Origin of the sequence: Pseudomonas sp. NPDC089408, from assembly GCF_044749445.1 — a bacterium.
In the GTDB taxonomy this organism is placed as follows: Bacteria; Pseudomonadota; Gammaproteobacteria; order Pseudomonadales; family Pseudomonadaceae; genus Aquipseudomonas.
Window position 1 is genome coordinate 1 of the sequence record NZ_JBIVHY010000021.1, and the last position, 42,621, is coordinate 42,621.

Consider the following 42,621-nt stretch of genomic DNA (forward strand, 5'->3'; position numbering starts at 1 on the left):
ACTGTTCGGGCTTCTGGTCAGAGTGAGAGGTGGGTGGCGACTTGGCTCCCACTCGTGCTTTAAGCACCGCTGGCTTTCAGTCTGCCACCCACTGCTCTCACCCTTCTGAGTTTAAGAGGCCTTGAAGACACAAGCTGGCTTGCCGGCGATGGGCCGCAACGCGGCCCCAAATTGCTTAACTGACTGGCATTAGGGCATGCACGCTCCCACAGGGTTGAGTCCGACGCGGTCAGTGTAGGAGCGGCCTTGTGTCGCGATAGGGCTGCCCAGCAGCCCCGGCCATTGCTGTTTCTGCGCTGAAATCCTGGGGCTGCTGCGCAGCCCTTTCGCGACACAAGGCCGCTCCTACAAAGGGCCAGTCAATCCTGAAAGGTTGTAAATGAGCATTCCGAGCCTGTTTTCAACGCCGCATGATCGTCGCGCAGGCATTTTTCGTACAGGCTACTATTGATCCAATAGCTTAACCCCTCTTCTTACGCCCACCAGCCACCGGCATCTACGATTTGTATTTCAGGTGTCGCGTTTGCCACTTAGTAGCAGTGCATCTATTCCCTGTGCCACCCCTCTTGCAAAAGCCTCAACGTTTAGTAACTCAAGGCCTCTTCAAGGGAAACAGACGTGACCTCGCGCAGAACACTAACAAGCCAGGAGCTGCAAGAAATATATCCAGCCGCGCCTTTTAGCTATGACTTTGAAAGCATCCTTTCATGGGACAGCCCATACACACTGCCTATAGCACCGCCGAACATAGCATCGCTCTCAAAAGAGGCGCTCAGAGTCAACTCAGCGACCATTGCGAAAAATGTGATACAGGAAATCGAGGCCACTTGCCCAGAGGGAACCCCTGGATTTGAAAATTACTTGACCAAACACTATTCAGAAATAAAAAAATCCCACCCAAACCAGACAAACGATCTTTACGCCCAAAAGAAATTCCTGCTGCTTCTCTATAACAAAATCTACAACCAAGCAATCCACCATAATAATCTTTACATGGCAGAACACATATACACCACAGGCATCGACGATGCAGCCCTGAATTTTGAAAACATCGTAAGCGATTACGGCGGGCGCGAAAAAGAATTCTTTGTTATCGAGGAAGACCTGCACTTACTAATGAGCAGCATTACCGCCGCGCAAATTGAAATAGTGCTAAACCGCTGCCTTGAAAAAGTCAAAAAGGAATACGAAAATCTCCAAAAAAAAAAAAAAAAAACAATAAGAATTTTACAAAACAACCACAACAAACACAGTGAAGACAACTCCATCACCCTAAACCCGAACTCCGCAATTGAGCTGAGCACAACACTAACAACAATATCAATCGACCCAATCAGATTCGACAGACTCAACTGGAAACTCTCAAGCGGAATAGAGGAAATCAAAAGACTAGCCCTTGCTGCAACTCCAATATTCAGGCTAGGCATAGGTTTATTTTTTTACTCGTCAGAATTAGGCAACGCTGATTTGTATCACGAATCAGCCCTGAGCATGCCTGCCGAACAACTCATTCCTGATTTGCCTACGAACATTCATGACATCGCGCTCAAGCACGGAACAATCGAATCTCCGCTCCGAATAAAGGCCAATCTGGACACGTATATACTTACGAACAATGCAAACTCCGCAAACGCTGAAAAAAAGGTGCCTGTACGCCCCTTAGTAATGGATAAAAGTGGCAATAGCTACACATCGATTCCATCGAGCGACTTTCCAATCAGGCTCAGCTTCCCCATTCATACCGTGAATGGGACGTCAACTACAACCCCCAGTAATCCGATAACGTCGGATCCCTATGAGGGTGTCAATCTCAGACCCGTATGGATAGACGCGACACCACTCCCTGCCCATGAGTTACCAAACTATAAAGACTGCATCTATTGCTTCCCGCCAGAATCTGGCCTATCACCATTGTACGTAGTTTTCAATTCTCCCTATCCCGGCGCGACAACAATAGGCACTTTCAGCGGACGCCCTTACAACCCAGACAAAGCGGGTGGACCTATCGAGAAACTGGATTGGCGAGAGGCTAGGATCACGGCGACCGGTGTCGAACTGGTCAAGCTACACATAAGTCGCTTCACATCCTCTGACGCAAACAAGATTATGATTGATAGGCTTGAGAAAATCCTACAGGGCGAAGTACAAGCATCCGACATCGACAAGCGATTTTTCACGCACGAAATAAGGGAGCTTGAGCGCTTCCGCGCCCTTGGTATTGCTGATAAAATTTTGCCAACTGATCGTGGCGAGGCATGGAACAACACGCATGCAGCTACTTTAGAAGACTACCAGCTTGGCTCAGAGGCCGAATTACTATATACGACAGAAGCTCTGGAAGCAGACCTGAAACAGCTTGAGCGGGAATATTGATGAATACCATACGCGATGTAATTCAAAACGAAACTCCTACTGACGTAATTCTTTTCATCACAAGAGGCACTGGCGTTTCCCACCCGCAGATAGATAGGCTCTACACTCAATGCAATTGGATTCATCTCGGCGATTGCAATGGCCTTCTGAATCTGATTAAAAAAATGATAGAAGATGGTCTTATTAAGGAAGAGGGTGGGGGGTATGTGAAAGGCCCAAAATGGACAGCACCTAAATTCATGCTCGAACAAAAATATACGTTCAATAATGTTTCATAGGGATTAGCCCTTAATCGCGCCGGCAGCCGGCGGTTGCCGCCGATTGCTACCCGGCTGGACGCGCTGGGGCGCACGTTTCACCCTTGAGACCGCGCGGGCTTCTTCGCGGGCATGCCCGCTCCCACAGGTACTGCGCAGGCCTCAGGCTGGTGCGGTCCCTGTGTGAGCGGCTTTAGCCGCGAACACCGGCGCAGCCGGTGCCATGCACCGCGTTGGATTTTCGCGGCTAGAGCCGCAGGGTATGCGGACCGCTCACGAACCCAGTTCTCTGCGCGACAGCGCAGCCCAAAGGGCTGGGCGACCTCCCCAAGGTTTGAATCCGGCTCGGTCGATGTGGGAGCGGGCTTGCCCGCGAAGAGGCCGGCAGCTGCACTACCGCTACTGGCACCACGCACTCACAGCCAGTCCGCCTTGTCAGCAAAAAACGCCTGCGCATTCGCCTCCAGGCTCTCCAGGTGATACCCCCCCTCCTGCACAATCAGGCACGGCAAGCGCAACGCCCGAATCCGCTCACCCAACGCAGCAAACCCTTCAGTCGTCACCGCCACCTTGCTCTGCGGGTCCAGTTCGTAAATATCGAACCCCAACGACAACACCAGCACCTCGGCACCAAAGTCCTTCACCGCAGCCAGCGCAATGTCCAGTTGCCCCATGAAGTCCGCTTCGCTGGCCCCGTGCGCCATCGGCAGGTTGAGGTTGTAGCCCTCCCCCTCACCGCTGCCACGCTCATCCTCGAACCCGGCCACGCCTGGGTAGAAGTTGGTCGGGTCGCCATGCACCGACACGTACAGCACATCACGGCGATCGTAGAAGATCTCCTGAATGCCCTGCCCATGGTGCATGTCAGTATCCAGAACCGCCACGCGGCTGTAACGGCTGCGCAAGGCCTGGGCGGCCACGGCGGCGTTGTTGATGTAGCAGAACCCGCCCGCCGCATCGAACCGTGCATGGTGCCCCGGTGGCCGGCACAGGGCATAGGCCGCCGGCTCGCCATCGAAAATCGCCTTGGCCCCGGCCACCGCGCTCTGCGCCGACCAATAGGCCGAGTGCCAGGTGCTTTCGCCTACCGGGCAGCTGCCGTCGGCCAGGTAACGCCCGGCCTGGGCGAGAATGCCGCGCAGGGCGTTGGGCTCGCGCACGAAAATGTTCGACATGACTTCATCGCCCCAGTCCTCGGGCACGTCCTTCCAGCGTGCATGGGCTTCTTCGAGGAAGGCCAGGTAGGCCTCGCCATGCACCGCCGTGAGCGGTTCCAGGCCGGCGTCGTCGGGCCGGCGGATGTCAAAGCCAAGGTCCTTGGCCGCCTGCAACAGGCGCTGGGCGCGTTCGGGGATTTCCTGCGGGGTGCGCATGGCACCGCGCGAGTAGTAGCTGCGCGGGTGGTGCAGCAGTTGTTCGGGGTGGAAGTAGCAACGCATCAGGCTTCTCCTTGTTCGACACGGCCGGCGCGGGCCAGCACGGCATTCAGCAGCACATCGACGCCTTGGCGGGCATCCTCGGGCAACACGTCTTCGGCTTCGTTGTGGCTCAGGCCGCCAACGCAGGGGATGAACACCATCGCCGTCGGGCAGTAGCGGGCCAAGAGGATAGCGTCATGGCCGGCGCCGCTGACGATACTTTGCTGGGCATAACCCAGCGCATCCACCGCTTGCTGCACGGCGGCCACGCAGTCGGCATCGAACGGGGTAGCCGGGCTGACCCAGTGGCGCTCGATGCGCACCTGCAAGCCACGCTGGCTGGCGATGGCTTGCAGCTTCAGGGTCAGGTCACGCTCCATCGCCTCGATGGCTTGGTCACGGTGGTGGCGCAGGTCGACGGTGAATTGCAGCAGGCCCGGGATGGTATTGCGCGAAGATTTGGCGATGGACAACTCGCCCACGGTGGTCAGCCCTTCGGGGGCAAAATCCGCCGCCAGTTGCTCGACCGCCTGGATCATCCGTGCCGCGCCGTACAGGGCATCCTTGCGCAGCGGCATTGGCGTGGTGCCAGCATGGGCCGCCAAGCCTTCGACCGTCACATCCAGCCAGCGGATGGCCTGGCCGCCGCTGACCACGCCGATGGCCTTGGCGTTGTCTTCAAGGATCGGGCCTTGTTCGATATGTGCTTCGAAGTAGGCATCCACCTGACCACCCAATGGGCGCTGGCCGGCGTAACCGGTACGTTGCAGCTCATCGGCAACGCTGATGCCATCGGCGTCGCGGATGGCTAGCGCCTCGGCCAGCGCAAGGCTGCCGGTGAACACCGCCGAGCCGAACATGGCCGGGGTGAAGCGCGCGCCCTCCTCGTTGGTCCATACCGCAATTTCCAGCGGCTTGCGGGTCTGGATATTCAGGTCGTTGAGTCGGCGCACCACTTCAAGCCCGGCCAGCACGCCGTAGACACCATCGAAACGGCCGCCTTCAGGCTGGGTATCGAGGTGGCTGCCGATCATTACCGGGGCGGCATCCGGGTCACTGCCAAGGCGCCGGGCAAACAGGTTGCCAATGGCATCCACGGTCAGCGTCAGGCCGGCTTCGCGACACCAGTGGCTGAACAGTTCACGGCCGGCCTTGTCCTCATCGCTGAGGGCCAGGCGGCAGCTGCCGCCGCGGGCGGTGGCGCCGATTTCGGCCATGGCCATCAGGCTCGCCCACAGGCGTTCGCCATTGCTTTTCAACATGTGCGGGTACTCCAGAATAAATCGGTTCGATCAGGCCAGTTCAAGCTGCTGGCTACGGGCGTACTGGCGCGCCAGGGCAAGCACGCAGAGCAGCGAGATAGTGGCGATCAGGGTGTAGAACACTGCCATCGGCCACCACTGCCCAGTGAAAGCGTGGGCCAGCCAGGTGCCGATCAGCGGGGTCAGGCCGCCGGCGATGGCGCCGCAAATCTGGTAGGCCAGGGAAATGGCGGTGTAGCGCACGCGGGTTTCGAACATGCCGCTGACGTAGCCGGCGATCACCGCATAGAACGAGGCCATGCAGGCTGCTGCCAAGGCGATGCCGAGCACGATCAACGGGCCTTGGCCCGAGCTGACCAACACGAACATCGGGTAAGGCGAGGCCATCGCCAGCAGCGCGACCAAGGCCAGGAAGCGCGTGGCGCCGATCTTTTCCGACAGCCAGGCGGCCAGCGGCTGCACGCAGAACTGGATGATCGCCACGAAGAACAGGCACTCCAGGATCAGCGAGCGCTCCAGGTGCAACTGCTGGGTGGTGTAGCTGATCATGAAGGTGTTGGTGAAGTAGACCCCGGCAATGCCCAGCGTATTGGCGCCGATGCACAGCAACAGCGGGCGCCAGGCGGTGCGTAGCACCTCGAACACCGGTGCCTGCTCCTTGCGCCGGGCCTTTTGCGCCTGCTCGCGGCTGGCAATGAATTCGGGTGACTCATTCACCCCCAGGCGAATCGCCAGGCCTACCAGCAGCAGCAACGCGCTGGCCAGGAACGGCACACGCCAGCCCCAGCTCATCAGGTCCTCTTCTGGCAGGCGGGTGACCGCGCCGAAGGCCAGCAACGACAGGATCAGGCCTGCCGGGCTGCCCAGCTGGGCGAACGAGGCAAAGAAGTTGCGCCGGCCCTTGGGGGCGTGCTCGCCAGCCATCAGCACCGCCCCGCCCCACTCGCCGCCCACCGCGATGCCCTGGACGATGCGCAGCAAAATCAGCAGCACCGGCGCGGTGGCACCGATTTGCGCGTAGGTCGGCAGCAGGCCGATGCACACGGTGACGATGCCCATCATCAGCAGGGTGATAACCAGCGATTTCTTGCGGCCGATTCGGTCGCCAACATGGCCGAAGACGATGCCACCCAAGGGCCGGGCAAAAAAGCCCACGGCGAAGGTGCCGAACGCAGCCATGGTGCTGAACAGGCTGTCGTCAGAGGGGAAGAACAGCGCGCCGAACACCAGGGCGGCAGCGGTGGCGTAGATGTAGAAGTCGTACCATTCGATCATGGTGCCGATGAACGCGGCGGCTGCAGCACGGCGCGGTTGGGCGGAAGCGGTGGGCTTCATGGGGGCTCCTTTGCTTGTTGTTCTGGCAGGAGTTGACGGGGTCACGGTGGCGCTCTGTTGGCGCTTGGCTTGTTGGTTGGGTGTTGGCTTCTTCGCGGGTGAACCCGCTCCTACAGGGATCGCACAACCCCTGTGGGAGCGGGCGAGCCCGCGAAGAAGCCAACACCGATACAACAGGCCTCAATACCTGCGATTTATCGGCCCAGGGCTATGATTAGTCAATTTTCTATTTATTATGCGCACTATTAGTCACGCTTATTATCGAGCCCCGCCATGTCTGACCGCCTGCTCAACGACCGCCTCGACTGGAACCTGCTGCGCACCTTCCGCGTCATTGGCCAGGAGCTGTCCATCAGCCGCGCCGCCGCCCGCCTGCACCTCACCCAGCCGGCGGTAAGCCAGGCACTCAAGCGCCTGGAAGAGCAGCTCGGCCGCCAGCTCATCGCCCGCCGCGGGCCGCGCTTCGTGCTGACCGAAATGGGCGAGCAGCTGTTCCAGCTGGCCGGCGAGGTGTACGGGCAGATGTCGCAGATTGGTGGCTTGCTGGAGCAACCGGCGGACGAACTGGTGGGCAAGGTGCGCCTGCTAATGATCAGCCGCATCGTCAGTGAACGTTTCGACGATTTCCTTGCGGACTTCCACCGCCAGCACCCTCGCGTGGAGCTGGAGATCGACGTCATGCGCAGCTCCGACATCGTCGCCGCCCTGCAAGAAAAAACCGCCACCGCCGGCCTTAGCCTCAACCGCCGCGCGCAGCCACGACTGGAGCAACGGCTGTTCCTGCGCCAGCGCTATGCGTTTTTCTGTGGCAAGCACCATGCCCTGTTCGGCCAGGCCGAAGGCGACCTGCAACGGGAGAACTTCGTCAGTTTCACCAGTGACCAGATTGGCGGCATGCTGTCGCCACTGACCATTTTCCGCGACCAGCAAGGGTTTGCCGGGCGGATCGTGGCATCGTCACCAAGCCTTGAGGAAGTGCGCCGGCTGGTGATTGCCGGGTTTGGCATCGGCTGCCTGCCGGAGCATGTGGTGGCGCCAGACGTTGCAGCGGGGTTGCTGTGGAAGCTGCCGCCACAGGAAGGCATTGCCGATGTGGATATTCACCTGTTGTGGAACAGGGAGCAGCGGCTCAGTCGGGCGGAAGAGGTGTTTATCGAGGCGTTGCAGGCGAGCGTCGCTTGAAAGCTTTGTGCGGTCATTGTAGGAGCGGCCTTGTGTCGCGATAGGGCCGCAAAGCGGCCCCGGCAATGTCAGTGGCGAAGCTGCAATCCAGGGGCCGCTTTGCGGCCCGATCGCGACACAAGGCCGCTCCTACAAGAGACCGCGCAATTTCTGGTATCAGGCAGTTGCCATGGCCGGGTAATCGGTCAGGCCATGGGCATCGCCGCCAAACAGCGTGGCCCGTTCGTGCTCGGCCAGCGGCGCATGCAGCTTCAGCCGCGCTGGTAAATCCGGGTTGGCTACGAACGGCCGGCCAAAGCCGATCAGGTCTGCCCAGCCCTCCTCCAGCGCCTGCCGCGCACGTTCGCCGGTGTACTTGCCGGCATACACCATCACCCCTGGGAACACCGCCCGCAGCTGTTGCTTGAAGTCCCTCGGCATGTCCGGCGCATCGTCCCAGTCGGCTTCGGCAATGTGCAGGTAGCCAATGCCGATTTCGCCCAGGCGTTTGGCGGCTGCGGTGTAGGTGGTGACGGGATCGTCATCGACACAGCCATTGAGCGTGGTCAGCGGTGCCAGGCGTACACCCACACGCTGGGCGTCGCCCGTGCCATCGACCAGCGCACGGGTCACTTCGTCAAGGAAACGCAGGCGGTTCTGCAGTGAACCACCGTAGCGGTCGGTGCGGTCGTTGGCGCCGGAGTCGAGGAACTGGTTGACCAGGTAGCCGTTGGCGGCGTGCAGCTCGACACCGTCAAATCCGGCCGCCATGGCATTGCGCGCGGCCTGGCGGTACTGCTCGACGATCTCGGCGATTTCCGCTTCGCCCAATGCACGCGGTTTGGAAGCCTGGACGAAGCCCGGGGTGCCGTCGGCAGTGTCGATGAACACATTCACCCCTTTGGCCTGCATGGCCGAGGACGATACCGGTGCCTGGCCGCCGAGCAGGCTGCTGTGGCTGAGGCGGCCAACGTGCCAGAGCTGGGCGAAGATGCGCCCGCCGGCGGCATGCACCGCGTCGGTGACCAGACGCCAGCCGTCGACTTGCGCCTGGGTGTGGATGCCCGGGGTGCGCGCGTAGCCCTTGCCCAGCGGCGCGATCCAGGTGCCTTCGCTGACGATCAGCCCGGCACTGGCGCGTTGCGCGTAGTACTCGGCCATCAATGCGGTCGGTACGTCGCCAGGCTGGCCAGCGCGTGAGCGGGTCATCGGCGGCATCAGTACGCGGTTGGGCAGGTTCAGGGCGCCAAGTTGCAGGGGTTGAAACAGCGGATCATGAGTCATGGTGTTTATCTCCGTAAGTTGAATGAGGGGTCAGGCGCGGCTGATGACAGGTTGTGGCTGGGCCGGCACGCGGCGGTCGAGGCGGCCGCTGTACAGGGTCAGGGCCAGGGCACCGAGGGTGACCAGCGCGGCGATCCAGGGCGTGTGGCCAAGGCCGAGCTGCTGTACCACCTGGGCACCGCCCCAAGAGCCACCGGCCACACCTAGATTGAAAGCGGCGATGTTGAAGCCAGCGGCTACGTCGACCGCGTCCGGGGCAACCTTTTCCGCTTGCTGTACCACGTACACCTGCAGGCCCGGCACGTTGCCGAAGGCCACTGCGCCCCAGGCCAGTACGGTCACCACCACCAGTACCGGGTGCGGCGCGGTGAAGGTCAGCGCCAGCAGCACCACGGCCAGCAGCAGGAAGATTATCGACAGCGCCTTGACCGGACCTTTTCGGTCGGCCAGGCGGCCACCCCAGATATTGCCCAGGGCAACCGAGACCCCGTAGGCGAGCAGCACCAGGGCGATGCTGTTGGCCCCGAAGCCGGCGATGTCCTGCAAGATCGGCGCAAGGAAGGTGAAGGCGATCAGCGAACCGCCGTACCCCACAGCGGTCATCGCATACACCAGCAGCAGGCGCGGTTGCAGCATGACCCGCAGCTGGCGCAACAGCGGTGCCGGCTGGCTGTGCTGGACGCCTTTAGGCACGAACAGCAGTGCGCCGAGCAGCGCCACCAGGCCGAAGGCCGCCACCACCAGGAAGGTCACGCGCCAGCCGAAGTGCTGACCGATGAAGGTGCCCAGCGGAATGCCGGTGACGAAGGCCACAGTCATGCCGCTGAACATGGTGGCGATGGCGCTGGCGGCTTTTTCTTTCGGCACCAGGCTGGTGGCGATGATCGAACCGACCGAGAAGAACACGCCATGGGCCAGGCCGGTGAGGATGCGCGCCATGATCAGCGATTCATAGCTGGGCGCCTGCCAGGCCACCAGGTTACCGGCGGTAAACAGGGCCATCAGGCCGACCAGCAACAGCTTGCGCGGTACGCGGCCGGTCATGGCGGTGAGCAGCGGCGCGCCGATGGCGACGCTGAGGGCATAGAGGCTGACCAGCAGGCCGGCCGAAGGCAGGGTGACGGCCAGGTCGTTGGCGATGGTCGGGATCAGGCCGACGATCACGAACTCCGTGGTGCCAATGGCGAAGGCCGCCAGAGTCAGGGCTAACAGGGCGAGAGGCATTTGAGAATCACCTGTGGAAGGTTGGGATGGGTGAATTCTCGGGGGATGCGAGGGCGGGAAAAAGATAAAGCCGGGACAATGAGTTTTGACTTGAAGGCAAAGGTATTGGCCAGGCTGTTGCGGAGGGGTCAAGCTTTTTGGTTGCCTGGGCAGCCTCCTTCGCGGGTAAACCCGCTCCTACAAGGCACGCGGTCGCTGTAGGAGCGGGTTTACCCGCGAAGGAGGGCAAAGCCCTCCCCTTACCCACTATTAAACCGCAGGCACCGGCGCATGCTGTGCAATCAACCCCAGCTCACGCAATTCGGCCCAGAACGCCGCCGGAATCACCGCGTTGAACGCCGCCAGGTCCTGATCAGCATGCAGCGGCCGGGTCGCCCCAGGGATCACCGCCGCCACCGCCGGGTGCGCCAGCGAAAACTGCAGTGCCGCCGCCTTGATATCCACCCCATGACGCGCCGCCACTTCATTCAGGCGCTGCACACGCGCACGGATCTGCGGGCTGGCCTTCTGGTACTCGTAGTGGTCACCCCCGGCAATCACACCCGAGTTGTACGGGCCGCCGACAACAATGCCGAGGCCTTGCGCCAAGGCACCCGGCATCACCCGTTGCAGCGCACGTTCGTGGTCCAGCAGGCTGTAGCGGCCCGCCAGCAGAAAGCCGTCCGGGCGTGCTTCTTCCAGGTCCAGGGTCAGTTCGATCGGCTCGACGCGATTAACCCCCAGGCCCCAAGCCTTGATCACGCCTTCTTCACGCAGGCGGGTCAGCACGCGGAAGGCACCGGTGCGAGCAATTTCGAACTGGCTCAGCCATTCGTCACCGTAGAAGTCCTGGGCGATGTCGTGAATCCAGACAATGTCAAGGTAGTCGGTGCCCATGCGCTTGAGGGTGTCTTCAATCGAGCGCAAGGTGGCATCGGCGCTGTAGTCGTTGACGATGCGGTTACGGTTGCCATGCTCGAACAGGCCGCTCTTCTCACCCAGTTCACGGGCCGCCGGGTCTTCCAGTTCGTCGAGGATCACCCGGCCTACTTTGCTGCTCAGCACGTACTCATTGCGAGGGCGCTTGGCCAGGGCCTTGCCCAGGCGGATTTCCGATAGGCCGGCACCGTAAAACGGCGCGGTATCGAAGTAGCGCACGCCATTGTTCCAGGCTGCGTCCACCGAACCTTGCACTTCGGCGTCCGGCACGTTGCGGAACATATTGCCCAGTGGCGCGGTACCGAAGCCCAGAGGGTTGGCGATCAGGTCTTTCAAGCTCATGGAATGTCTCCAGTAAGGGTGCGTAAAGTCATCAAGCGACGACGTGAGCACATCCTAGGCTGGCCAAATCGAGACCGTCCAAGTCATAATTCGTCACAGTTAAGTCCCTGGAGGTCTCATGCAAGATCTACGTCAGTTGCGCTACTTCGTGGCCGTCGCCGAATGCGAGAACGTCGGTCGGGCCGCCGAGCAGTTGCACATCTCCCAATCGCCGCTCAGCCGGCAGATCGCCCAGCTGGAGGACAACCTTGGCCTGGCACTGTTCGAACGGCGCAACCAGCGCCTGTACCTGACCAACGACGGGCGCACCTTCCTGGCCGAGGCGCGTGGCCTGCTCAAGCATGCCGAGCGCCTGGAGTCGCTGGGCAAACGCCTGGGCCGTGGCGAAGAAGGCGGGCTGTGTATCGGCTACGTCAACCACGCCATCCATGCCGGCGTGCTGCCCGGCGCAGTGCGAGCGATTCGTGGCGAACGCCCGAACATTCACATTGCGCTGTACAACATGACCCCTAACGAGCAGTTCGAAGGGCTGCGCCAGCGCAGCCTGGACATTGCGCTGGTGTGCGAGCCGCCACCGAAGAACGACCCTGACCTGCGTGCGCAACCGGTGTTGGACGACCCGATGCTGCTGGCCATCCCGGCGCTGCACCCCTTGGCCAGCAAGGCCGAACTAACCCCGGCCGACCTGCATGAACAGGAATGGATCATCACCGGCGGCCAGCCCGACCAGGTCAACAAGCGCGATGATTTCATTGCCCGCTGCGGCGATGCCGGCTTTACCCCGCGCCTGTCGCTGGAAGCCACCGACCCGCTGAGCGTGCTGGGCCTGGTGTCTGCCGGCCTGGGCCTGGCCATGGTGCAAAGCAGCCTGTCGGCCAGCGCCGGGCCAACCGTGGTATTGCGCCAACTGCAATGGTTCCAGCCCAGCGTGCAACTGTGGGCGGCCTGGCATCAGGTCGACCTGCGGCCGATCGTGGGTATTTTTCGCCAGCGGGTGCTGGCATTGGCAGTAGAAGGGCTTGATAAGTCCATGCAGGTCTGAACTCAGTCGAATTACGTCTTTTACAGTCTTAAAGCGCTTCACTAGCATGGCTCCCATCGATGCAACTCACCCACAGGAGCCATTCCATGAACATCGACCTCGGCGGACGCACCGCCATCATCAGCGGCTCGACCGGCGGTATAGGTCTGGCCATCGCCCGCGGCCTGGCCCGCGCCAACGCCGACGTGGTCATTGCCGGGCGCAGCCAGAAGTCGCTGGATGCCGCCTTGGCCGAACTGCGTGAGCAAGGCGGCCAGGGCCAGGTTCACGGCGTAATCGCCGACCTGGGCACCGCTGCAGGTGCCGAAACCCTGTTTGCCGCCCACCCGCGGGCCAATATTCTGGTCAATAACCTGGGCATCTATGACGACGTCGACTTCTTCGACGTGGCCGACAGCGAGTGGTCGCGCTTCTACGACACCAACGTACTCAGCGGCGTGCGCCTGGCCCGCCACTATGCCCCCGGCATGGTCGAGAAAGGCTGGGGACGGATACTGTTCATTTCCTCGGAATCGGGCATTGCCATCCCGGCCGACATGATCAACTACGGCGTCACCAAGGCCGCCAACCTGGCCGTATCGCATGGCCTGGCCAAACGGCTGGCCGGTACCGGCGTTACCGTGAACGCGGTACTGCCCGGCCCGACCCTGACTGACGGCGTGGCCGCGCTGGTGGCCGATGCGGCCCAGGCGTCGGGGCGCAGTATTCGTGAAGAAGCCGACAACTTCGTGCGTACCGCGCGGCCAAGCTCGATCATCCAGCGCGCAGCCGATGTCGACGAAGTCGCGCACCTGGCGGTGTACCTCGCCTCCCCTTATTCCTCTGCCACCACCGGCGCGGCCCTGCGGGTCGACGGCGGTGTGGTCGACAGCCTCGCTATTTGAGTTCAACTGGAGAATCACCCCATGGCAACTGCCTACGCTTCCCTGCAAACCAACCACAGCCCTGAACACGTCTGGGCCTTGATCGGCGGTTTCGACAGCCTGCCGGACTGGCTGCCGTTCATTCCCGAGAGCATTTCCAGCGAAGGTGGCCGAGTGCGCTCGCTGAAAGACCCGGACGGCAACAGCATTGTCGAGCGCCTGGTGGCGTTTGACGAAAAACAGCGCAGCTACAGCTACACGATCCTGACCAGCCCGTTCCCGGTGACCGGTTACCTGTCGACCCTGCGGATCAAGGCCAATGGCCAGGGCAGCCTGGTCGAATGGTCTGGTGAGTTCACCCCGGCAGGGGTCAGCGATGCCGAGGCCCAGGCGCTGTTCAAGGGCATCTATGAAGGTGGCCTGGAAGCCTTGGCGAAAACCTTGGGCTGACACCAGTCCCCTGTAGGAGCGGGTTTACCCGCGAAAGCGTCAGTCGCCAAAACAGTGGTGCCTGAGCTGACGCATTCGCGGGTAAACCCGCTCCTACAATCATCCACCTCTGTATTTTTGCCTCGCCGTCAAAACACCTTGCCCGTATCACGCCTGTTTCCCCCGCCCCAATCTCCGCTAGCCTCGCGCCCACACCCGTCTTACAAGGACCCGCACCATGCCAACCGATCATCAAGCCTGGGCCTGGACCCCGAACGCCGGCCTCGACGGCCTGCAACTGCTGCGTAAGCCCCTGCCACACCCCGGCCCTGGCGAAGTGTTGGTGGCTAACCGCGCCATTGCCCTCAACCCGGTGGACTGGAAAATCTGCGAGTGGGGCCACCCGGCTTGGCAGCAAGGCACCGTGCCAGGTGTAGATGGTGCCGGCGTTATAGTCGCCGCTGGCGCAGGCGTCGACCTGCCGTTGGGCAGCCGTGTCGCCTACCACCAATCGCTGGCCCGCGACGGCAGTTTCGCCGAGCACTGCCTGCTCGATGCCAGCCTGGTGATGCACATTCCCAGCGCCCTCAGCGACAGCGCCGCTGCCGCAGTACCCTGCCCCGCCCTGACCGCCTGGCAGGCCCTGGCCAAAGTCCCCGAAGGTGCCAGCCGCGATGTGCTGGTGATCGGTGCCGGCGGCGCAGTGGGTTTCTACCTGGCGCAACTGGCTGCACAACGTGGCCTGCGCGTCTGGGCGACAGCCGGCCAGCGCCATCACGCCACGCTCAAGGCGCTTGGCGTAAGCGCTGTGTTCGACTACCAACGCGCCGACTGGCAACAGCAGCTGCAGGCCTCCCTGGGCGAGCGCCCGCTGCATGCCGTGTTCGATACCGTCAGCGGCGCCCATGCTGGCAGCCTTGCCCACCTGCTCGGCTACAACGGCCACCTGGTGTGCATCCAGGACCGCCAGGAAAGCGCGCCAACGGCGGCCTTCAGCACGGCGATTTCGCTGCATGAGGTGGCGCTGAACAGCATTCACGCCCATGGCCAATTGGCAGATCGCCAAGCCCTGCGTGTGGCCGGCGAACAACTGCTGCAGGCGGTAGCCAATGGCAGCCTGATCGCACCACAGCGCCGCGAGTTCGCCTTTACTGCATTACCACAGGCGCTGCGCCAGCTGAAAGACGGCACCGGTGCAGGTAAATGGGTGACGCGCCTGGATTAAGCGCCACTACATTGCCACCCGATATTTTTGCCAGTAGCCCGAATGCCTGACGCGGTTCACCATCGCGTCAGGTTAGCAAGAGGCTCTGCGATGGACTGGCTCATTTTGTTTCATCTGGCAAGCTACGGCGCCGCACTGCTCATCATTGCGGTCTTTGCCCTCATCTATGCGACCCGCTCGCAATTCATGCCCTACCACGCTGCGGCAATTGAACGCCCTTGGCACACGCTGGATGCCCCTTTGCAACTGCTGCTGTTAGCCCTGGTACGGCTGATCGGCTGGGGCTGGCTGGCCATTGCCTGCGCAGGGTTGATGATGCTGTACCAAGTATTCGTCCTGCGTGTTCCGCTGCAACTGCTGGTGCTGTTACAAGCGTATTGCCTGCTGGCGATCACGCCGATTATCGCGGTAAGTGGCCAAGTGAAACGCCGTACCAATGGATCACCACCGGTCATGGCCAGTTGGGTGACCATGATGCTGTGCTGGCTGGGCTTTTTCTTCGGGCTACTGGCCCGGGCTTGCGCGTAGGGAGATAGCGATGAAAGAACCTGTTCTGGAAAACGAGCGAAGGGCTGCTGCCGATGCCCAAGGCGGCACAGCTACTTGGCTGGAAGCTGCTCAAGCATGAGCAGCACACGCAAAGGGCGGACCCTGGCAACTGCGACTGCTTGTTACAAGATAATCGACCTGGCGGGGCACCACTCGACCGAGGTGTAATGCTACAACTTGGATCCGATCTTGTGACGGGGTATGCTGGGCAATAGCTAAACGCCATTACCCAGGCAGGCCTCGTGCCCGCCTTCAAGGACGAGCCTGTGCCCAGCCACCCTACCCGCCATACCATCGCCCGCCAGTGGCAGTTGCTCAAGCTGCTGCCAGGTCGCCACCCGGGCATGAGCTCGACCCAGTTGCAGGTCGCCCTGCGCAGCGTGGGCCATACCACCAGCAAACGCACCGTCGAGCGCGACCTGGTCGAACTCGCCGCGCTGTTCCCACTGCAATGCAACAGCAAAGGCATGCCTTATGGCTGGTACTGGCAACCAGGCCTGAGCCTGGGCGAAGCGCAACAATTGCAACCCGACGCGCTGACGCCGCCGGCACAGGTTGAACTGCACGCCTGGGTGGATGACGCCCTTGCCCGTCGCCTGGTACAAGCGCCGCTGTCGGCAGACATGCAACTGACTGCGCAAACCAGCGGTGGCGCGGCGCTGGTGGCCACTGTCGATGACAACCGGGCGTTGATGGGCTGGTTGCTGTCGCAGGCCGGCTCGATCCGGGTGCAAGCCCCCGAGGCGCTGCGTGTGGCCATGCTCGATCAGTTGCGCCAGAGCCTGGTGCTGCACGATGGCGGTTGTTGACCGGCAGGCAAAAGTCATTGTCCCGCGGGCCGCTTTTTCCCCCTGCCGGCCCTGCGCAGAATTCGCTCCTGACAACGCAACATTTTCAGGAGTACACGATGAAACGCTTCAAGCCCCTGCTGCTCGCCGTCGCGCTGGCGACCACTGCCCAAACCACCTTGGCCGCGGACTGGCAGACTTCGCCATACGGTAAACAGGATGAAATCGGCGCCGCCAACTTGCTCACCCCAGAGGTGGTCAAACAGGCGGTCGGCCTGGTCAAGACCGGCAAAACCTACCCACTGGCAGTACCGGTGAGCAAGGACTTGCCAGCGTTCCGCCACCGCAGCTTCCACCTGTACAACATCCAGCCCGGCGAGCAGGCTGGCCAGACCCTGGGCCGCAACAAGTTCAGCTTCAACGATGAGCTGGTCAACGGCTGGACAGGCGTCGGCACGCAGCTTAACGGCATCGGCCATATCGGCATCGACAACGTCTACTACAACGGTAACAAGGCTGCTGACTTCGTCACTGTCGAAGGCGTGACCAAACTGGGCGTGGAGAAAGTACCGCCGATGGTCACCCGTGGCGTGGTGCTGGACATGACGGCCTACTACGGTAAGGCCATCGTACCGGGCGGTACCGCGTTCACCGTTGCCGACATCAAGCGCGTGCTGAAGAAACAAGGCATTACCCTGCGCAAGGGTGATGTGGTGTTGTTCAACACCGGTTGGCTAGAGCTGATCGGCAAGGACAACCAGCAGTTCCTCGCCACCGAACCGGGCATCGACTTGCCTGCGGCTGAATGGCTGGCAGACCAGGGCATCGTTGCCTTTGGTGGTGATACCTGGGCCTCCGAGGTGTACCCCAACCCGACCGGTGAAGAGTTCCCGGTCAACCAGTTCATGCTGGCCAAGCGGGGTATCTACAACCTGGAGCTGATCGACACCCGCGCGCTGGTAAAGGACAAGGCGTTCGAGTTCCTGTTCGTGTTGGGGCAACCGCTGTACAAGGGCTCGACCCAGGTGAACATCAACCCGGTGGCGATTTACTGATCACCATCCTCCAAGGCTGACTCGATACCTGTGGGAGCGGGCATGCCCGCGAACACCGGCGCAGCCGGTGCCATGCACCGCGCTGGCTAAAGCCGCTCCCCACAGGGTATTCAACCTGGGCGGATTCAGAAGGTGCCGGGATACGCCCCGCCATCGATCAGCAGGTTCTGCCCGGTGATGTAGCCGGCATGTGCACTGCACAGGAACGCGCAATACGCACCGAACTCGCCGGCATCGCCAAAGCGCGCCGCTGGAATGGCCTTGCGCCGGGCTTGGGCAGTGACCTGCTCATCACCGCCTGCTGCCTTCAGCGTCTTTTGCAACCGCGCGGTATCAAACGCCCCTGGCAGCAGGTTGTTCAGCGTGACATTGCTGCCCGCCAAGCGCTGTTGCCGGGCCAGGCCGGCTATGAAACCGGTCAGGCCGCTGCGGGCACCGTTGGACAACCCAAGGATATCGATCGGTGCCTTGACTGCACCGGAAGTGATATTCACCACCCGCCCGAAACCCCGCGCGGCCATGCCATCGACCACTGTCTTGATCAACTCGATAGGCGTGAGCATGTTGGCGTCCAGCGCCTTCAGCCAGTCTTCACGCCCCCAGTCACGAAAGTCCCCCGGTGGCGGGCCACCGGCGTTATTGACCAGAATGTCGACCTGCGGGCAGGCAGCCAGCAGCGCCTGGCGCACCTCGGCGTCGGCAACATCACCGGCCACGGCCCGTACTTCGATGCCCGGGCAGGCGGCGCGCAATTCGGCAGCGGTCTGCTCCAGGGTGGCCTGGGTGCGGGCATTGATGACCAGGTTGACACCTTCTTTGCCCAGCGCCTCAGCGCAGCCTTTGCCCAGGCCCTGGCTGGCCGCGCAGACAATGGCCCAGCGGCCGCTAATGCCTAGATCCATAGGGTTGCTCCTTGATGCAATACGGTTACAGGGTCACTGGATGGGTGAGAACGCGGCAGGCATCAACAGTTTCGACTCCATCCGCACCAGCATCGGGAACGCCACGGGAATGAAGCGCTCCAGCCAGTCCGCATCGCGGTAAAGGGCGGCGCGGCGTTCGATGCGCGCGTCAAGGCTCTCGTAGGCCCAGATATGCACGACCTGGTTCAGCTCGCCAATTTCGGTGTACCACCAGCCCACCAGCTTGGCGTAGCGCGAGATCACCGGCAAGCCTTCCTTTTCAAAGTGTTCCAGGTACTGCTTCATCTTGCCGATGTGCAGGGTGTAGGTACGCATTTCATAAAACATGGTCGTGGTTCCGCTTCAGGTTCAGAGGTTGCCGTGATAGGCATCGGTGATCAGGCGCTCGACATCGTGCGCCGTGGTCAGCCGTGGGTTGACCAGCACATTGCCGCTGCGCATCGAGTCGCTGACCATCTGCGGCAAAAACTCCAGGTCCACGCCCAGCTCTCGGATGGTCGCCGGGATGCCAATGGCATGGTTCAACGCCACCACCGCGTCCACGGTGCGCGCTGCGGCCTGCTCCAGGCTGAGCCCGGCAACATCGGCGCCCAGGGCGATGGCGATGTCGCGGAAACGCTCCGGGCAGGCTGGCAGGTTGAACTTGATCACGTAGGGCAGCAGCGCGGCGTTGGCGATGCCATGGGGGATGTTGAACACCCCGCCGAAGGTGTGGGAAATGGCGTGTACGTTGCCCAGTTTGGATTGCGAGAACGCCACCCCGGCCAGGAACGAGCCCAGCAGCATCTGCTCGCGGGCAACCCTGTCTGTACCCACGAAGTAGGTCTTCTCCAGGCTGGCAGCGATCATGCGAATCGCCTGCAGGGCCATGGCCTGGCTGATCGGATTGGCCTGGCGTGACACGTATGACTCAATGGCATGAGTCAGCGCATCCATGCCGGTGGCAGCAGTGATGGCTGCGGGCAGCTTCAGGGTCAGCGCCGGGTCGAGGATGGCCAAGCGTGGGAACAACCGCGGGCTGACGATGACGGTCTTGAACAACGTGCGCTTGTTGGTGAACACGGTCGACGCCGTGCATTCACTGCCGGTGCCCGACGTGGTCGGAATGGCGAAGATCGGCAGTGGCGGCTGCGCCAATTTGTCGTAGCCCTCGTAATCGAGGATGTTGCCGGGGTTGGTGGCCATCGCCGCCACACCCTTGGCGGTGTCGATGCTGCTGCCGCCGCCTACGCCGATCACCGCCGTGCAGCCGCGCTGTTTGAGCAGCGCCACCGCAGCATCCAGCACATCGGTGCTGGGGTTGGCTTCAACCGCCGAGAACAGTTGATAGTCGATACCCGCTTGCTCCAGCGAAGCGAAGAAGCCCGCAAGGATGCCGGCATCGATCAGGCCCTGGTCGGTCACCACCAGCAACGGGCCGTCAAGGTAGGGCTTGAGCAGCGCACCGGCCTGGTCGGCAAGGCCCGCGCCGCATTTGGCAATGGTCGGGAAATGGAACTGGAATTGGCTCATGAGGGGTCCTCAGGCAACTGCGTTGTTCTTGTTGTGCCCACCGTGACGCTGGCGGACCGTGCCGGGGCAATCTAGAGCGCAGGCCGGGGCCACCGATAATGAAAAGAGCTGATCCGCCAATAACCCCTGCTTATCCCCCGCAAGGCAATAAGCAGGCGTTATTGGCGGATCAGCTCTTTTCATTACCCGCCCTGCCGGCAGTGCTCCAACAATCGGCCTGCGTAGCCACTACGCCTCCCGATAATCACAACAACGAGCTCCTGCGATGAAGACCTCACCCTCCCCGTCTGCCCTGGCGCTGCCTGCTGCAGCACCGATGACCACGGTGCGCTGGCGCATCTTCCTGATCCTGTTGCTGCTGACCGCAATCAACTACATCGACCGCGCCTCGCTGTCGGTGGCACTGCCGCTGATTGCCCCCGAGTTCGACCTGACGCCGGCCATGGAGGGGCTGATGCTCAGTGCCTTCTTCTGGTCCTATGCGCTGATGCAGATCCCCGGCGGCATGCTGCTGGACCGCTTTCACACCCGCGGCATCATCGGTACAGCCACCGTGGCCTGGGGCTTGTTCCAGGCGCTGGGCGCGGCCTCGCACAACTGGCTGGTACTGCTGCTGACGCGCATCGGGCTAGGCGTGGCTGAGTCGCCAATCATGCCGGCTGGGGCCAAGCTCAATGGTGCCTGGCTGACACCCAACGAGCGCGGCCGCGGCGCCGTGCTGGTGGATGGTGGCGCACCGCTGGGCAGTGCCCTGGGGGCGATCCTGATATCCGGCCTGATCGCCTGGCTAGGGTCGTGGCGCCTGGCGTTCGTGGTGGCCGGCGTTGGCACGGTGCTGGCCGGCATCCTCGCGTACCGGTATATCCGCAACCACCCCAGCGAGCACCACGGGGTGAACGAAGCCGAACTGCGCCATATCACCGAAGGCAACGCCAGTGCCCATGCCGCCGCGGCCAAGGCCAGCCTGCCACTGCGCGAGCTGCTCAAAGACCGTTCGATCTTTGCCATGTTCGCCGGCTACAGCTGCATCCTGGCCGTTTTCTACGGTTTGCTGACCTGGATGCCCAGCTACCTGCACAAAGCTCATGGCCTGAACATATCGGCCATGGGTGGCGCAACCTTCCTGATCTTCATGTGCGGGTTTGTCGGCGAGCTGATCGGCGGCTGGATTGGTGACCGCTGGCGCGCCAGCGGTGCCTCGCCCAACCTGGTAATGCGCAGCATGTTCAGCGGCTCGGCGCTGGTGGCGGCGGTGTGCATCCTGGCGGCGGCCTATGTGGGCGAAACCGTTGCGGTGATCAGCCTGCTGTGCGTGGCGATGTTCTTCATTCGCTGGTGCGGCATGTACTGGTGCCTGCCGGCGATCATTGGCGGGCCGTCGCGCACCGGGGTGCTGGGCGGTACGATGAACTTCTGCGGCAACATGGCCGGGGTGCTGGTGCCCATCGTGATCGGGCTGATCGTTCAGTACACCGGGGACTACTTCTATGCACTGATCTTCTTTGTTATCGCAGCGGCGTTGATTGCGCTGTTTTCGAGCTTGATCGATTACCGTGAGCGGCAGTTCTGAACTTGAGTCGGTCGGGGCTGCCTTGCAGCCCATCGCCGCAATTCGTCGGCACGACAAGCCAGGCCTCAATCGGCCGTCAATTCTTCCACCAGCAACCGCGCTGCCGGCGACAGCGGCGCGGCCACCCGATGCACGATGCCAAAAGGCTCGCTCAATGCTCGCAGCTGTACTGCCAACGACACCAGCAAGCCGCGCTGTTGGGCGAAGGCTGCTACCGCGCTGGGGATGACCGCCACCAATGTCGGGTCGTCTTGCAGCAGCATGAAGGTGGCAAAGGTGGAAAACGTCTCCAGGGGATAGCGCGGCACTTCGACCCCTGCTTCGCTCAACTCGCGCTCCAGCGCCTGGCGCATGGGCGTGTTGGCCGGGTAGACCGCCCAGCGGTACTGGCTCAGGTCGCCGACCTCCAATGCCTTGGCCCCGGCCAGCGGATGCTGCGGGTGGGCGACGACCGCCAGCGGCTCCTGGGCCAGCTCGACAAAGGCATAGTCCGCAGCGTTGCGGCCCAGGCTTGGCCGGCAGATAGCCAGATCGAGGCGCCCCTCATCCAGTTTGGCCAACAGGTTGGCGCTGGTATTCTCGGCGATTTCCACCGCCAGCTGCGGCTGCTTGCGGCGCAAGCGCCCCAAGGCACTGACCAGCGTCGGCATGGCGCCCATGATGCTGCCAACCGCCAGCCGCCCACCCTGGCCCTGGACGATGCCAAGCACCTCTTCGCGCAAATGCCCCAGGTCACTGTGGATCAGCCGCGCATAACGCACTACGCAGCGGCCTACGTCATTGGCCACCAGGCCACTGGGCTGGCGCTGGAACAAGGCAACCCCCAGCACCTCCTCTACTTCGCGCAAGGCCTTGGTTGCCCCAGGCTGGGAAATGGCCATGGCTTCGGCCGCCTTGTGCAGTGAGCCGCAGCGGTCAAGTTCGATCAACAAACGCAACTGGCGCAGGCGCAGGCGGGAGAAAATGGAGTCCAGGGAAGGAATCATCAGGCAGCTCGGCATTGGTTTTGTAATGCCGAGCACTATAGAGGGTCGTCAACCGGCGATTGTTGAGTTTGCGGCAAATGACCTTTGACCTGAGGGCATGCAAGATGCATGGCTAAGGCTAAAGGCTGGCGCTCGATCTCACAGGCGCCAAAAATCTTCAGACAAACAAACATCAAACCCGGTCAAGGCTAGGCGAATGCGCCACCAGGTTGCGGGTATAGGCATCCGCCGGCCGCTCCAGCACCTGCCCGGCACTGCCCTGCTCCACCACCCGCCCTTGGCGCAGCACCAGCACGCGGTCGGCAATTGCCCGCACCACACCCAGGTCATGGGTGACAAACAACAGGGTCAAACCCTCGCCCTGCAAACGCCGCAGCAAGGCCAGGATCGACGCCTGCACCGACACATCCAGCGCCGAGGTGATCTCGTCGCACACCAGCAACTTCGGCTCGCAGATCAACGCGCGGGCAATCGCCACGCGCTGCCGCTCACCCCCGGAGAGCCCCTGTGGGTACAGGTCCGCGACCCGCGCCGGCAACGATACCCGCTCCAGCACCGCCTCGACCCGTTGCCGGGCCTGGGCACCGCGCAGGCCAAAAAAATGCGCCAACGGCGTGCTCAAGGTTTGCCCGACCGTCTGCCGCGGGTTCAGAGCCCGGTACGGGTTCTGGAACACATACTGGACCTGGTGCCGCAACCGTGCAGCACGCTGGCGGGCAGCAAAGGCCAGTGGTTGCCCGGCATAGCGCAACTGCCCCTGCACATTCTCGCCCAGCCCGGCAATCGCCCGGGCCAGGCTGGTCTTGCCCGAACCGGACTCACCGACCAAGGCCAGGCACTCACCCTCACGCACCTGCAGCGAAACGTCGAATAACACCTGGCGGTCATAGGCGACATCCAGGCCCCGCACTTCCAGCAGCACGGCACCCACCACTGCGGGGGGTGTTTCGATCGCCGTCGACTCCAGGGCAGCAGGCTCCGGCTGTGGCAGCAGGCACGCCACCTGATGGCCGCCCCGGTGCTCCCGCAACGCCGGTTCCAGCACCGAGCACTGCGCCCGGCGCTGGCCGCACCGCGGGGCAAAGGCGCAGCCATGCGGGCGTTGCCCCGGTGCTGGCGCATGCCCGGGCAGCGCTTGCAATGGCTGGCGCCGGGCAATGTCGGGAATGGCCGCGAGCAAGGCGCGGGTGTAGGGATGCGCCGGGGCACGGAACAGCGCGTCACGCCCGGCCACTTCCACCAAACGCCCGGCGTACATCACCATCACCCGGTCGACCAGGTCGCGCACCACTGCCAGGTCATGGGTCACATACAGCGCCGCCACCCCCTGGTCACGGCACAACTGCTTGAGGGTCTGCAGCACATGCGCCTGGGTGGTGACGTCCAGTGCGGTGGTGGGTTCGTCGAGCACGATCAGCGTTGGCCGCAAGACAAACGCCAGCGCCAGCATCACCCGCTGTTGCTGCCCACCAGACAACTGGTGCGGGAAGCGCCGCAGCAACGCTTCATCGTCGGGCAAGCCGACCGCTACCAGGGTTTGCGCAATACGCTGGCGCGATGCCTCCGGCGACAAGCCCGGCAGGTGCGCCAGCAGGGTTTCGCGCAGCAAGGCACCGATGCGCAACGCCGGGTTCAGCGCCGTTGCCGGGTCCTGGGCGACATAGCCGACCAGCCCGCCACGGGCCAGGCGCAGGGCCTCGCCTGACAGTTCGAGCAGCGGCTGCCCCGCCACGACCACCTGGCCGCCGACAATGCGCGCGCCCTGTCGGGCATGGCGCAACAACGCCGTGGCCAAGGTGGTCTTGCCCGAACCGGACTCACCGACCAGGCCCACGATTTCGCCAGCCGCCAGGCTGAAGGACACGTCGGCCAGCACATCGACCTGCCCCGCCAGCTCCACCCGCAGGTCACTGACCCGCAACACTTCACTGGCAACCTTCAATGGCGCATTCATGGCTGCTTCTCCCCGATCCGGGCACTGGCCCGGCCAATGCCTTCGGCCAGGATGTTGGTGCCATAGGCAAACACCCCGATCAGCAGTGCCGGTGCCAGCACAGCCCATGGCTGCACCAGCAGCCCGGCCTGGTTTTCATTGATCATCAAGCCCCAGTCGGCAGCCGGTGGCGCTACCCCGTAACCGAGGAAACTCAAACCCGACAACATGCCCACCGCCCAGGTCAGCATGTTGCCGAAGTGCACCAGCAACGGCGTGAGGATGTTCGGCAAAATCTCTTGAAAGAGAATGCGCCAACGCGGGTAACCCATCATCTGCGCCGCCTCGACAAACTCCTGCCCGGCCACCGCCACCGCACTGCCCCGGGCCAGGCGAATCACCCCGGGGGTGAAGGCAATGGCCACGGTCAGCACGATCAGCCAAGGCGCCCGACCCAGCATGGACACGATCAGCAACACCAGGATCAGGTCGGGAAACGCCAGCGACACATCGGCCGCCCAGCTGATCGCCTGGTCCAGGCGCCGCCGCGAGAACCCCGCCAACAGGCCCAGGCTGCCGCCAACCAGCAAGGCCAGGGTGGCCGCTGCAAGCGACATCCACAGTACCGACAGGCCGCCACTGAGCAGCCGCGACAAGAGGTCGTGGCCGAGAAAGTCATGCCCCAGCGGCGCGCCGGCAGCCGGTGGCCCATACACCGGCCCGACCATCGCCGTGGGCGCATGCGGTGCCAGCCAGGGACCGAGCACGGCCAGCAATGCCACCAGCAAGGTAATTACCGCACCACGACGGATCTGCGGGTCGGCCAGCCAACGGGAATCAGTCATGGGTCGCCTCCTGGGCAGGGGTGCTGCGCGCCCGCCGCCACCACGGGCGGATGCCACGGCGAATACGGCGGATCATTCGCACGCGGCGGGCGGTACGCAGTTTGGGGGTAAGCAATACGGTCAGCAGGTCGGCCAGCAGGTTGATCAACACCACCGCCAGGGTGATGACCAGCACCACGCCCTGGATCATCGGTAGGTCGCGCATCTGGATCGCCGCATTCAACGCCGTGCCGATGCCCGGGTAGCTGAAGATCACCTCGGCCAGCAGCGCACCGCCGACCAGCGTGCGCAAGGTCAGCGCCACGCCCTGGATTGCCGGGGTCAGGGCGTTGGGCAAGGTGTGCCGCCAGACGATGCGCCGCTCGGGGATGCCGCGCAGGCGCGCCGCAATCACATACTCGGACTCCAGCGCCTCGATCATCGATGCCCGCACCATGCGCGTAAGGTACGGCAGTGCCGACAGGCTCAGCGCCACCACCGGCAATACCAGCGACGGCCACTGGCGCCACAACGGCAGCTGCGGGTCGAGGATCGACACCGCCGGCAGCCAGCCCATGCCCGGCATGGAGAACAGCAGCACCAGGCCGATGGCCAGCAGAAAACCTGGCGTGGCCTTGAGCAGGATCAATGCCGACAGCCCCCAGCGGTCCAGCCGGCTGTCGCGGCGCAGGGCCAGGCTCACCCCCAGCAGCAGCGCCACTGGCACCACCAGCGCCAGCACCCCGGCCAGCAAAGCCAGGGTATGGCCCAGGCGGCCGAACAGCAGCTGCGCCACCGGCACCTGGGAGTCCAGTGAAACACCCAGGTCGCCGCGCAACGCCGCGCCCAACCAGCGCAGGTACTGCAGCAGGATCGGCTGGTCGAGGCCCAGTTGCCGTTGCAGGGTGAGGATGCTTTCCAGCGGCGCATCCGGGCCGAGAATCACCCGTGCCGGGTCCGATGGCAGCGCCTGGGTGGCGATGAACACCACCAGGCTGATCACCCAGGCGGTGAGCAGCCCATAGCCGAGGCGACCGATGAACCAGGCCAGCCAGGCCGGTGTGCGCGGGGTGTGCGGGGTGTCAGGCATTGGGGTTCAACCAGAGTTCGTCGAAGCGCCAGGAGGCGAAGGTGGTCTGTTCCGGGGCCAGCCCGCCGACCTTGGCCGACGCCGCATCGAGCACGTCGGAGAAGCCCCAGATCAGCAACCCGCCACGTTCGTGCTGAATGGCCTGGGCTTCGTGTACAAGTGCCTTGCGCTGCGCAAGGTCGGGCTGGGCCAGGGCCTGCCGGAACAGTTCGGTAAAGCGCGGGTCATGGAAGTTGCTGCGGTTGTAGATGGCTTGCGGCGCATCGTTGTGCAGCGCCGAAGCCAGAAAGCCGCGCGCCGGGGTCGAGCCGGGCGACAGCTGCCACTGCTCGCGTTGCGGGCCATTGAACACCGAGCCATCGACCTGGTTGACCTTCACCTGCACCCCGGCTTTCGCGGCCTGCTGGGCAAACACCAGCGCCGCGTTGACACCCGGCCCGGGTGTGGTGGTGAGCTCGACGCGCAGGTCGCTTTGCCCGGCCTGGCGCAGCAGCGCACGGGCCTGGTCGAGGTCGTACGGGCGCTGGGCGATGGCGTGGTTGTAGGTAGGGTCATGCGGCGAGTACAGGTCGTTGGCAACCCGGCCAAAGCCATTGAGCCCGCGCGCCACCAGCTCCTGGCGGTCGGCCAGCAGGCGAAATGCCTGGCGCACGCGCACATCCTGGAACGGCGCCTTGGCCAGGTTCAGGTTGAAGCCGGTGAACGACGTGGTGGGCGAGGCATACAGGCGCAGCCGTGAGTCGGCCTTGAGCAGTGCGCTGTGTTCGGCCTGCACGCCGCTGGCCACGTCGATCTGCCCGGCGCGCAAGGCTGCGGCTCGCGACACCTGGTCTTTAAATTCGATGATTTCCAGCTCATCGGCATAGGGCCGGTTGGGCTTGTAGTAGTTTTCGAAGCGGGTGTACAGCGAGCGCTGGCCGGGGATGAAGCTTTTCAGTCGATACGGCCCGGCGCCGACCGGGTTGGTCACCGGGTGGTAATCGGTGGGTACGATGCCGCCGAAGCTGATCAGTGTTTCATCCAGCGGGTAAAAGCTTTGCCCCTGCTTGAAACGGATCTCGAGGGTGCGCTCATCCAGCTTGCGCAACGCTTGCCGGTCGATGGCGCCGACCAGCCCGGCAAATGGCGAGGCCAGTTGCGGGTCGGTCAGGCGCAGGATCGAGAACAGCATGTCATCGGCGCCGATGGTTTTGCCGTGGTGGAACTCCAGCCCAGGCTTCAGGCGGATGGTCCAGGCACTGGCATCGGCGTTCGGCTCGGCGAATTCGGCCAGGGCCAAGCGGGTGCTGACATCGGCGTTCCATTCCCAGAACTTGGCGTAAAGTGCCCAGCCACGGATGATCCCGCCGCCTACAGGTTTATGTGCATCGAGGTTGCCGGCCTGATCGCCATCGATAATGCCTACCCGCAAACGCCCACCACGCACCGGCGTGCCTGGCAGCACTGAGTTGGCAGTGGCCGGCGCGCCGCTGTCGCAGCCACTGAGCAACCCGCCGCCGAGCAGCAGGCTGCCACCCACGGCCAGGCTGTTGCCGAGAAATACCCGGCGCGAAAACAGCTCGCTCATTGCCCTCTCCTTACGCCGGTTGCGCCACGCGCGGCTTGCTCGCCGCGCCCAGCTGCGGCACCTCGAAACCATGGTCCAGGTCCAGCAGCGGGAACAGCAGGTCGGCCACCCGGTGCGCCTCGTCGATCAGCGGGAAGCCCGAGAGGATGAACGCCGAGGTGCCCTGGGCTTCGTACTCGCGGATGCGCTCGGCAACTTGCTGGGCGCTGCCGACCAGGTAGGTACCGGCAGCCGGGCCGAGGATGTTGAAGCCGAACAGGCTGGGGCCCAGCCAGACGTTCGGGTAGATCTCCAGCTCGCGCGCCGTGGGCAGGTGCCCGGCGCGGATGCTGTCGAGGTTGCGCTGGATGCGCGGGTCATCGCTGACGTAGCTTTCCAGCGTTTGCCCGGGTGGCAACTGGCGCTCGATGGCAGCGCGGGCGGTGGCCAGCGAGGTACGCTGCAACAGGCGCTCGGCATGGGCCCAGGCTTCTTCTTCGGTCTCGCGCACGATCACCTGCAGGCGCGTGCCATAGGTCAGTTCGCGGCCGATCTTCGCCGCCTCGGCCGCCACCCGGCGGAACTTGTCGCCCAGTTTTTGCGGGGTGTCGGCAAAGCTCAGATAGACGTCCAGCAGTTGCACTGAGTGGGCCACGCCCGGCGCCGAAGTGCCGGCACCCCACAGCGGGATACCCGGCTTTTGCTTCGGCGGGTGCCAACCGCCCAGTGGGTGGCTGGCTGCCGCTGGCGAGCGTGGTGCGAGCTTGACGTAGCGGCCGTCATAGCCGGCGGTTTCACCCGCGTAGAAGCCCTGGAAGGCGCGCCAGTACTCCAGGCTGAAGTCGTAGCGTTCGTCGTGCGGGTAATGCACGCCCAGGGTGGCCAGGCCGGCATCGTTGCCATTGACCACGTTGAACAGCAGACGGCCGCTGGAGAACTGGTCGAAGGTCAGCGCCCACTTGGCCAGCACGGCCGGCGACAACTCACCCGGGTGCTGGGCAACCAGGAAACGCAGGCGCGAGGTGGCGTCGATCAGCGCCGCCGATACCGCCAGGCTTTCGTTGGGGCTGGAGCCGAGCAGCGAGCCATAGAAACCCAAGCGGTCGGCGGCGATGGCCAGTTGCTTGAGGTGTTCGAAATCGGTGTGCCAGCGGCCCTCGGGCTCCCAGGGGTGGGGGCCGTCGGGGGTGGTGAGGTACCAGAGGATTTTTACTGCCATGGGGGAATGTCCATTTCAGGTGGGTTTGAGGGCATTGGGGCTGCTTTGCAGCCCATGTGGGAGCGGCCTTGTGTCGCGAAAGGGGCGCACAGCGCCCCCGGCAATCCGCTCAACTGCGCCGATCAATACCTGGAACAAGGCCCAGCTCGCTCGCCCGCTCATACAGCCCGCTCATCTTCCACTGCTGGGTCAGCACCCCCGGCCCATAAGGCCGTGACCCGCCGAGGGCATCGGCCAGCAACTGGATCTGCGCGCCCTCCTCCAGCAACAGGATGAACTCCGCCGTGGCCCGCAGCCCTTGCTTGCCCCACACCGTCGAGCCGCCATTGGCTTCGAGAATCGCCAGGTTGAACGGGTTCTCGGCGATCTTGTCGAGGATGAAATCGACCTCGGCCTGGCGGCGGTCGGTGTACACCGGCAGCTCGCGCGCCAGCTGGTAGCGCTGCACCGGCACGTAGTGGAACGGCAAGGTGCGGTGGGTCTGGGCCCAGGCACCGAGGTAGGGGCTGTGCACATGCGACACGGTGGTGATGTCGGGGTGGGTCTGGAACAGCTTGGTGTAACGGCCCAGGCCACCTTTGCCCTTGCCGACGATCACGTTGCCGGAAAAGTCGGTAACCGTTGCCTGCAACGGTTTGCGGTGGTTCCACGGCCCGCCGTAATTCACCGACACCAGCAGCTCTTCACCGGGCACACGCTCGATGAAACCCACCGTGCCGTTGGCCGTGATGGTGTTGGTTTCGCGGAACACGCTGAACGCCGCTTCGGCTTCGGCCACTACCTGGTCGACGAAGGTTTGCAGTTCGGCAGTGACGGGGCGTTCGTGGATGAGTACGGTCATGGTCAGTCTCCAGAAAGGTCAGGCGCGGCGCTGGGCCAGCAGTTGGTGGGCAGCTTGCAGAGGCCGCGGGTCGACCCAGTCGGCAATGGCGAAATCGGCTTCGAGGAAGCCATGCAGGTAGAGGAAGTCTTTTTGCGTGCCGAGGAACGCCAGGCGCTGTTCGGACAGGTCTGGCGCCAAGGTCGTATGGAAGTCGCCACGGTAGGCTTCGGCGACGCCCTGGCTGCCGGCGCGGGTTTCTTCTTCGAGGATGCGGTTGAGCGCATCCCGGTTGCTGGCGGCCCACTCGGCGGCGCGCAAGGTCTGGGCAAGGAACCGCACCACCAGGTCGAAGTGGGTGTCGAGCAGGCGCTGGTGCACGGTGATTGGCCGCGGCGTGCCGTTGTTGATGCGGTGGCGCGGGTCGGCCAGCAGGTCGAGGTCAACGCCGACCACGAGGCCCAGGCGGCGCGCCGCATCGGCGGCTGCCGCGCCCTTCACGTACACCGCATCGACTTCGCCACGGGCCAGGTAGTCCAGCCCCGACCACAGCCGTTGCAGGCCCAGCTGCGGGGTGGCAGCGCCGGCCTGGTCGAGCAGGGCCACTTCCACCAGTTGCACGTCATCCAGGTGCAGCCCGGCCGAGGCCAAGGCGCCCTTGTAGCCGTGCAGGCTCATGGCGCGGGCAATGCTACCGGGGCGGCTGTCACCCCAGGCCGGCAGGGCCAGGCGCTTGCCACGCAGGTCGGCGGCGCTGCGAATGCCCGAGTCCGGGCGGACCAGAATGGTTTGCCATTCCTCGATCCAGGTCAGGCCGATCAGCCGGCTGGGCGAGCCTGCAGCCCGTGCGGCCAGTGCCGGCACGTTGCCGCCCTCGCGGAACAGCCCGGGCAGTTGGTGATCGTAATGGTGGTGGCCCAGTTGGCGGGCCTCCTGCAAGGTCGAGACCGGCAGGCCATCGGCGGCGAATTCCTGCTCCAGCCAGCCGAGCTTGTAGGCGATGCCCGAGGCGGTAGGCACCGGGCAGCGGGTGAACCAGATGCGTTCCAGGGCGGACGGGTCGTCTGCAGGGCGTTGTACGGAAGCGGTTGCGAGGGTCATGGGGTGGCTCCTTGGGCGTCGTGCAAGCAGCATTGCAGTGTGCGTGCCAACCGCTGGAGGCCTTGATTTACGCGGGGTTTGCTGTATCAGCAGGGGGCTGGTTGCTGGGCTGGGAGCAGGATTGCGGGTGGGGTGTTGCCAGATCAGCAAGGAGGCTGCTGCTGGGGCAGCACAAGGTTGTGCAAGCCGCGCAGGATGGGCCCTGGCGCGGGGTGGCAGAGATATTGCTCAAGGGCTTTCGACCGCGGTGTGGCCATTCGCGGGTGAACCCGCTCCCACAGGGACTTCGCAAAGCGAAGGCTATGCAGTCTCCTGTGGGAGCGGGTTCACCCGCGAATCAGGCGCACTGGCCCATACAGACAAACCGAGACCCCTCCATGAGCGCCATAGAACCCTCCCCCGCCCGCCGCCTGACCAGCGAAGCCGAAGCCATCGAAACCGCCCGCCAGGTCGCCGCGCAAATCGCCGAGCTGGCCGCCGACCCACGCAACAACGGGCAACTGCCGCGCCGCCAGGCCGAGCTGCTGTCCAGCAGCGGCCTCACCGCCATCGCTGTGCCCACCCAGTTTGGCGGCCTGGGCGCTTCGGTGCAGACCGTGGTGGAAACCGTACGCCTGATCTCCATCGCTGACGGTGGCGTCGGCCAGTTGCTGCAGATTCACAATGTGATGCTGCGCGGCATTTTTACCGGCTACCCCGACGAGGTCCGTGACCGGCTGATCGCCGACGTGCTCGCGGGCAAGCGCTTCGGCAATGCCCTGGCCGAAGTCGGCGGCAAGAACAAGTTCGCCCTCAAGACCCGTGTCGAGCGCAACGCAGAGGGCCAGTGGATACTCAACGGCAGCAAGTTCTACTCCACCGGCTCCTACCTGGCCGAGTGGATTTCGCTGACCGCCGCCAGCGAGGACGGTGGCGTCGGCGTGCTGCTGCACCGTGACGCCCCCGGGCTGACCCTGGTCGATGACTGGCAGGCTTTCGGCCAGCAGAACTCGGTGAGTGGCACCGTCAACTTCGACAACATCGTGCTCGACGAACGCTACCTGACCCGCCGCAGCGGGCCGATGAAACGCACCGGCCTGACCTTTCCGCAAATCCTCCACGCCGCCATCGACACCGGCATCGCCGCAGGTGCCTTGCAAGCTGCCGTCGAGTACCTGCGCGAGCACGCCCGCGCCTGGGTGGAGAGCGGCGTCGAGCGCGCCAGTGACGAGCCGCACGTGATTCGCCAGGTGGGCGAATACGCCGTGGCGCTGCGCGGTGCCGAGTCGGTGCTGCGCGAAGCGGCGCGGGTGTTCGACGAGCACGAGCGCGACCCGGAGAACAAAGTTTTGCAGGATGAGCTGATCCTGTCGGTGGCCACCGCCCGTGCGCATTCCGATGCGGCGTCGCTGAAGATCTCCAGCGATCTGTTCTCGTTGCTGGGGGCCAGCGCTTCGCTGAGCAAGTGGAACCTTGACCGCTTCTGGCGCAATGCCCGGGTGCACACCACCCACGATCCGATCCGCTGGCGGCTGCACAACGTCGGCAACTACTACCTGAACGGGGCCGACCCGGGGGAGTACACGGCGGTGCTCAATGCCAAGGAAAACAAGGGCGCTACACGTCGTTGATACGGGGGTTGGACGGGGGCGCTTTGCGCCCCTATCGCGACACAAGGCCGCTCCTACAAGGGGCGGTGCAGCATTCTGATCGAGCATTTACATGAACCACCCGCTTCTTCGGGCTTTGGCCATTTATCGCGAAATGCCCTGGCGCTTCGCGCTGGTCACGGCCTTGTACATTGCCGGCAACCTCGGCCTGGCCTGGCAACAGTGGCTGATCGGCCATGCTGTCGACGATGTCAGCACCGGCCGCGCCGTGCAGCGCCTGGCCGACGGCAGCCTGGACGCCCGCGTGGCCTGGCACTGGCTATGGCTGCTGCTGGCCATCGCCTTTGGTCGTGGCCTGCTGCAATATGCCGCCGCCGTGCTGTCACTGGTACTCAGCCAGGCCCTGCTCACGCGCCTGCGTGAGCGCATTCTCGACCAAGTACAGCGCCTGCACCTGGGCTACCACTGGCGCCATGGCATGGGCGAACTGGTCACCCGTACCACCCGCGATGCCGACAAGGTACGCGACGCACTGATCACCTTCTGGCGGCAGATCATCGAAACCCCGCTTGTGGTGATCGCCGCCGTCGGCCTGCTGAGCTGGTACGACCCGTTGCTGGGCCTGGTGCCGTTGCTGCTGACCGGTGCCGGGTTGTGGCTGTTCGTCATACAGACCGACCGCCTGGTCAGCCTGGACCGCGCAGTAGGCACGGCCTATGACCAAGTCAGCCAGGACCTGGCCGAAGGCATCGGTGGTGTGCGGGTGATCAAGGCCTTCGGCCTGGAAAGCCAGCGCATTACCCGCTTCGCCAGCCAGGTCGAGGTGTTCACTGGCCATGCCCGCGTCGCCCTCGCCTACGCCAGTTCGCGCATCCCGCTGCCGCAGGCCGTGGTGGCGCTGGGGCATGTGTGGATCCTGGTCTATGGCGCCCACCGGGTGGCCGCAGGGGCGCTGGGCATCGGCGAGCTGGTCACTTCGCTGCTGGTAGCCACCACGCTGGTGTTCCGTATCGAAGGCATTGGCCGGGTGATGCAGACCTTTGCCGACGCCCGCGCCAGCGCCGAACGCATCTGGCAACTGCTGGACGAACGCCCGACCATCGTCGGTGGCAAGGCCACCCTGCCCGCCGGGCCACTGGGGCTCAAGATGAACAAGGTACAGGTCAGTGCTGCCGAGGCTGACCGGCATATCCTGTGCGACTGTTCGCTGACCCTGCAACCCGGCGAGGTGGTGGCGCTGGTCGGCGCCACCGGCACCGGCAAGAGCCTGCTGGCCAGCCTGTTGCCGCGCCTGGCCGATGTGCAGCTCGGCAGCGTGCAGGTTGGTAGCGATGCCAGCGGCTGGCACGATGTACGCAACCTGGACCTCGCCGACCTGCGCCGCCGCGTGCAGGTGCTGCCGCAAGAAAGCTTTCTGTTCTCCGACAGCCTGGCCGCCAACCTGCGCCTGGCCGCGCCACAGGCCAGTGACGCCCAGTTGCGTGAAGCGCTGCGCCTGGCCGCCGCCGAGGATGTGCTGGAACGCCTGGCCCACGGCCTCGATACCCCGTTGGGCGACCGCGGCGTTACGTTGTCTGGCGGCCAGCGCCAGCGCCTGTGCCTGGCCCGGGCGCTGCTGGCGGCGCCCGACATCCTCTGCCTGGACGACGCCACCAGCGCCCTGGACGCCTTGGGAGAACGCCAGGTGCTGCACAACATCCGTCGCCTGCACAGCGCAGGCGGCCAAGGCCCGACCTTGCTGCTGATTACCAGCCGGCTGTCCACCCTGCTGCTGGCCGACCGCGTGCTGATGCTGGAAAACGGCCGCATCAGCGCCAGCGGCAGCCATGCCGAACTGAGTGCCACCAACGCCCATTACCGAGACCTGCTGGGGATCGACCATGACTGATGTGCCGCACACCCCCGCCAGCGATATCGACATCGAACAACGCCTGGCCCGTCAGGCGCTGGACCGCGGCATGTTCCAGCGCCTGCTGCCGCTGTTGCGGCCGATTCGCCGGCAGATCCTGGCGGTGATCGGCATCGAATTGCTGCTGGTGTTTACCGTGTTCCTGCGGCCATGGTTCGTCCGCGAGCTGCTGGACAAAGGCCTGGTGCCCAATGCCGGGCACTGGCTGCTCGACGAGCGCCTGGTGCTGTGGCTGGGCCTGGGGCTGGCGGCGAGCTGGCTGGGGCGCTTCCTGCTGGCCGGGGTATCGCAGTTCATTGCCGGGCGCGCCGCGATCCGTGTGCTGAATGATTTGCGGGTGAAGGTGTTCGCCCATGTGCAGGCGCTGTCGGTGAGCTACTTCGACCAGACCCGTGCCGGGCGCATCATCTCCCGCGCTGACCGCGACGTCGACGCGCTGGAGCCACTGCTGGTACAAGGCCCGCCGGAGCTGCTCGGGGCCTTGCTGCGCTGCGGCCTGGCGGCGGTGATGCTGTGGCGTATCGAACCCGGCTTTTTCTACAGCCTGGCCGCTACCGTGCCGTTGCTGGCCGTGGCCACCTGGCGTTTCAAGCGGGTCTCGCAGCGCAACTGGGCCAAGGTGGCCGAGCAACGCAGCCGCTTCACCGCGCACCTGGTGGAAAGCGTCAGCGGCGTGCGGCTGATCCAGCAATGCGGGCAGCAGCAGCGCAACCAGGCACGCTACCGGCGCCTGCTGGAAGACTTCAACCAGGCGCTGATCCGCGGCAGCCTGCGCGCCGGCTGGTTCGCCCCTTTCACCGCACTGTTGAGTACTGCTGGCATGGCGGTATTGCTGCTGGTGGGTGCCCATGGCCTGGCCGAAGGCAAGGTCAGCGTGGGCCAGGTTGCCGAAAGCCTGTTCTACGTGTTCCTGTTCCTTGGCCCGCTGCAGGAGTTGTCGGACCTGTTCGAACGCTACGCCACCGGCAGTGCTTCGGCGCAGCGCATTTTCCTGCTACTCGACACCCGCCCACTGGTGCTGGACCCGCCAGCGCCACAGGCACTGGCCAGGGCACGTGGCCAGGTCGACTTCGACCGCGTCGGTTTTGCCTATGCGCCGAACAGCCCACGGCCGGTGATCGACGGGCTCGACCTGCACATCCGCGCCGGCGAGGTAATGGCCATTGTCGGCCCCTCGGGGCATGGCAAGAGCACCCTGGTGCAGTTGCTGACGCGCTTCTACGAGGTGCAGCAGGGCGCCGTGAAACTGGACGGTATCGACCTGCGCGCACTGGCCCAGCATGACCTGCGGCGTAACGTGGGCGTGGTGCTGCAGGACAACGTGCTGTTCAGCGGCAGCATTCTTGACAACCTGCGCCTGGCCGCACCTGCTGCCAGCGATGCCCAGCTGATCGCCGCCGCCCGCGAGCTGGGCGCCGACGAAGTGCTGGAACGCCTGCCACAGCGCTACCACAGCGAAGTCGGCCCGCTGGGCGCGCACCTGAGCCATGGCCAGCGCCAGCTGGTGTGCCTGGTGCGCGCCTACCTGGCCGACCCGGCAGTGCTGGTGCTGGACGAGGCCACCTCGGCGGTGGACGTGCACACCGAGCGACGCATCCAGCGCGCCCTGCGCCGGCTGTGCCAAGGGCGGACGGCGATCATCATCGCCCATCGCCTGGCGACCATTCGGGATGCTGACCGCATTGCCGTGGTGAAGCATGGGCGTGTAGTGGAGCAAGGGGCGCATGCCGAGTTGATGGGCCAGGGTGGGGCGTATTCAGCGCTATATGAAGCGTACCTGCGCAGTGCCGGGGAGGCGACAACAGCCAATATCGAAGTCTGACTTGCCGCCCTCTTCGCGGGTGAACCCGCTCCCACAGATGCTACGCCGCCTGTAAGACCTGCGCTGTTCCTGTGGGAGGGGCGGTGCGGCGATCCGGTTCACCCGCGAAAGGGCCCGAACGGGTACACGCCACACGATGCTGCTGCCCCAACACCCACTGCTGCCCCACTGCTGCCACAGCAGCACCCCTGCTCCTGCCCAGCCCGCAAGCCCCCGCCCCACAGGCCCTGCGCCCCCATGGCACAGCCGTTGCACCACCCTCCCCACTCGCACACCTCCCCCTTCAGGAGCCCCCATGACCACCGAATTCTTCTGGCGCCTGCCCTTGGGCACCGACGGCCCGCAGCTGTCCACCGACCGCCATAATCGCGGCAACCCCGTGCACCGCGCCGGCAACTTCGCCCCCGGCCGCCTGCCCGATGGCCAGGCCGACGGCTTCACCTACATCGACTACATCGCCCAGGTGGCCAAGGCCGCCGAACTAGCCGGTTTCGAGGGCGCGCTGCTGCCCACCGGCCCGGAGCCATGGATTGCCGCTGCCGCGCTGGCCCGGGAAACCCGGCGCATCCGTTTCCTTATCGCCTTCCAGGCCACCTGGACCCTGCCCGCCTATGCCGCCCAACAGGCGGCCATCCTGCAGAACCTCAGCGGCGGTCGGCTGGACTGGAACATCATCACCGGCGGCAACCCGGCCAGCCAGCGCGCCAATGGCGACTTCCTCGAACATGACCTGCGCTACAAGCGCACCGGCGAGTTCCTCGACGTCATCCAGGGCCTGTGGACACAGGACAAATTCTCCTACGACGGTGATATTTACCGCCTGGAAAACGGCAGCCTGCCACCTGGCCTGCAGCACGAACGCAAGCCAGGGGTGTACTTTTCCGGCTTTTCCGATGCGGCATTGCAGGTCGCCGCGCGCCATGCCGACGTGTACCTGAACTGGGCCGAACCGATCGACAAGCTCAAGCCGCATATCGAGCGGGTGCGCGAGCTTGCTGACAAGCAAGGGCGCACGGTGCGCTTCGGTTTGCGGGTCGACCTGTTCGCCCGCGAAACCGAAGAGCAGGCCTGGCGTGAGCTGCGCCAGCAGTTCGAACGCCTGGAAGGCAAGGCCAGCAGCACCGCGAAGCATTTCGTGACCGGCTCCGACTCGGTCGGCGGCGCGCGTCAGGCGGCCTACCACCAGCACCTGCAAGGCTTCGACGAGCTGGTGCTGGCGCGCAACCTGTGGGCCGGTTTCGCCAAGGCCAAGCCCGGCCCGACGGTGGGCCTGGTGGGCAGCCACCAGCACATCGCCGAACGCCTGGCCGAGTACCGCGACGCCGGTTTCAGCACGTTCATCCTTGCCGCCAACCCGCACCTGGAAGAAGCCCTGCGCATCGGCCAGGAAGTGCTGCCGCTGGTTCAGCAGGCCGCCACCCCCCCTTTGCAGGCCAGCGCCTGATCCCGACCGGAGCCCGACGATGAGCCAACCCCTCGATACCTTGTGGTACACCCGCTGTCCGGTCCCCACCGGCCTGGGCATTGCCGTGCAGCAAGGCTGGCTGCAGGAAGACCTGGCCAGCCTGGGCACCCAGGTACAGTCGCTGCGCGAAGCCGAGCAGCAAGCCGTACGCGAATCGCACTTCGACCATAGCCTGCGCAACTCGGTGCGCCACGGCGGCAGCATTCCGGCCATCTGGGCGCGCGCCCAGGGCCGTGAAACCCGCGTGATCGGCTTGTCGTGGGCCGATGAAGCGCAGTTGATCCTGGCCCGGCCAGACAGCGGTATCCAGACCGTCAAAGACCTCAAGGGCCGCCGCTTCGGCTTGCCCGACTGGTCGGCGGCGCAGATCGACTTCACCCGTGCCCAGGCCCTGCGCGGGTTGGAAAACGCCCTCAAGCTCGAAGGGCGGCAGGTGGGTGACGTTGAGCTGGTCAACTTCCGCTACGACGGCACCTTCAGCGACCGCCCAGTGCGCAACGTGGCCGGCACGCCGGTGTCCAGCACGCAAAGTGAAGGCCGCAACCTGGAACTGGCCGGCCTGCTGCGCGGCGAAGTGGACGCAATCTTTCTTAAAGGCGCCAGCGCCGTGCAGCTGGCCCACGCCTTTGCCCTGCATACGGTCATCGACACCGGCAGCCACCCCGACCCGCTGATCCGCAGCAACAACGGCACGCCACGCACCCTGGCGGTAGACAGCCACCTGTTGGCGCAGCACCCGCACGTGGTGAGCACCCTGCTCGGCTCGGTACTGCGCGCCGAACGCTGGGCCCACCAGCACCCCGACGAAACCCGCCGCTACCTGGCGCGGGAAACCAACAGCAGCGAGTACTGGGTGCAAGTGGCCTACGGCAACGACGCTCACCTGCGCCTGGGCACCCGCCTGGACGAACAGGCCATCGACGCCTTGCAGGACTTTGTCGAGTTCCTCAAGCGCTGGCGCTTCATCCCGGCCCGCTTCGAGGTGCGCGACTGGATCGCCCGGCAACCGCTGGAGCAATTGTTGGCCCCCACCCCCATGGACAGGAAAACCGTTAGCCCATGACCAAGCCCCTGGAAACCCTCTGGTACACCCACAGCCCGGTGCCCACCGGCCTCGGCATTGCCGTGCAGTCGGGGCGCCTGGCCGAGGCCTTTGCGCCGTACGGCACCAATATCCAGTCGCTGCGTGAGTCCAGCGAACGCGAAGTACGCGAGGCCCACTACGACCATCACCTGCAGAATTCGGTGCGCCACGGCGGCAACATCCCGGCGATCTGGGCTTACGCCAGCGGCGTTGAGACCCGCGTGCTGGGCCTGTCGTGGAGCGACGAGGTGCAGTTGATTCTCACCACCGAAGAAAGCGGCGTGCGCAGTATTCGCGACCTGAAGAACCGCCGCTTCGGCCTGCCCAAGTGGGCCAACGTGCAGATCGACTTCACCCGCGCCCAGGCCCTGCGAGGGCTGGAAAATGCCCTGAAGCTGGAGGGCCTGGCGGTGGCCGACGTGGAACTGGTCGACTACCCCTACGGCGGCACCTATAGCGACGATGCCAAGCAGCACCTGTACGGTGCCGAAGTGAGCCTGGACACCAGCCGCTTCAGCCGCCGCAACAACGAGCTGATCGGCCTGCTGCGCGGCGACATCGACGCCATCTTCCTCAAGGGCGCCCACGCGGTGCACCTGGCCCATGAGTTTGGCCTGCGCGTGGTGGTCGACACCGGCAGCCACCCGGACCCGCTGATCCGTAGCAACAACGGCACGCCGCGCACGTTAACCGTGGACCGCCACCTGCTGGAGCAGCATTTCGAGGCCAGCCGCACGCTGGTCGACACGGTGCTGCGCACCGAGCAATGGGCCTGGGCCAACCCTGAAGAAACCCGGCGCTTCCTGGCCCGCGAGCTGAATACCAGCGAGTACTGGGTGGCGGCGGCCTATGGCGACGATGCGCACCGGCGCTTGCGCACCACCCTGGACAGCCGCTCGATCGAAGCACTGCAGGACTTTACCGAGTTCCTGTTCAGGTGGGGGTTCATACCGCGGCGTTTCGATGTGCGTGAGTGGATTGATTTTCGTGTGCTGGAGAGTGTGATCGGCTCGACTTCGCGTCTGGCGGTTTGAGATTTTGGGGCTGCTGCGCAGCCCAATCGCGACACAAGGCCGCTCCTACAATAAATCGGCGTATATAGGGCCATTGTAGGAGCGGCCTTGTGTCGCGATAGGGCCGCAAAGCGGCCCCAGCAATTTCAGCCCCCACTGCTGCCCCAGCAGCACCCGCCCAGCACCCCACTGCTGCCCAACCTGCAACAAAGCCCTAATAACCCAGAAAAACCATTACAAAACAGTAACTTACAAACATGGCACAGTCCCTGCTCTAACCCTCCCCAACAACGCTTTACACACGGGGAGATCCACCATGCACCAGCTCAATCCACTCGCCCGCCAGGTCAGCCTCGCGCTGCTGCTGGCCGGCAGCGGCAGCCAGGCCATCGCCGCCAGCGAAGAAAACAACAAAGAAGCGGCCCTGGAGACCGTCACCGTCACTGCCCAGCACCGCGAGCAGACCCTGCAGGAAGTGCCGGTCGCCGTATCGGCGATCAAGGGCACCAGCATTACCGCCGACGGCGTGCGTGCCATGGGCGACATCACCACTTTCGTGCCCAACGCCTCGGCCAAGAACCCCGACGGCGACGGCCGCCCGCGCTGGTACATCCGTGGCCTGGGCACCGGCGACACCGGCGCGGCCACGGTGTACCCGGTGGGCATTTACGCCGACGACGTCTACCTGAACGCCCCGGTCGCCGGCGGCGGGCCGCTCTTCGACCTGGAACGCATCGAGATCCTGCGTGGGCCACAAGGCACCCTGTATGGCAAGAACACCACGGCAGGTGCGGTCAACGTAATCTCGAAGAAGCCCGCTTTCGACACCGACGGCTACGGCACGGTCGGCTTCGGCAGCAAGAACGAGCGCATCGTCACCGGAGCCATCGGTGGCGCCCTGGTCGACGAAAAACTGGCCGGGCGGGTGGCGTTGTACTCCGAGGAGCGCGACGGTTTCCAGAACAATGACTTCGACGGCAACACCTACGGCGACGTGAACAAGAAGGCCATCCGCCTGCAGTTCCTGGCCCAGCTCAACCCCAACCTGGATGCCTTGCTCAAGCTGCACAGCCGCCAGTACAAGGGTGACGGCAGCAACGGTTCGCTGCCGGTGGGCCGCTACTACAACGTGGGCTACGAGCGGCCGCATGGCCGCGATATTTCGCTGAACGTCAACGAAGACTACCGCCTGGACCATGACGGCGCGTCGCTGACCCTGAACGGGTACCTGGGCGACTACACGCTGACCTCGATCAGCGCCTACGACTACATTCGCAACCGCTCCACCAGCGACGCCGATTACACCCCCTACGAGGTCAATGGCGCAGCCATCACCGACAACAGCTACCGCCAGTGGTCGCAGGAGCTGCGCCTGGCCTCGCCGGAAGACCGCCCGCTGCACTGGCTGCTGGGCGCGCACTACTTCCACGAAGACCTCGACAGCTCGGCGCAGCGCATCGTCACCCCCGGGCCAACGCCCAACGGCACCGGCTCCAACCAGGTGGGCACCACGGCCTTTCGCGACTTGGGCTACGACCACCGCACCGACAGCTACGCGCTGTTCGGCAACCTGACTTACGACTTTACCGATGACTTCAGCGTCACCGGCGGCCTGCGCTGGACCCAAGAGAAAAAGGACATCGACCTCGACCTGGTGCAACTGACCCGCGCCAGCGCCAATGGCCCGCTGATCCCGCTGGGCGGCGTGGGCAGCAACGGCAACCGCCAGGAAGACAAGACCTGGGAAGCCTGGACCTACGACCTGACCCCTGAGTACCGCATCAACGACAACCTGCGGGTGTTCTTCCGCTACGCCCATGGTTTCCGCTCGGGGGGCTTCAACACCGGGCTGTCGACCAGCCTGGCGCAGCTGACCACGGTCGACCCGGAAAAACTCGATGCCTACGAAATCGGGCTGAAGTCAGAGTGGTTCGACCGCCGCCTGATCGTCAACGCCAACGTGTTCTACTACGACTACTCCGACATCCAGGTGAACCTGCTGACGGTGAACAACGGCGTGCTCACCACCGCGCTGACCAACGGCGCCAAGGGCAAGGTCAAGGGCGCCGAGCTGGAGATCGAAGGCCAGCCGACCGAGCGCCTGCACTTGCGCGCGGCGGTGTCGTTCCTCGACACCGAGTACACCGACTTCAAGAACACCAACCCCACCACCGGCGCGGTGACGGGCGACTACAGCGGCAACAGCTTCGTGCGCTCGCCACGCAACGTGGTGTCACTGGGTGCCGACTACACCCTTCCGCTGGAGGTGGGCGGCAAGCTGGTGGCCGGTGGCGACGTGAGTTTCCGCGACAAGGAGTACTTCCTCGCCGACCGCCAGAGCAGCGCCGACGCTACCCTCAGCCAGCCCCACTACACCCTGGCCAACGCACGCCTGAGCTGGTTCAGCCACGACGACAAACTGAGCGTGACCGGCTTCGTCAACAACCTCACCGACCGCCGCTACCAGGTACATGGCCGGCCCAACGGCACCGCCGGGCAGTACGTGATCACCTACGGCGACCCGCGCACTGTCGGGCTCAGCGTTACCAGCCGGTTCTGAACATTCGGGGGCCGCTTTTTGGCCCATCCGACCGGTCCGGCGCTCCGGCAAGGCCGCTCCTACAAGGGTACGCGGTCCCCTGTAGGAGCGGCCTTGCGTCGCGATGGGCCGCAAAGCGGCCCCAAATTCT

The 42,621-nt window shown here is 64.2% G+C and carries 35 protein-coding genes; 18 read left to right on the plus strand and 17 right to left on the minus strand.

The features are described from left to right. The first annotated feature begins 618 nt into the window (after positions 1–618). Together ACIP02_RS23860 and ACIP02_RS23865 are read left to right on the plus strand one after the other, a co-directional pair. A complete protein-coding gene (locus tag ACIP02_RS23860) occupies positions 619–2,373 on the plus strand; it encodes an S-type pyocin domain-containing protein (RefSeq protein WP_400621482.1) in 1,755 nt (584 codons plus the stop codon). Beyond that, positions 2,373–2,651, plus strand: a complete 279-nt coding sequence (locus ACIP02_RS23865) for a hypothetical protein (RefSeq protein ID WP_400621485.1) — start codon at positions 2,373–2,375, stop codon at positions 2,649–2,651. The genes ACIP02_RS23860 and ACIP02_RS23865 overlap by 1 nt, the downstream gene beginning before the upstream one ends. A gap of 395 nt (positions 2,652–3,046) precedes the next feature. On the opposite strand, the gene ACIP02_RS23870 is transcribed toward ACIP02_RS23865, so the two are convergent. From ACIP02_RS23870 to ACIP02_RS23880, 3 genes are read right to left on the minus strand one after another with little or no spacing between them, the layout of a single operon-like run. After that, the gene (locus ACIP02_RS23870) at positions 3,047–4,069 is read right to left on the minus strand and encodes a histone deacetylase family protein (RefSeq protein ID WP_400621488.1); all 1,023 of its coding nucleotides are present in this window, start codon (positions 4,067–4,069) and stop codon (positions 3,047–3,049) included. Further along, positions 4,069–5,310 (minus strand): Zn-dependent hydrolase, encoded by a 1,242-nt coding sequence (locus tag ACIP02_RS23875; protein ID WP_400621491.1) that lies wholly within the window; start codon positions 5,308–5,310, stop codon positions 4,069–4,071. The genes ACIP02_RS23870 and ACIP02_RS23875 overlap by 1 nt, the downstream gene beginning before the upstream one ends. A 30-nt stretch (positions 5,311–5,340) precedes the next feature. Next, positions 5,341–6,645 carry an MFS transporter gene (locus ACIP02_RS23880; RefSeq protein WP_400621493.1) on the minus strand — a complete coding sequence of 435 codons (1,305 nt, stop codon included), beginning with the start codon at positions 6,643–6,645 and terminating at the stop codon, positions 5,341–5,343. Between the two features lie 273 nt (positions 6,646–6,918). Here ACIP02_RS23880 and ACIP02_RS23885 point away from each other — a divergent pair, with 273 nt between their 5' ends. Beyond that, positions 6,919–7,827, plus strand: a complete 909-nt coding sequence (locus ACIP02_RS23885) for a LysR family transcriptional regulator (RefSeq protein WP_400621496.1) — start codon at positions 6,919–6,921, stop codon at positions 7,825–7,827. 156 nt (positions 7,828–7,983) lie between these two features. Here ACIP02_RS23885 and ACIP02_RS23890 read toward each other — a convergent pair whose 3' ends face one another. The 3 genes from ACIP02_RS23890 to ACIP02_RS23900 all read right to left on the minus strand — a co-directional run bounded on the left by ACIP02_RS23890 (position 7,984) and on the right by ACIP02_RS23900 (position 11,574). Next, positions 7,984–9,090, minus strand: coding sequence for an alkene reductase (locus ACIP02_RS23890; protein ID WP_400621499.1), 1,107 nt, complete (start codon positions 9,088–9,090; stop codon positions 7,984–7,986). Between the two features lie 30 nt (positions 9,091–9,120). Then, a complete protein-coding gene (locus ACIP02_RS23895) occupies positions 9,121–10,314 on the minus strand; it encodes an MFS transporter (protein ID WP_400621502.1) in 1,194 nt (397 codons plus the stop codon). 249 nt (positions 10,315–10,563) lie between these two features. Then, positions 10,564–11,574 carry an aldo/keto reductase gene (locus ACIP02_RS23900; RefSeq protein ID WP_400621504.1) on the minus strand — a complete coding sequence of 337 codons (1,011 nt, stop codon included), beginning with the start codon at positions 11,572–11,574 and terminating at the stop codon, positions 10,564–10,566. A gap of 118 nt (positions 11,575–11,692) precedes the next feature. Here ACIP02_RS23900 and ACIP02_RS23905 point away from each other — a divergent pair, with 118 nt between their 5' ends. The 7 genes from ACIP02_RS23905 to ACIP02_RS23935 all read left to right on the plus strand — a co-directional run bounded on the left by ACIP02_RS23905 (position 11,693) and on the right by ACIP02_RS23935 (position 17,525). Continuing rightward, positions 11,693–12,616: a LysR family transcriptional regulator gene (locus tag ACIP02_RS23905; protein WP_400621507.1), complete on the plus strand. Its 924-nt coding sequence runs from the start codon at positions 11,693–11,695 to the stop codon at positions 12,614–12,616. An 86-nt stretch (positions 12,617–12,702) separates the two neighbouring features. Beyond that, a complete protein-coding gene (locus tag ACIP02_RS23910; protein WP_400621510.1) occupies positions 12,703–13,500 on the plus strand; it encodes an SDR family NAD(P)-dependent oxidoreductase in 798 nt (265 codons plus the stop codon). A 21-nt stretch (positions 13,501–13,521) separates the two neighbouring features. After that, positions 13,522–13,929: an SRPBCC family protein gene (locus tag ACIP02_RS23915; RefSeq protein ID WP_400621513.1), complete on the plus strand. Its 408-nt coding sequence runs from the start codon at positions 13,522–13,524 to the stop codon at positions 13,927–13,929. Positions 13,930–14,146: 217 nt separating this feature from the next. Then, positions 14,147–15,133, plus strand: coding sequence for a zinc-binding dehydrogenase (locus ACIP02_RS23920; protein WP_400621515.1), 987 nt, complete (start codon positions 14,147–14,149; stop codon positions 15,131–15,133). A 42-nt stretch (positions 15,134–15,175) separates the two neighbouring features. Then, entirely contained in the window at positions 15,176–15,661 is a 486-nt protein-coding gene (locus ACIP02_RS23925; RefSeq protein WP_400621518.1) for a hypothetical protein, read from the plus strand. 287 nt (positions 15,662–15,948) lie between these two features. Further along, on the plus strand, positions 15,949–16,491 hold the full coding sequence (locus ACIP02_RS23930) for a WYL domain-containing protein (RefSeq protein WP_400621661.1): 543 nt from the start codon (positions 15,949–15,951) through the stop codon (positions 16,489–16,491). Between the two features lie 98 nt (positions 16,492–16,589). Next, positions 16,590–17,525: a cyclase family protein gene (locus ACIP02_RS23935; protein WP_400621520.1), complete on the plus strand. Its 936-nt coding sequence runs from the start codon at positions 16,590–16,592 to the stop codon at positions 17,523–17,525. A gap of 125 nt (positions 17,526–17,650) precedes the next feature. Here ACIP02_RS23935 and ACIP02_RS23940 read toward each other — a convergent pair whose 3' ends face one another. The 3 genes from ACIP02_RS23940 to ACIP02_RS23950 are packed head-to-tail and all read right to left on the minus strand — an operon-like array spanning position 17,651 to position 19,960. Next, positions 17,651–18,427, minus strand: a complete 777-nt coding sequence (locus tag ACIP02_RS23940; RefSeq protein WP_400621522.1) for an SDR family oxidoreductase — start codon at positions 18,425–18,427, stop codon at positions 17,651–17,653. A gap of 33 nt (positions 18,428–18,460) precedes the next feature. Then, positions 18,461–18,775, minus strand: coding sequence for an NIPSNAP family protein (locus ACIP02_RS23945; protein ID WP_400621525.1), 315 nt, complete (start codon positions 18,773–18,775; stop codon positions 18,461–18,463). A gap of 21 nt (positions 18,776–18,796) precedes the next feature. Beyond that, positions 18,797–19,960, minus strand: coding sequence for an iron-containing alcohol dehydrogenase (locus tag ACIP02_RS23950; RefSeq protein ID WP_400621528.1), 1,164 nt, complete (start codon positions 19,958–19,960; stop codon positions 18,797–18,799). A gap of 265 nt (positions 19,961–20,225) precedes the next feature. On the opposite strand from ACIP02_RS23950, the gene ACIP02_RS23955 reads away from it, so the two are divergent. Continuing rightward, positions 20,226–21,530, plus strand: coding sequence for an MFS transporter (locus tag ACIP02_RS23955; protein ID WP_400621530.1), 1,305 nt, complete (start codon positions 20,226–20,228; stop codon positions 21,528–21,530). 65 nt (positions 21,531–21,595) lie between these two features. Here ACIP02_RS23955 and ACIP02_RS23960 read toward each other — a convergent pair whose 3' ends face one another. From ACIP02_RS23960 to ACIP02_RS23995, 8 genes are all read right to left on the minus strand, one after another. Continuing rightward, positions 21,596–22,516 (minus strand): LysR family transcriptional regulator, encoded by a 921-nt coding sequence (locus tag ACIP02_RS23960; protein ID WP_400621533.1) that lies wholly within the window; start codon positions 22,514–22,516, stop codon positions 21,596–21,598. 172 nt (positions 22,517–22,688) lie between these two features. Beyond that, positions 22,689–24,470 carry a dipeptide ABC transporter ATP-binding protein gene (locus ACIP02_RS23965; RefSeq protein WP_400621536.1) on the minus strand — a complete coding sequence of 594 codons (1,782 nt, stop codon included), beginning with the start codon at positions 24,468–24,470 and terminating at the stop codon, positions 22,689–22,691. Beyond that, the gene (locus ACIP02_RS23970; protein WP_400621539.1) at positions 24,467–25,294 is read right to left on the minus strand and encodes an ABC transporter permease; all 828 of its coding nucleotides are present in this window, start codon (positions 25,292–25,294) and stop codon (positions 24,467–24,469) included. Before ACIP02_RS23970 ends, ACIP02_RS23965 begins: the two co-directional genes overlap by 4 nt. Next, positions 25,287–26,363: an ABC transporter permease gene (locus ACIP02_RS23975; RefSeq protein ID WP_400621542.1), complete on the minus strand. Its 1,077-nt coding sequence runs from the start codon at positions 26,361–26,363 to the stop codon at positions 25,287–25,289. The genes ACIP02_RS23970 and ACIP02_RS23975 overlap by 8 nt, the downstream gene beginning before the upstream one ends. Continuing rightward, a complete protein-coding gene (locus ACIP02_RS23980) occupies positions 26,356–27,930 on the minus strand; it encodes an ABC transporter substrate-binding protein (protein WP_400621545.1) in 1,575 nt (524 codons plus the stop codon). The genes ACIP02_RS23975 and ACIP02_RS23980 overlap by 8 nt, the downstream gene beginning before the upstream one ends. A 10-nt stretch (positions 27,931–27,940) precedes the next feature. Beyond that, a complete protein-coding gene (locus ACIP02_RS23985; protein WP_400621548.1) occupies positions 27,941–29,128 on the minus strand; it encodes an LLM class flavin-dependent oxidoreductase in 1,188 nt (395 codons plus the stop codon). A 109-nt stretch (positions 29,129–29,237) separates the two neighbouring features. Continuing rightward, positions 29,238–29,969, minus strand: a complete 732-nt coding sequence (locus ACIP02_RS23990; protein WP_400621551.1) for a class II aldolase/adducin family protein — start codon at positions 29,967–29,969, stop codon at positions 29,238–29,240. Positions 29,970–29,987: 18 nt separating this feature from the next. After that, complete coding sequence (locus tag ACIP02_RS23995) at positions 29,988–31,049, minus strand: ABC transporter substrate-binding protein (RefSeq protein WP_400621554.1); 1,062 nt, start codon at positions 31,047–31,049, stop codon at positions 29,988–29,990. A 377-nt stretch (positions 31,050–31,426) separates the two neighbouring features. Here ACIP02_RS23995 and ACIP02_RS24000 point away from each other — a divergent pair, with 377 nt between their 5' ends. The 7 genes from ACIP02_RS24000 (at position 31,427) to ACIP02_RS24030 (ending at position 42,491) form a co-directional block, all read left to right on the plus strand. Further along, positions 31,427–32,659 carry an acyl-CoA dehydrogenase family protein gene (locus ACIP02_RS24000; RefSeq protein ID WP_400621557.1) on the plus strand — a complete coding sequence of 411 codons (1,233 nt, stop codon included), beginning with the start codon at positions 31,427–31,429 and terminating at the stop codon, positions 32,657–32,659. A gap of 91 nt (positions 32,660–32,750) precedes the next feature. Next, positions 32,751–34,526 (plus strand): ABC transporter ATP-binding protein, encoded by a 1,776-nt coding sequence (locus tag ACIP02_RS24005; protein ID WP_400621560.1) that lies wholly within the window; start codon positions 32,751–32,753, stop codon positions 34,524–34,526. Continuing rightward, entirely contained in the window at positions 34,519–36,369 is a 1,851-nt protein-coding gene (locus ACIP02_RS24010; RefSeq protein WP_400621563.1) for an ABC transporter ATP-binding protein, read from the plus strand. Before ACIP02_RS24005 ends, ACIP02_RS24010 begins: the two co-directional genes overlap by 8 nt. Positions 36,370–36,664: 295 nt before the next feature. Continuing rightward, positions 36,665–37,813: an LLM class flavin-dependent oxidoreductase gene (locus ACIP02_RS24015; protein WP_400621566.1), complete on the plus strand. Its 1,149-nt coding sequence runs from the start codon at positions 36,665–36,667 to the stop codon at positions 37,811–37,813. 19 nt (positions 37,814–37,832) lie between these two features. Continuing rightward, a complete protein-coding gene (locus ACIP02_RS24020; protein ID WP_400621569.1) occupies positions 37,833–38,897 on the plus strand; it encodes an ABC transporter substrate-binding protein in 1,065 nt (354 codons plus the stop codon). Continuing rightward, the gene (locus tag ACIP02_RS24025) at positions 38,894–39,952 is read left to right on the plus strand and encodes an ABC transporter substrate-binding protein (RefSeq protein ID WP_167274616.1); all 1,059 of its coding nucleotides are present in this window, start codon (positions 38,894–38,896) and stop codon (positions 39,950–39,952) included. The genes ACIP02_RS24020 and ACIP02_RS24025 overlap by 4 nt, the downstream gene beginning before the upstream one ends. Positions 39,953–40,247: 295 nt before the next feature. Beyond that, entirely contained in the window at positions 40,248–42,491 is a 2,244-nt protein-coding gene (locus ACIP02_RS24030; RefSeq protein ID WP_400621573.1) for a TonB-dependent receptor, read from the plus strand. Positions 42,492–42,621: the final 130 nt, after the last annotated feature.

What these genes read in the sequence shown, in the direction of transcription:
- ACIP02_RS23925 (WP_400621518.1), top strand. Translation starts at nt 15,176, where the DNA reads ATGCCTGACGCGGTTCACCATCGCGTCAGGTTAGCAAGAGGCTCTGCG.
- ACIP02_RS23870 (WP_400621488.1), bottom strand. Translation starts at nt 4,069, where the DNA reads ATGCGTTGCTACTTCCACCCCGAACAACTGCTGCACCACCCGCGCAGC.
- ACIP02_RS23915 (WP_400621513.1), top strand. Translation starts at nt 13,522, where the DNA reads ATGGCAACTGCCTACGCTTCCCTGCAAACCAACCACAGCCCTGAACAC.
- ACIP02_RS23890 (WP_400621499.1), bottom strand. Translation starts at nt 9,090, where the DNA reads ATGACTCATGATCCGCTGTTTCAACCCCTGCAACTTGGCGCCCTGAAC.
- ACIP02_RS23910 (WP_400621510.1), top strand. Translation starts at nt 12,703, where the DNA reads ATGAACATCGACCTCGGCGGACGCACCGCCATCATCAGCGGCTCGACC.
- ACIP02_RS24025 (WP_167274616.1), top strand. Translation starts at nt 38,894, where the DNA reads ATGACCAAGCCCCTGGAAACCCTCTGGTACACCCACAGCCCGGTGCCC.
- ACIP02_RS23940 (WP_400621522.1), bottom strand. Translation starts at nt 18,427, where the DNA reads ATGGATCTAGGCATTAGCGGCCGCTGGGCCATTGTCTGCGCGGCCAGC.
- ACIP02_RS23905 (WP_400621507.1), top strand. Translation starts at nt 11,693, where the DNA reads ATGCAAGATCTACGTCAGTTGCGCTACTTCGTGGCCGTCGCCGAATGC.
- ACIP02_RS24010 (WP_400621563.1), top strand. Translation starts at nt 34,519, where the DNA reads ATGACTGATGTGCCGCACACCCCCGCCAGCGATATCGACATCGAACAA.
- ACIP02_RS23975 (WP_400621542.1), bottom strand. Translation starts at nt 26,363, where the DNA reads ATGCCTGACACCCCGCACACCCCGCGCACACCGGCCTGGCTGGCCTGG.
- ACIP02_RS23955 (WP_400621530.1), top strand. Translation starts at nt 20,226, where the DNA reads ATGAAGACCTCACCCTCCCCGTCTGCCCTGGCGCTGCCTGCTGCAGCA.
- ACIP02_RS23895 (WP_400621502.1), bottom strand. Translation starts at nt 10,314, where the DNA reads ATGCCTCTCGCCCTGTTAGCCCTGACTCTGGCGGCCTTCGCCATTGGC.
- ACIP02_RS24000 (WP_400621557.1), top strand. Translation starts at nt 31,427, where the DNA reads ATGAGCGCCATAGAACCCTCCCCCGCCCGCCGCCTGACCAGCGAAGCC.
- ACIP02_RS23945 (WP_400621525.1), bottom strand. Translation starts at nt 18,775, where the DNA reads ATGTTTTATGAAATGCGTACCTACACCCTGCACATCGGCAAGATGAAG.
- ACIP02_RS24015 (WP_400621566.1), top strand. Translation starts at nt 36,665, where the DNA reads ATGACCACCGAATTCTTCTGGCGCCTGCCCTTGGGCACCGACGGCCCG.
- ACIP02_RS24030 (WP_400621573.1), top strand. Translation starts at nt 40,248, where the DNA reads ATGCACCAGCTCAATCCACTCGCCCGCCAGGTCAGCCTCGCGCTGCTG.
- ACIP02_RS23980 (WP_400621545.1), bottom strand. Translation starts at nt 27,930, where the DNA reads ATGAGCGAGCTGTTTTCGCGCCGGGTATTTCTCGGCAACAGCCTGGCC.
- ACIP02_RS23885 (WP_400621496.1), top strand. Translation starts at nt 6,919, where the DNA reads ATGTCTGACCGCCTGCTCAACGACCGCCTCGACTGGAACCTGCTGCGC.
- ACIP02_RS23920 (WP_400621515.1), top strand. Translation starts at nt 14,147, where the DNA reads ATGCCAACCGATCATCAAGCCTGGGCCTGGACCCCGAACGCCGGCCTC.
- ACIP02_RS23900 (WP_400621504.1), bottom strand. Translation starts at nt 11,574, where the DNA reads ATGAGCTTGAAAGACCTGATCGCCAACCCTCTGGGCTTCGGTACCGCG.
- ACIP02_RS23990 (WP_400621551.1), bottom strand. Translation starts at nt 29,969, where the DNA reads ATGACCGTACTCATCCACGAACGCCCCGTCACTGCCGAACTGCAAACC.
- ACIP02_RS23875 (WP_400621491.1), bottom strand. Translation starts at nt 5,310, where the DNA reads ATGTTGAAAAGCAATGGCGAACGCCTGTGGGCGAGCCTGATGGCCATG.
- ACIP02_RS23880 (WP_400621493.1), bottom strand. Translation starts at nt 6,645, where the DNA reads ATGAAGCCCACCGCTTCCGCCCAACCGCGCCGTGCTGCAGCCGCCGCG.
- ACIP02_RS23935 (WP_400621520.1), top strand. Translation starts at nt 16,590, where the DNA reads ATGAAACGCTTCAAGCCCCTGCTGCTCGCCGTCGCGCTGGCGACCACT.
- ACIP02_RS24020 (WP_400621569.1), top strand. Translation starts at nt 37,833, where the DNA reads ATGAGCCAACCCCTCGATACCTTGTGGTACACCCGCTGTCCGGTCCCC.
- ACIP02_RS23995 (WP_400621554.1), bottom strand. Translation starts at nt 31,049, where the DNA reads ATGACCCTCGCAACCGCTTCCGTACAACGCCCTGCAGACGACCCGTCC.
- ACIP02_RS24005 (WP_400621560.1), top strand. Translation starts at nt 32,751, where the DNA reads ATGAACCACCCGCTTCTTCGGGCTTTGGCCATTTATCGCGAAATGCCC.
- ACIP02_RS23950 (WP_400621528.1), bottom strand. Translation starts at nt 19,960, where the DNA reads ATGAGCCAATTCCAGTTCCATTTCCCGACCATTGCCAAATGCGGCGCG.
- ACIP02_RS23985 (WP_400621548.1), bottom strand. Translation starts at nt 29,128, where the DNA reads ATGGCAGTAAAAATCCTCTGGTACCTCACCACCCCCGACGGCCCCCAC.
- ACIP02_RS23960 (WP_400621533.1), bottom strand. Translation starts at nt 22,516, where the DNA reads ATGATTCCTTCCCTGGACTCCATTTTCTCCCGCCTGCGCCTGCGCCAG.
- ACIP02_RS23865 (WP_400621485.1), top strand. Translation starts at nt 2,373, where the DNA reads ATGAATACCATACGCGATGTAATTCAAAACGAAACTCCTACTGACGTA.
- ACIP02_RS23965 (WP_400621536.1), bottom strand. Translation starts at nt 24,470, where the DNA reads ATGAATGCGCCATTGAAGGTTGCCAGTGAAGTGTTGCGGGTCAGTGAC.
- ACIP02_RS23970 (WP_400621539.1), bottom strand. Translation starts at nt 25,294, where the DNA reads ATGACTGATTCCCGTTGGCTGGCCGACCCGCAGATCCGTCGTGGTGCG.